Source organism: Spartobacteria bacterium UBA695 (genome assembly GCA_002298145.1).
GTDB lineage: Bacteria > Verrucomicrobiota > Verrucomicrobiia > Chthoniobacterales > Chthoniobacteraceae > UBA695.
Window position 1 is genome coordinate 1 of the sequence record DBMP01000015.1, and the last position, 57,671, is coordinate 57,671.

Consider the following 57,671-nt stretch of genomic DNA (forward strand, 5'->3'; position numbering starts at 1 on the left):
GGGCTTGCTCACGTCGGACGATTCTATTTACCAAGGAACGAAACGGAACAAAATATCGGGAATGTGCTAATAAAAACTCCGGATATGTCCTGAACTATCCTCGCCAACCATACCTCTTCCCACAGCAACTAGGCTGCGCATCTACTTTCTCCAGCCGTGGCACGGAATCGCCAACAAACTTCTGAAGGAAACGATCATCGACAGCTAGGCCATGTGCACCTTCGCAAATATCGAGCAAGGCGTTCTCGATGCCTCGACACTCTTGCCTTTTCGTCATCTGATCGAAACCCACCAGCTCGCGCGAGCCATTCTGGAAACCCCGGCTTGCACAATTTAAAAAGGTTTCTCCGGCATCCGTGCCAGCTTCTCGGTTTGTTCTTTTTTTAAATTGAGCCATTCCTGAATATCTTTGGGAAGCACAAGAGCGGCCGACGGAGGTATTTCAAATTGATAGATACGGGTTATTCCGTCTTTTTGAAGCAAGACAGGCAGACGTGTTTTGGCGTCAATGCACGAAATCATCACGTCTGAATCAGCCGACTGTAAAGGTGAGATGTCCTGGCTGGATGCTGCGCTGCGCGTCCCCGAAATATACACCATGCAGTCCCGTCCGTTAACCGTTCGGTTCCCGGTATAGTTCTTTTCTGCAATCCATTCAAATCCGGGAAAATCTCGGGTTGAAAAGCGGACGGCTTCCTCGGCTTGAGGTGCTTCTCCCTCCGGGAAAATCAAGCGGTGCTTTGTTGACCGGTCGATCAAGAACTCCAGGTTGCCATAATACCAACGCTCGCTCTGGCTACCATCATCCTCGGTGAAGAGTGCTTCGAAAACCGGCCAGGTTTTCGTCACTGTGATATGCTTCGTGTTCGTTGTGCTCGGGCGGTTATTAGGCAAACCGGTAACACTGCGTACAAAGGAAATACTCCATCGGGAAAAATCTGGAGCCCGCCGTTGAATCAAGGGGCTTGACGAAGTCGTTCCCGGAGACTGTGCATTGGCCATTCCGGAAAAAGCTGCCAGTATTACAAAATAGATCTTTATGTAATGGAATGCATTCATTCTCTTACAAGCTCCACGTTTTGATCAATGACCTCTCCAGTGTAGCGGTCGATGGCGATATGAACCCAGTAGCGCCGTTCTCCCTCGACATTGAACTGGGCCAGGTTCCCTGCCCTCGGAGGGTAATGTCCGGTTTGGGCAATGATATCGATCATCAGATTCCAGACCCGGGTGGTTCCGCACCCAGTCAATGCTCTCATGGATGTTTCACGCAGCCTCGATATGCTGTTCATTGACGCGTTCGCGCTCGACAAATCTTCACTGAAGCCGTGATAAGATTGCTGTCCGTTGATGGCTCCATTCGAGTCGGTAATCGCGCCAGTCCAGCGGCCTACCAAATCCGCCATATTGCGCAGCGGACCTTTCTGAACATCGCTGCTCATGGTGCGGCTAACGAGAGCACTGGCGATTGTGTCAGCTTCGCCGCTGGTCAACGCAGCTAATGTCCATGAAGGCTGGGTGGAATAGTGCGTCATTTCGTCTTTGTAAGCTCCAGATAGAATCGCGCTTAAAACCAAGGACTGCCGTGTGTTTAGGTTGACTTTCCCGGCCACTATCGGGTCTTCCGATCCCACACAAAAAACGTCCAGCAGACTTGCAAAGCCGCTCTCTGGGGTGAACATGTCCAAATTTTTCCACGGCGTGCCAGTAAAGACATAGCCCACTTCCGCCACCGAGCGAAAGGGCCGGTTTAGGATCATTGGTCGGCTTTGGCTTTGCACCGTCGGCGTCCCCGTGGTGCCCGTGGCGATCGCCAACGGCTGCCCGGTGGTGATGTTACCTGACATGAAGGCGGCCATGCCCCGTCGCACAACCCCATCGGTATCGGCATAATATTGGGGGCTACTTGCATCATCCATGCTGTTTTGGGCAAATAAGCCTAAATAGAACGGCACCCCGTTTGTCCAATACTGGCCTGCCAATTTGGGATACCATCCGCTAGCGCCTGGCAGCCCATAGGCGGTTCCGTAATTTCCCCCATCTTGAATAAAAGCGCCGCTATCGCTGGCCCAGCGATTCGAATACGTCAACCCTTGGGAGATATTGAGGGGCGCAGGAATGCCTCCATAGGGATAGGGATAGCCCGGAGGCGGAAGGCCGGAGCTTGGACCGTGGCCCTGCATCCCAAACCGGGAGGTTCGCGGATCAATACAGGAAATCCATCCATCCCTTCCAACCAGGGCAAAGTCGGAGTTCCAGCCTGCGCTGCCATCGGCGTTAACGTTGCATTTGATGGCATGGAGATGGCGGCCTGCTTGTGAATACTTTTGATCGTAGGTTACCCAGTTTCCAGCGAGATCCTTGCACTGTACCCGAAAGGTAATGCCGCTGTCCCAATTACTGTTAGCCCAGGCTCCGGTTCCTGACGGCCCCATGTCATCAGCGGAAACAACAGAGCTTGTTGTGGAGCTTTGTTTCCACAGCCAGCGCAACGGTCCCACGGCCATATACATTCCGATATGTGTGTTGTTATCCTGGATGGATTTGATCCCTTCCCCGCTGCCGCTGGCGACCGCCTGGGTGAGCTTGGGAAAAGTGCCGTTGAGTGGAGGGCTGGTGAATTGGCGGATGCTGTGTTTGCTTCCCAGTTTGAGGTTGCTTCCGGTAGGAATGCCTGGGCGAAAAAGCAGCGTCGGTTCCGCAAACAGGCTGGATGTGTTTCCGGTAACGTTGAAATCCATTTCGGTATTATCCGCAGTAAATGAAATGGGATAGATGGCGTAGCCGTTATCAAATGGGACGACGGGGTTGATCAGCGAAAGGAAATCGGTTCGCGAACCTCCGTTACTGCGGGTCAAGATGGATGCCGTGGCATAGGAAGTGGATGAACCGGAAGCCGCAATCTGGTCGGGCGAAGTGCTGTCAGCCACAAAACGGAAATCCGTTGGGGCGAGGCTTGAAGCCGAAGCACGCGGACTGCCCTGGTCATGGGGATTCCAGAGTTCCGGCTGCAACAGATAGGCCATTAATCCGGTTTCGGTCAGTGTGGAATAACCGGTGGGAGCGGTTCCCGTTCCACTGTAATACGGAATGGGATCAGGAAGATGATTCCAGGCTGTTCCGGAAGTTCCCGCGGGAATGGGGGCGATCGCTTGTACGATGGATGGGCGGATCCGATAAAAATAGGGAAGGTTTTCGACGCCAACGATTTCCCTGGTGCCCACCGTTGTGCCATCGTCAAAATAGATGCGTGTCGGGAACCCATCGACGTCGAATTGGTCGATGATATTCGCGGCAATTTGCAGCAGGTGGGCGTCTGTCGATATATCCTGGCGGAATTGATAGTCTTCCCATGCTTGAGCGTTGGCCACACCGCTGGCATTGGGCATGGGGGGGGCGGGCGTGGTATTGTAGCGCGTGGCTCCTTTGCCCAGCGAACCGATGCTGATCGCCGCTTTGAGCAATTCAACGAAATCCGGCTCACGATTTGCCGCAGCCACTTCGGACAAGGTGCTGATGTGTTTGGATGTCAGATGGGTTGAATAGTTCCAGCGATTGTTGGTGGCATCCCAAGAAAGGCCAAAGTAACGCAGCACCGCTTCGTCGGTTCCCTGTTTGAGCCAGGCCGTCGCTTTGGCGCTTTCCCAGCCCAGCGCTTTTGCGGTTTCCTGGAAAACCGTGTCACCAGATGCGAGGCGGGCGCTCGGTCCTTTGCAGGTAATCCATGCGAGGCGGTTTAATGAAAAGCGCTTTTTGACCAGAGGTTCCCCCGCCATGGCGGTGGAGCCGTCGTTTCGGACTACCGAGGAAGTTGCACGCACCGTCAGGAAGGCGGGGTTAACGACCGCATCGCCTCCATAGGAAATGTTTCCGCCATCGCCACCAACGACCTTTGGCGCGGTGGTGTCGATGATGTGCGAGGGAACGTAGGAAGGCTGGTTGATATCGCGCGAGAAGGTGCCGATATACTGCATCGCGTTTTGGAGAGCGGCTTGATCGGTCGAAACGCCGATGGATTGGATGAATTTGAGCAGTTCCTGCCGGCTGCAAAACATCCGGTCCGACTGTTGATTGTAGAGCGCGGCGGTTCCGGTCCGTATAAAAGAGTTCCCTTGTGCGGCGCTGTAGTAGGTGCTTCCGCTCGATGCGGGAATGGTGAAGTTCGGGAAGGTGCCCGATGGTTGCAATAGCGCGTAGTTGCGCCACCCGACGAGGGTGTCGATCTGCGTTTGGGTCAGATGGATTTTAGTAAGATCCGCAAACGAGAGCGCATTTTTGAAATCGGTAAAGCTGCTTGGTGTTGAACCGGGATAGCCCGCAACATTGATATCCAGCAAACCGCCTTCGTCGTAGATGGTGTAGGCATAGCGGCCGATGATATCGGTGCTGGCGGTAAGTACGTTGCTGCCGGATTTGGAGATAAGAATCCAATCTGGCGCATGGAAGTTCCCGTCCGGCGTTAAATTGGAACTGCTGGTGGGGGTTTTCTTGGGAAGCAGAAGTGGCTTGTTCCAGCGGGCCAGCGAGATATAGCGCTGGTTTAGTGCAGGCGTGGTGGAAGAAACGTTTGCCGCCCGGGAGGGAACGGGATACTGGCTCGAGTCGTAATAGGCTCCCGTGTAAAAAGATTGGTTATAGGCGCTCTGTTTGATGAGGTTGGCAAATGTTCCGCAGGTCGGCATACGGAAGGGAACCGCCGTTTGATTGCCGCCGGAGATGCCAAGGGGAGCGTAGATTGCCGTGGTCGAGGCGGTAGTGCTGTTTAGGTGTGTCGAACCGGCCGCCATCTCCTGCTTAAGGTCTCCAACGACGGTATTGATCGCCCCCCAGGCCAGCGTATCCGTTTTTGTAGTGTTGGTGCTGTTGTTAGATATTTGGCGATCGAATACTGCGCGAGAGAAAAAGGCCACCACCAAGCCTGCCAGCAAGACAATGAAGGAGAGGACGATGATCAGCACAGCTCCGCGGTGGCGGGGAGACGGGCCTGGGGAATAAGATGCCAGAATCTTCATGGCGTGCTGAGTTTGAAGTGGCGCTGGTAAATTTGGATGCGCGCCGATACCGACTGGGAAATTCCAGCTTTGCCGGCAAAGTCGGGCTGGTTCAGGATGTTCTGCCACTGGTAGGCCATCAACCGGGGCGGCGAAGCGGCCAGGTCGTCGTTTGATGGATCGGGAAGCGCTTGCGCCGCCAGTGCTAAATCAGCAGCCCGGGTTCGGCTCATTTCATCCAGCACGGCGATGGCAACGACAAGAGACGAAACATCGGCCAGCCCAAGAGGGCTCCACACAGCGGCTCCGCCGTCGGCGTTTTGACAGATGTAGGCCCTTTTCCCGGTCGCGTCGTACCAGCGGGAACCGGAAGAATAGCCTTTGGAAGTATCATCGCTAATATCGGGTGCGGACGATGCGCTCAGATTACTTTTGAACCCTGTGCCGCCCGCGGTAGGAATTTTCGAATAAGTGCCGTTTTTAAGATAATAGCAAAACTCCAGCCGAAAAACACTTTTGCTAAAGGGAGCATAGTCGGCATCGCTGCCATCCAGCACCCTTTGCAATGAGGCGTTCCCAGACAATGTGCTTTGTGGGTCCGGCGCGAATGTGGTGCCGGAAAGCGTCAGGAATATCAGGCCGCTTGACGTTCCCGCGTTGATCCACGTCATGCCTTTGGCCATTCGCTCCAATGTCAGTTTGCTATCGAGGCGGTAGGCAATCAGCGAGGTAGGGCTTTGCAAGGCGGTGCTGCGGGATGAATCGAAGTATCCAGGCACACCACTGTAAAAATAGAGCTGGTCGTTGACACCTCCCAGGTCGCTATCTTGTTTGGAAAAGAAAAAATCGATATCAGCCTGCTTGGGCATCGAAGCTAAATCGTCGGCCAAGCGATCAAAAACCATTCTCGCCTGACTGTCGGCATCCCGGTGCGCGCTGCTGGTGGTGGTTGCCGCCGTCGCCCCATTCATGATGGTGATGACCAGAGAGATCAGCAAAATCAAAACGGTCATTGCCACCATTAGCTCCAGAAGCGAAAATCCTTCGCTCCACAGCCGCTTTTCAGTGATGCCGCTTTTCCGTGAGTTCATTCTGGGGGGGAAAGAGGGGCTAACTGCGATCGAGCGAGATCCATGCCTCGTAGGAACCCGAGTAATTGGAAGGTGCGTTCCCCGCGGCCCCGTCTGCCAATGCGGGCCAGGTGATGAGGATGCGGACGGACGTTGCCGCCCGCTGCCCCGTTGCCGAAGAACCACTACCGGTGAAATAGAGCGTGGCCCGGTAGCGGGGATTCTGTGCCGGGTCGGCGTTGGTATTGAGCGCCCCCGCGGTGCGTCCGTCCTGGCTCAGGAAAAGAGTCTCTGTTCCGCTGCTTGTGGCGGGGACGTTGAAATGAAACTGCGGTGATGTCTGATCGGACGGAGGGTAGGCTTTAGGCGTCGTTCGAAGATCTTCGACAATGCTTGTGGCGATCCAAGCTGCGCCGGTTTGTTCCGCACTAGTCTTCTGGCTTGCCACACCAACGGGGATCAGCCCAAGAAGGTTTACCATGCAGAAGGCGGCGATTCCAAGTGAGAGTGTTACTTCCACAAGCGTGAAAGCGGATAAAAACCGGGGGGCTTTTAATTTCATGGCCTATAAGTTCGGATGCTGCCGGTTAGCCCATCGATTTGGATGGCCGCATGATTTCCGGCACTTTGGTTGGAGGGCGCGGGCGGAACTAAATTTCCATGGGTTGGCTGGAGGCCGATTTCAATTAATTTACTACTGGCACCCCCATTTTGGGAAATGATCTTTGCTTCGCCGGTCGGCAAAAATTCGATGACGGTTGGAAAAGTATAACGCGCAGTTCCGTTCAGTGGATAGGAGAAGGGGGTGAGCGAAAGACAGTTTGCGTTGCCGATTCGCGAGGCCGGGGCGGCGGCAGGCCGTGCCATGGCTCCAGTTGTCGGGGGATTTGAACCGGCATTGAGATCAGCCAGGTGCAGGTTGTCGGTTTGCTGTACCTTGCCGATCATGAAAATGGCTGATCCGCTGAGCGCGCCGGGCGAGGTGCTGTCGTATCCACTGGTGCCGTCGCGGGAGGCGATGGTTACGGCAACGACTCGGCCTCCGGATTGCTCCGATGCCGTGCGCTGGGGCGTCGCCGAAGGGGAAAGGGATGCGTCAAATTCGGCTATTCCGACGAAAACGTGCGTGTTATTGGCCATGGCATAAGCGCGCCCTTGTTCCAGTGCAGCGGCGAGCTTGGCGACCGAGTTGGTAAAGTCGCCGCTTTGCTTTCTGCCGCTTAGGGAGGGCATCAAGAGCATCATGGCGAGGCCGATGATCCCCATCGTCACCAGCAATTCAAGCAACGAAAAACCGTGCGTCAGTTTCAATCTGGCGGGCAGGCTGCAAATTTGTTGCCGGGGGAAAAACGGCATGGCACAAGTTCCACTTCAGGGTTGAGAAATCAAGTTTTGAAGATCGAGCGAAGTCAGTTTTTGAATGGCAACCGTTGGGGTCGTATGAGCCCACGGGACGCCGCATTCAGAAAAAAGAAGGCCTTCGTGATAGGTGCGGTCAATCAAATCAGCCAAGCCTGGCACGTCGTACCCCTGATCGCTATTCTCGTTATAAATTCGAGAGAAGGCCGTATCTACCGTGAAAATTTCTCCCGAGGAAAGCATTGCGCCATTGGTGGCTTTGACGTAGCCGCGGCTGTCCTTCAAGCAGGTCAGCGGGCGGGACGGGCAGCCTTCCATGATGTCAAAAAAGCTTTCGTACGAACGCCGAAACGCGGTTTCGAATGGCTGTTCGCAAAAGAGGGTGCCGAAGCTGCTCTCCATCAGCATGCCATCTTTTGAAATCTCGGCCCAGCCCTTGGTCCCTTTGATCTTGAACCGGAAAGGCCGCAGTTCCTCGGTGGCATGGGTGAGCGCGGCGGTGATATTGATTCCGGAAGGGAACCGGCCACGGAAACAAATCAGGTCATAGCTTTCGATAGGCCGCACGCGATAAAGCTCGGCTTGGATCTCTTCCAGCGCGCCAAATCCCGCCATGGAATCGCCCGCCAGAAACATGGCATTGTGAATCAAATGAGCCAGCGCATTGGTCGCAGGGCCGTCAAAAACGGGATGCTCTCCCACCATCATCTTTCCAACCCATTTGTTGCGGTTGTAATAACTATCCCGCCGGGGCCAGCACGCGCTAATGCGCATTTCCTGGATTTTTCCCAGCTTCCCCTCGATGACCGCTTGCTTGAGCTTCAGGATGATCTCAGAATTGATCATCTGAAAAACCAGGCGCACCCGTTTTTCCTGGTCGATTTTGATGAGCTCTTCCAACTGCTGAATCAACGGCACCGGCGGCTTTTCCAGATAAACGTATAGGCCACGCTCAAGGCATTTGCGCGCCATGTCGGCGTGGAGGAATATGGGCGTGGCAATGACCACGGCATCAAGGTCCTCATTATTGAGCATCGACTCGTAGGCCGGATACCAACGCACACCCGCCACTTTCAAATCCGCAATTTGGTAGGCCAGTTTCTCCGCCATGGGATCCGCAACGGCAGCCAGGTGGAGCCTGCCTTGCGCCTCTAATTGGCGCAAGGTCTGCAAGTGCGAATATCCCATTCCTCCAAGGCCTATCAGCCCAACGGATAAACGATGTTTCATTGTGTACGAAAACCTGGAAAGGCGACGTTCGGGTGGAAATTACTTGGCTTCCTGCTTCAAGCGGGGATCGATTTTCCCGACTTCCTCCGCGACAATTTTTGCCAGGATGCGGGCGCCTTTTTCGGTAAAGTGGGTTCGGTCGGTTTCGGACGCCGTCATGCCATTCACCCCATTGAACCCCAGCGGTTCAAAGGCTTGGGTGCTCTGTTCATAGAGGTCGATCACCGGCACGTTGGTTTCATGGGCAACGTGTTTCATGGCGTCGGCATACGGTTTGAGTTCCTCTGACAGCTTCCCGCCGCTTGTGAATACCAGGCGGTGCATCGGAGTGACAAGGATGGGCTTCGCTCCCGCCTGACGAGCTTCGGCCACGTAACGGCGGAGGTTATCCTGGTAATCGGTCGCGGCATCGGTGGATTCAGGCTGGTCTTTGGGGTGCGAATCGTTATGCCCGAACTGAATGAGGATATAATCCGGCTTGAGCTTGGTCGCCTTTAGCCAATACCGTGTTTCAAAATAGGTTTTGGTGCTCCGACCACACTCCGCGAGGTTGATGATTGTTACCGAGGGGGCCAGGTATTCTCCCAGCATTTGGCCCCAGCCCCGTTTGATGTCCTCCTTGGGATAATCTGCTACGGTGGAATCTCCCACGGTAACAATGGTTAGCGGAGCGTCGCCGGCAGAGGCACTCGCGATCAATGCGGCGGCGATGGCAATCCCCAGAACGAGAAATTTGTATTTCATGTGAGGAAATCCAACGATTACAGGACGGTGGCTTGTTTGCCTGGCGCCAGGGGAAGGACTTCAACTGTGCCGCGCGGTACGGCAAAGCGGGCTCGGTCCGTCATATTGCTTGCCGGAGGTTGATTCCGCTGGGATAGAACCCAACCGTACAGAGGGATGGTTGAGCCGGACTCAGGGAGCGGCGTCTCGATGGTGATGTAGAGAAGCTTTCCATCGTATACAGCTTGGGCGACGGTGTTCCCCGGGGTTAACGCGGGGTTGTATCGATTAACAAATGTATTCGTGCCGGAAACGATGGTCAAAAGGTCAACTCCTTTTGCCGTTTCATCTTTACGGCCGGTTTCTGCGTTGTTGTCAGTGTCCAGATATAAGAGATTGGAGGCCGCCGGTTCGCCTTTAAAGGGAATCTGGTCAAACTCCAACCGCACCAGCAGGCGATTACCTCCCACGTGTTTGACTTCCAGCTTCCGTACGATTGACGGCTTGGTTTCGGCTTGCTCCTCGGTCTGAACCGGCGCCTTGTTGGTGAAAACTGGGGTAAAGTTTTCAAGGATCGCAGGAGTGTTGGGCAGGTCTAGCGCTTTGAGGATTTTTTCCGGCTCCGCTCCGTTTGCGGTGAAAAGGGAGCTAAACGCGAGGGCTGCACAGGCGATGTGGCGATAGTATGGAGGGATTTTCATAGGATTGAAACGTAGCGTTATAACTAACGATACATGACCGATATTTCAACACATTTTTCGCAAAAAAGTTTTACCAGGATGAGCCATCTCAAGCTTTCGAGACAAAAAAGAAGCCCGTCCATGTGGGAACGGGCTTCTGTAAAACTGCTTGGCGATGGGTTTAGCGAGGCATTGGGCGGCTGGTTGATTTACGCATAATAATTTTGCCCGGGACCACAAGTCTGAACCGTCTTTCCAGTAATTCAGGGGCGTGGACAGCAATGTTGACCGCCATGTTTCCAAGCTGTGCCCAGTCCGGCGAGTAGGTGGTCAATTGCGCCTCGTCGGAGACGTCCAGATTGTCGAATCCAGTAATGCTGATATCCAAGGGAACTTTGATCCCGGCTTGCGCCAAGGCTTCCTTTAAGGCGATGGCATCGGAATCGCAGGCGCACACGAGAGCAGTCCATTTTCGGATCTCCGGGATGGCGCTGATGAGTTCTTTATCGGATTTGAAAAACATTATTTTGGGGTCGAGGCAGCTTTGCTCCATAGCCAAAATGTAGCCTTCAGAACGGGCACGGAATAACTCGGTAAAAGAGCTTTCGTCCTTGCCAACAAACAGAATGTCACGATGCCCCATGGCAATTAAATGCTGGGTGGTGAGACGAGCCCCCTCCTGGTTGTCCGCGGTGATGGAGGGGAGTTCCGCGCCAGCGGTAAAGCTACTGATCGCTAGGGTTGGGATGTCCCGGTAGAGCTGCGAATCTTCCACCGTGTAGCGACCCATAAGGAATACAGCATCCACGGTTTTATTTCTGATCGCCACGGGGACGTCGCCTGATTTGGGGAACTGGAGCACCATTTCCACTTGCTGCTTTTGACATTGCTCCTCAATGGCGAAGAAAAGCTGACGGCGCACCCCCGACTCAAACCCATTACTGGATTCGGAATCTTCGTAGAGGAACAGACCGACGCGTTTGATGGCGGCCTTTTCTGTTTGCTGCGGAATCTTGTCATAGCCGAGGTCAATGGCCCGAGAGACGATACGGCTTTTGGTTTCCTCGGAGAGATCGGGGTGATTCCTGAGGGCACGGGAGACGGTCATCACGGAAACCCCGAGGTCTTCGGCGATGGCTTTTTGGGTTGCCTTGCTGGAGCGGCGTAACTTCATTGGATCAATTAACACTACTTTTTAAGTTTTTAACACACAAATTAACGAAATTTCTTGACGATTTGGAGTCGAATCTGGGATTTTAGCGCTATGAACTCGCCCCTGAAACCGAGTCAAAAATCAAATTCAATCCCCATGAACTCTCAAAAAAACCCTGTTTTTGATGCAAAGTCTCTTCACGTCGCAGCTATTGCGGTTTCGTTATCGTTAATTTCTGCAATTCCCGCAAGTGCAATTTCTACAACCTGGACAGGCTCAACCAGCACGGATTTCCAAAACTCAGGCAACTGGGGTGGAACCGCTCCAACCGATGACCTGACCTCCTCGACGGCTGTATTTATCAACACCCCCACGACGAATCAGCCGACCCTAACGGGGTCACGCTCCATTGCGGGGCTGGATTTCGAGTCCACTGGGTGGACGCTTGGGGGCTCCACCTATCAGCTGACGATTGGCTCTGGCGGCATCGTGACGGGGGCGGCCACCGGAACCAATACGATTACCGCCAATCTCGGCCTGGGTGCAGCCCAAACCTGGAGCACCCGCAATAACGCGCTGGTGGTGAACGGAGCGGTAAGCGGAACCGGAGCCTTGACCATCGGAGGAACTGGATCGGTGACCTTCAGCGGCGCCAACACCTTCAGCGGAGGGGCGACAATTACATCGGGTACGGTGTTTACCAATAATACCACCGCCTTGGGTTCAGGGGCTGTTTCCGTTGCGGCAACCAGCGGGACAGCGTTCCTCCAGTTGAGCAAGAACCTGACGGTGTCCAACGGATTGACCGTCGGAGGGACGACAGGCGCTACGGGCATTGTGGACACCTGGGTTTATATGCTCACGGCAGGCACCACCACCCTCAATTCCGGGGGCGTCCTGCAATTATCAGGGACTGGCTATAATACCTCCGTTAATGGGAAGGTGGTCGTCAATAATGGCGGCACCATCAGATCATGGCTTGACAGCGCTTACTCGAACACAATTCAGGGCGACGTGACTTTGAATAGCGGCGCTGTTCTTACCACCAACTCCAATAGCACTTATACCTTCGGTTATAGCGGGCGTATCGCGATTGCGGGCAACCTAGTCGCAAATGCGGGTAGCACCATCGCTGATAACCCGATTGGCTTCATCTCCGTGGGCGGAACGAGTGTGGTGATTAATTCCGGTGTGACATGGGTCGGCTCGACTTCCGGCGCGTCGAATTCATTTGGGACGGCAACGCTGGTTCTGAGTCGCGGGAATGGGACCACCACGCTCTCATCCGCATCGGTCTTGGATCAGGTCTGGGTTCGCGACCAGGATAAGAACGCTGTAGGTACCAATTACACGGCGGTTATTTCGTCCAGTCTTTCCGGCCAGAACATCGGCCAGATTATGGCCAGCAATGTCGACGGTACCAACGCGGCTCCAGGCTCGGCCGCGGTTTTGACCGTTCGAATGGGGAGCAACCTGAGCGTAATTAATGGAAAAGGGATCTTGAGTTCGAGTGCGGCTGCTTCCACCAAACCGGTGACGTTCGATTTGAACGGTTACGTCTACGATGCCAGTGCTGCGGCCGGCTCAGGGATATGGGCGCCCAATCAAGTCGGTACTCAAGCCACCAACTCATGGACCGTGGCCTCCAGCAGTGGAACGGGAACATTCCGCGCCGGATCTTTTGATCTGAGCGGCAGCAACACCGATGTCACCATTGGATCCAATGTCATATTGGACGCGGTATTGGCGGGTGGCACCACTGATCTTGGACTGAAGGCAGGCGGCTCCGGAACCGCTGCGATTGATGCCACTTCAACCTTCTCCTTTGCAGTTGCTGGCAGCCATACTTTACGTGTCTCTGGCACTTATGCCAACGGCTCGGTCCGGCCTATCGGAAATCTGCTGGTGGGCAGCGGATCAAGCGCGTCGACGCTGATCCTGGGGTCGGCTGTCACCACTGGCAGCGGCAGCACCGTCACAGTGAACAAAAATAGCACATTGGCCCTTGGAGCCAATAACCTGAACACCAACGGCACGCTATTCCTTGACGGCGGCGCGGTGACGGCAAGCACCGGTTTCCTCAACGCTGGCGGAGATATCACGGTATCGGGCACGAACAATTCGTCCATCGGTTCTGCCGTTGCCCTGGGCAGCGCCACCAACCGAAACGTCACGGTCAGCAACACCTCAACTTCGCTAACAATTTCCGGCGGAATCAGTGGAAACGGAGCCCAACTCACGAAACTGGGGGTTGGGTCGCTGATCCTCTCCGGCAGCAATACCTATAGTGGGGCGACTACCGTCAGAGCCGGAAATCTGGATATCGAGGGCCGCCTGGTCAATAGTGCGGTCACCGTGAATAGCGGAGCCAAACTTTCAGGCATTGGCGTGATTGATTCCACGGTGACCAACTCGGGAACCATTAGTGGAAACCTTACGCTTAACAACGACGTGACGATCAATGCGGGAGCCACGGCAGCGGCTGGCGCCTTCAATGGCAACATTGTCAACAACGGCACCATTACCAGTGCCGTCAATGTCCAGTCTACCAGGACACTGAGCGGCACTGGCTCCGTGACCGGAGCGGTGACGGTCAAATCTGGCGGCACGACCAGCGCAGGCAACGGCAATAGCACGGGCAAGCTAACCCTGGACCTCTCCTACGATTCGGGGGCAACGGCCAACTTCAACGTTTCGACCACCTCCGGCGGGAACAGCCCGGTTGCGACGAAATCCAGCCTGGCTTACTCGCAGATTGTCGTCTCGGGATCGGTCGGCGTGGACAGCTTGCAGATCGGCTCGGCGAGCCAGACGCTGACCAATGGCGCAAGCAACTCCGGGGTGACATTAGCACTTTCCATGTCGGCGGCGGACTTCGCCACGCTGGTGGCCAATGCGACCAACAGCTATCTCGGCGGCGGCGCCAATAGCACGGAGGCCAACTACTTTGTCTTTGACCTTGCCGACGGGCTCACCTCTTCCGGTCGTTTCGAGACACTGACACTTGATATCGGAGGAACAAAGTATTCCAGCACGATCTACTATTCGGGTGCCAATGATCGCTTCAACGGAGTTGCAAACCTCGGTGATGTGATCGTGAACGGGCAGGAATTCGCAATCAGCTACACCGGCGATGTGGCCTTGAATTCGACGATCGGTGGCAACGATATTGTGCTGACTGCGGTACCTGAACCCTCCGTCTGGGGGATCGTGCTTGCAGGAATGGGGACCTTGTTGGGGGTCAAACGGCTGGGCCGCCAGAAACGCCTGCAATAAAAAAAAATTCAATTAAAGAGGGTACGGCGTGAAACTGGGGTGTTTACGCCGTATCCTTTTTTTCTTCAAAAAATTCTGTATCGTATGCGCATTCCCTCCTGCCTTTGGCCTGCTTTCTTGGCTTCGTCTATTCTGCTTCACTCAGCTACCGCAGTCCCCACTGCAAAGACGCTCCATCAACTGTGCCTGCCTGATGACCAGGCCATCTTTGAAAAACTGCAGCCTGTTTTCAAATCCACCGGACGCGAACAAACGGCTTCTGAAGCGGAAAGCGGCGCGGCAGCGGTTCGGGAACTCAGCCTGGAGCATGTGGGCGGAAACCGGCTTCTGGCGCGGGTGACGTTCGACCAAGTCCCGCAGCAGGACGGGGCAAAATTCATCCTTTACCTCGATGCGGATGACAATGCGGAAACGGGGCGTTCTGACGCGACTCACAAGGGGGCCGATCTCATGGTTGCGATCGCGGGCAAGCAAGCGTCGGTGATTTGTCAGAACGATGGGTTCAGCAAAAATCCAACGCCTCAAGCGATTGTGAGTTGGGCGGATCATGAACTGTGGATCGCGCTCGACATGGCATTACCAAAGAGCGACCGCTACCCCATGCGCGCATGGATCCTTTCTCAGCGGCGCAATGCCGCGTTGTCTACACCACAAAATGCTCACGTCGAGTTGCAGCCGGGGCAATTCAAAATTGATAAAGATTTCTCCGATGTGGGTTATCGCTACAAAAACAATCTCGTAAAATACGAGGACCTCGACAACAAAGGATTGACGTATGCCGACGTGGTTCCCGCGGTCCCATCCTGGCGTCCCCGGCCAGTTCCGGTTCCTTCGTTCAACGTCCCGCCGAAATCGTCCATAGCAAAAAAACAGGGCGCCGTGGAAAGGCAACAAATTCGTGCTAATCTCCGGGAGGAAGCGGGGATTGCTCGTTCCAGCGCTCAAATTCAATTTGGCGTACCGTTCCCGGAGAAAGCTATTTTTGATGCGCAGCATATCCGTGTGCTCGACGCCCAGTCACAGGAAATTCCGTCACAAATTACTCCCACGGTGCGGTGGCCCGACGACAGCCTAAAATGGGTATTGATCCAGGTCCAGAAACCGATGGAAGCCAAGGCGGACTCCGACTTGATTGTGGAATTCGGCTCGAAAATCAAAGCTTCATCTCCTCAGCACAAACTCGACATCCAGCAAAAAGCGGGTGAGATCACCATCTGCACCGGCCCTCTCAAGGCGGTGATCGATACCAAAAAATTCAACGGTTTGCGGGACGTTTCACTTCTTGATAACAGCGGTAAATTCAGACCCGTCGCGGCCTCTGCCCCTGAAGGAATCAGCCTGCGTGATGGAGATGGAAAACTATTCGACACGGCGGCGCTTCCGCCAGACCGTGTGCTGCTTGAAGAGAATGGCCCCAGAAAGGTCGTCGTGCGAGTCGAGGGCCATTACGGCAATGCGGAAGGGAAAACCTACATGCGTTTTGTCACTCGGCTGACGTTCTTGGTGGATTCTGCCGTGGTAACCGTTGCACATACCCACTTTGACAGCTATTTGGCCACTGAATTCACGGAGCTTTCCTCGTTGACTTTTCCGTTGCGCTTGAAGGGAGGAATCACTTCAGCGGAACTCATGAGCGGAGACCATCAGACGCTCATCAAGGGGTCCCGACTGGCCGTGTTCCAAAGCGATGAAAACCACGCCGAAACAGTCGTGGACAACCAATCCCGGCAGGATGCCGGACGCTGCCCTGGTTCCATCGCTTTGCATGGCGCGTCGAGTTCGATCACTGCCACGGTGCATGATTTCTGGCAGCGATGGCCGAAGGGGATTTCCACCGATGCCACCGAAGTCCGCTTCGACCTTTTGCCTGCTCTTCCTTCAGCTCAGTACGGCACCGATCTTCCCTACCAATTGATGTTCCCGTTCGTGCAAGGGAAATACCGGATGAAGTGGGGAATGTCGTTCACCGAGCGCATCAGTCTTGATTTTTCTGGGAAATATTCCCCGGCGGAATTGGCAGCGGAAGCGAATCTACCCGTGGTTGCGGTGCTCCCCGCAGATTGGTATGCGACCAGCAAGGGACTGGGAGAAATGCCACGTCCGATGGGCGGACAATTTTCAAAATGGGACGACTTTGTTGATTCAGACTTCAAAGCTTCCGAAGCTTGCCGCGAAAGCGCTCGCGAATATGGCTTTCTCAATTACGGCGACTGGTTCGGAGAGCGCATCCGAAACTGGGGGAACAATGAGTATGACCGCGCCCACGGGCTTTTGCTACAATTCGCACGTACGGGCAACCGCGATTATTACCGAACGGCCATCGCGGCAACCCGGCACCAAGCGGACGTTGATATCGTCCATGACTATCCCGACCCCTACTATCTTGGCGCCAACCATCAGCATTCCATCGGCCACACCGGAACTTGGGAAGGCCCGGAACTTCCTAAACAGGCCACGTGGAGCCACAAGTATGACGATCATACCGACGCTCAAAACGGCCACACATGGTCGGCGGGAATGTGCAATGCTTGGTTTATGTCAGGCGACGCGCGGGTGATGGATGGTGCGCTGGAGGAGGCCGAACATATCACGTGGTCCATGGCTCCGATTTTCAATCACCTCGGTACACACGAGCGTTCGGCAGGATGGTCGTTACGGGCGATCATGCCGCTCTACCGGGCGACGTACGATCCCGCCTACCTTCAGGCCGCAAAAAAAATTGCCGACGTTGCGGTCAAGGCAAAACATCCGAAGGATGCCCCCTTGCCATTGTGGACTCATGAGCTGCCTCTCGACCACTCCGGGTGGAAAAAGGGCATTATGGGCAATAACTGTTTCATCATGGGGATCTTCTTGAGCGGCATGAAAGACTATGTCGAGGAGACCGGTGACGCCGCAGCTTCTGCCGCGCTGGATGAGGGCACTCAATGGCTAATCAAATCCTTCTCGCCTGAAACCCAGGCATGGCCCTACTCGGCATCCCCAGAAGGCAAGCAAATCTATGATCTGGACGGCGCGAAACTTTCGACGCTCAACCCGCTGATTATCGCGCCAGTCGCCTACTATGGGCTGACCCATGATGATTCCCACGCCATGGAGATCGTTAATGAAGCGATGCAGTCGCTCCTCTACTTCGGCGGCCCGAATGGAGACGGGAAGTCATTGGGGCAGATGATGTTCTTTACTAATGAAGCGCTGGCTTTGTTGCAAAGCTACTACCTCAAGCACGACCCGGCCATCGGCAGCAAGCTGTTGGGAAATTCTCCCGCTGCGATTACGGAAGTTTTGTTTGCTAAAGCCCGGGACGCCAAGGCGCAGACTGTCCGTGGGGGAGATCTCAAAGAATTCATGGTGCGCTTAACATCGCCCGAAGCTGATCTGGCCATCGTTCGCAAACCGGTGGGCGCGCTGCCCAAACGGGCCGAGACTGCCAGCGTCAAAGTGAGCAATTCACGAGGGGAGGTCATCTTCAGTGAAACATGCAGCACGGATAAACCTGCGGAGTTTCATCTAAAACTCAGCGGCGGCAATGGCGAAATATTCAAAGTCGAAATCAACGATGATCTGCGCGGAGCCTGGAGTGTATCCAGTCCGAATGCGCAAAGCATGATGCATCTACTTTCCGGCTTCAGGCTCGCCGGTGTACAATGTGCCCGCTACAGCTTTTTCGTTCCTCTTAACTCGGCTGCGTTCAGTTTTCAAGTTGCCGGCGTGCATGAAGGCGGATTTGGGGTCGCTGTTGTCAGCCCGGAGGACAAAGTAGTGGATTCCAAAATTGGAATAAATAAGGCTGGTTCGAAAGTCATGGAGAATACGGCCACGTCTGAAATGCTGGAAGTCCGCCCCCGCCCGGAAGACACCGGAAAGCCATGGCATGTCATTTTATGGGCAGTCGGTGACGAAGGGGTCGAATTGAAAGGCATTCCTCCGTATATTGCCCTATCGGAAGATCAGCTATTCACGCCTGCAGTTCTGAAACCATAGCCTTGTCCCCCCAATGAACAGCGAATTAAAATCAACAACCGATTTGGTGCGTGCAGAAGGACCCGCACAAAAGAAATGGACTGCAGGGACGCTCACCTATACCACTACTGGATTAGTCGTCCTTTTTGCATGGCTACTATGGGGAGACTTTGCATGGTCGATGAGGGAGCGCTCCATTTGGTCCGTCACACTTCTCTTGTTCAAAAAGTTCGAGGTCTCGGACACACTGACTGGGATACTAACTTCCTCCGTTCCGTGCATTTTGGGATTGTTGATTAGTCCGATAATCAGCTATCGGTCTGACCGCCACCGCGGGCGCTGGGGACGGCGAATTCCTTTTTTGATGGTTTCCACACCGATGGTCGTCATTTCGCTGATTGGGCTGGCATTCAGCCCGGGCGCAGGCACTTGGATTCACCATAATCTCGGAGGTCACTCGCCGGGGCTGAATTTCACGGTGATTGTCATCATGGGCCTCTCGTGGACGATGTTTGAATTTGCCTGCATTATCACTAATTGTATTTTTGGCGGGCTGGTTAACGACGTGGTTCCCCAATCCGTGATGGGAAGGTTTTATGGACTATTCCGGATTTTAAGCCTTTGCTCTGGGATTATCTTCAATTACTGGTTGCTTGCAAAATCGGAAACCCATTTCGTCATCATATTGCTAGGCATCGCCGCTTTCTACGGCATTGGGTTTACCCTCATGTGCGTTAAAGTGAAGGAAGGTCAATATCCCCCGGTAACTGAACCGGTAAATCTTCCCGCTCCCAATGGAAGCTTTGTCAGAGCGGCTAAGAGCTATTTCAAAAGTTGCTTTGGCAATCGCTATTACCTCTGGTATTTCGCCATGGTTACGGCGTCCTCTCTCTCCTGCGGCCCGGTGAATACCTATAGCATATACTACGCCAAGAGTATCGGTATGAGTATGGCGTTATTTGGAAAGTGCCTGGCGATTACCTACACTATTTCAATGATCCTTGCCTATCCCATCGGGGCTTTCGTAGACCGTTTCCATCCGTTGAGGGTATGCACCATCACCCTTGGCTTATATGGAGCGTGTGTGCTTTGGGCGGGATTTTACGCAAGAGACATCGAAACTTTCAAAGTCGCCATTATTGCCCATGGAGTCATTTCGGGGATCTACTTTACCGCGTCGGCCTCCTTGGGGCAGAGGCTTCTGTCGCGAGAGCGATTCACCGAACTCGGTTCGGCCTGCGGAATTATCATGACCATTACCACGATGACCGTCACACCGTTTATGGGATACATCCTCGATCTTAGCGGACATCTGTATCACTATACCTTTTTTGCGGCCGCGTTGATTACGGCGCTTGCGGTGGTGTTATGCCTAATTATGGACCGGAAATTCGTTGCCTTGGGTGGTCCTAAAAACTATGTGGCCCCGGAATAAAGAAACCCCGGAGCAAGCTCCGGGGATCCAATGCGAGCCAATCGAGCGTTAACTGTCTGATACCTACACGCAATCGCTTGCGTAGGCTGAGTAAATCAGCTTTAGGGTATTCCTAGAGTCCTCAAGCGTGGATGCGGGCGCCGAACCGTTCCGGATGGCGTCGACAAAAGCACGGGCTTGGCGTGCAAAGGAGTTGCCGTATTGAACATCCTCATCAATCTTTTGGCCGTTGAGGTACAAGGCATCGGAAATGACAAGACAGCCTTTGTCTCCCAGGATCCGGATGCCGCTAATGCCATGGTCAATTCCCGAAGCCCACGATTGCATGATGCTCGCAGTTGAGCCATCCTTGAATTTAACAAGTACGTGGGCGGTGTCTTCGCATTCCATATTCTGGAGCGCCATTTTTGAACAAAAGGCGTGCAGCGCCACGGGCGTTCCCAATAGATAAAGGAGCTGATAAACCAAGTGATGCCCGCTGTCCATTAATGCGCCGCCGTTGGAGAGAGCTTTCCTGGACCGCCATCCGTGAGCGTGCGCCTCGCTAATATTGTGGCTCGATACGAAGGTGGAATAGATAATTTTTCCAAGGGCACCGCTTTCGATGATCGACTTGGCTTTTTGAACGGCGTTGCGATAAACAAAATTGTGGGCGGGGAATACGATTTTCCCGCAGGCTTTACCGGCCTCAGCGATTTGGTCGAGATCTTCGAGGCTTGTTACGACCGGTTTCTCAACCAGCAGATGCTTTCCAGCTTTCAAACCGGCAATAATCTGACTGAAGTGGCAAGGATTGATGCTGCCGATGATCAGGGCGTCGAGGCTTTGATCCGCAAGCATGGCATCGTAGCTCTCATAGGCAGTGATGCCCCATTCTTCGCATTTCTTGTGAAGGTTGGCCCGGCCGGCCGCCGTTTGCTGAGCATTTCCGTGGGGTTCATGGCAGAGGGCTGCAAACTCGGCATCGGGCAGGGACGCAAACGCGTCATGGTGCCAGTCCGCAATGAAGCCAGTGCCGATCATTCCGACTTTGATAGGTTTCATGTTTTGTAAAAATTAGGCGTTCCAGTTAAGAACGACGCCGATGAATTCATCCGGCTTGTGCTTCAGCCCATCGTAAGCTTCAGGCGCTTTTTCAGGCGCGATTTCATGTGTGAAAAGAGGGCTGATGTTCAGTTTACCTTCGAGGATCAGGTTCATCACGATTTCAGAATTCCGTTCAATGGAGTGCTTTACAAACTCATCCTTGAAGGTCGGATAGCGCCATTCAAGTGCGCCTTTGAAGTTCGTAAATCCCGGCAGATGGATGCGGTTAAAAATCTGCGTGGCATTGGTGACATACTCCGCGCGCGGGCTCCCCAAAAGGATTGCTTCGCCATAGGGCGCGACTAGTTCAACGGCATCCACAATTACTGCGGAGAGGCCTGTAGCATCGATCAGGGTTGAAACTCCTTGATGGCCGGCTAGTTTCCTTATCTCTTCCTTCCAACCGGGAGCGCTAGAATTGACGGTATGACCGATTCCGCAAGCTTCCGCCTGGGCGCAACGCTTGGCATTGACATCGACACCAATCACATTGGCTCCTTGCAACTGCGCAAGCTGGGCGGCGAAGTTACCGATAATCCCAAGACCCACCACCACTACCCAGTCTCCAAGTTCGATGTTGGACACCCTGATGGAGGTGAAGGGAATGGTCGCTAAACGCGTAAACGGCACAAGATTCAAGGGCAGTGCCGAGGGAACCTTGAGGCACATCCCGCTGTAGCGATCCGTAGTGTCGATGCTGTAGTATTCGGCATGGGGACCGTAGGTAAAAACCTTGTCTCCCGGAGCAACCTTGGTGATGGCTGAACCGGCTTTAATTATTTTGCCAACGCCCACATAGCCGGGCGTATTCGGAAGCGTAAACCAGCTTTCCCGTCCCGATAGACAGGCCAGCTCGGTTCCCGGGCTGATGGCTGAGTAAAGGTTTTGAACTAATACTTGGTGTGGTTCCAAATCCTTTTCGACGAATGGTATGGATTGAACCTCCACCTGATAAGGAGCTGTGAAGACAACTTTGCGATATTTCATGATAATGCGGGGGAATGGTGATTTTTAGACGTTAGCTGATCCATGCCTCCATGTCGTTGGATGCGCTTAGCAAGATTTGTCCAAAATTATCTTTTCCTGTTCGGCCGGATTCAAAAAAGGGAGCTTGGCGCGTTGTTTTTAACCTGACATCGGCCCTTGTTTAACCTAAAGGAAGGGGTCGATGATCAATGGCATTGTTTCGCTCCGCCGCATTCCAAAAGTCGTTCGAGTCGCGGTGAACCAAGGCCCGACGGTATCCGGTTCATTTATTGACCCAGAATGGCTCTTCCACTATATCGAGGCCGGGCAATGGTCCTTCGAACTGGAAGCTCACCGTTACGAAATCGGGCCCGGGGATATTGTCCTCATTCCGCCGCGGCTATTGCATGTGGTGCGTCCGATCCGGGGGCGCAGGCGAATTCAATGGGTCATTCATTTCGATTTGCTGGACGGCCCGCTCCCCATGAGGGCCGCTCCTTACGTGGTTTCCACCAAAACCGAAGAACGCGAAAATATACGCCTTCTCTTCGGCTTGCTCTGGGGGAAGAAGCCCAGGCCTGATGTCTATTTTGGCGGAATCACGGCTTCTCTCCTCGGAATTTACGCAAGTGGTGCAGTTCAAGCCAAAGAACCACAGCCGCGAGCCATGCCAAACTGGGGTGCGTTGGAGCGCGCTGTATGTTTTGTCCAGGAACATTACGCAACGAAAGGCTTGCAACTCGCCGTGATCAGCCGTGCCGCCGGGCTCTCGCCACAGTACCTTTGCCGGGTTTTTAAGCAATGCTTTGGGATTTCCACAATGCACTACGTTACAGCCTACCGAGTACAAAAAGCCGAGGGGTTGCTTCTTAATTCCACATCGAGCTGCTCCGAGATCGCGGAAGCCATCGGTTTTGAAAGCGTCCATACTTTGAGCCGCATTTTCCGGAAAATCCGTGGTGTTTCTCCAATGCGCTATAGGCAAACCTACAAGTAACTATTGGAATAAAGTTTCCCATTGCAAATAGGTGGCGGGGTGTTTAAACAAATCTGCATGCCCCTGGTAACCCTCGTTAGTGAAGCCGATACCCTGCTTCGGAAGTGGCTCGATGCAAGCGATATCCGCAATGGTGGGCGCCTGCCTTCGGAACGGGAGCTGGCCAAGCTGCTGGACGTGCGGCACTATGCATTAAACCGCGCCATGGCCCGCTTGATTACTGAGGGAGTGGTCTCCCGCGATGGATATAAACTATACCGCAATGCGCCGCGTGCATCGACGGCCTCCTTTTCCTGCGAACTCGTCGTATACCGCCGTTCCGTTCATTTAAGAAGTTTTCGAAAAGTAGCGAGGGAATTAGGCATCGATTTGCGGATCCATTGCTATAGCAACCTTGAGGAGGCGGTCTCCTTTATGTTGCAACTTGAAGCGGATAAAGTGGACTCCATCGTCCTCGACCCCCCGCTTTTCGGATTTTCCACTTTGGGCAAAGTCGCAGAATCGCTCATGAAAGAAGGGGTGCCGATTGTCTGTTCGGATAATTATCTGCGCGAAATCTCCTCGGTATTTGGGGACCTCCCCCGGGCTCTCGAGCTTTGTATCAACCATTTGGTGGAGCTTGGCCATCAGGAAATAGCCTTCATGGGGCTAAATGCGGTCTCGCCGACCTCGGCCGAGATTTTTCAAACATGGAAATCCGCCTGCACCCATCATGGCATGCAGTCCTCTATCGAAAGAGTCCACATTCCTAGCAAATACCTTTACCTGCGTGAGGAAATCGCGGACTTGGCAGACCGTTGTGCCAAAGAGTGGCGCAACGTGACGGCTTTGATTGCCTATAACGAGCCGAACTCAACCGTGCCCTGCCTGATGGAGTTTCTCGCCAAACGCAAAATCAATGTCCCCAAGGATCTCTCCATCATCAGCTTATCTGACTCAAGTGTTCTTTCGACGTTAACCCCACCGGTTAGCGCGGCATCCTTTGACATTGGGATGATTCACGAAATGGGGTTTCGCGTCGCACAGCGGCTTGCCCGGCGACAGCGAGAGATGGGAATCTATTCCAAAAGTCATATTCGGATACAACCGAGCCTGATCCAGCGCGGGTCCACAATTCCAAACCCGAGGGCGATCGGAGATCATTATACCCAGCCAATGCGCTCGGAGCATCCGCTGAATTTCTCTGAAATCGGGCGGCAACGTGCGGAAATCGAAAAAGCCTATCAATCGGACATCAAGCGACCCTATTCACTAGTCAAATTTCTAGATAGTTCGCGCTTTGAACAGGTGAACCTCCAAGAGTTCGTTAACCGCCCTCTTAACTATCAACGGGGATGGCTTGGGGACCGCCCCTTAAAGCATCTCGATCCGGGGCAATACACCATTCACGGGGTTCCATTCAACGTGCTTGGGGGGCCGCACCGATCGGACTGCGGCGTCATTGTTTTCAACTCCATTGTTAACACGAAAGGAAAATCGAAGGACCTTCCGGTACGGCTGCGCATTCCGATCCATAAGAAAGCCAAAGCAGTCTATTTTCTCCATGGATGCGGGTTTACCAGATTTATGCAATGCTTCGCCCATTACCGGCTTTTTTCCGGAGCGAAAAAGATCGGAGAGATCCCGCTGGTGCCTCTTGGGTTGCCTCCTGCCGATTTTGATCCGGGCGCCCATGCTGCGGAATTTTCAAGGGTTAACATCCAGGATTGGTGGACGGATCTCCCTCATATGCATTTCGAACATGCCATGATGGCTCCAATTTCAGAAGGAGGTGTCTCCGATGGTACTGGGCCGCAATGGTACGCGTTCCTATACACGCTCGAGTGGATTAACCCGACGCCCACTAAAGTCATCGACTTTTTGGAAATCGAGGTCTCCCCATCCATGTCGACGACGCTCGGCGTATTGGGTCTTACCATATTAAAGCCGACATAACTGGTGGCTGGAGGATTGCTTTGAATCGGTTATTTCATGGCCGTTTTTTGAATTATAGGTAATGCCCACTTGCCGAAGGATGACAGGGGCTGAATTGTTAAAACAAATGAATTAAATTGGGCGGACGAGGATGCCGGGTGGATTGCACTTCATGGGGAAGCGTAGCAAATGTAGCCTCATGAAAAATTACCCCGCTTTTTCTATTTCCCCCCTGCACTCGGCTTTGGCGCTGATTGTTAGCGGGGCATCCGCTCTGCTCTTGACTCATGATCTGTCTGCCGCCACTGCGACATGGCAGGGAACAGGCTCAACCGTGGCTTGGGATACGGCCACTAACTGGTCGCTCGGCTCGGTGCCCGGCAGTGGCGATATTGCATTCTTCGGCAGCAGCGGGACGCAAACCCTCTCGTTAAATAGTGCACAGAGCATTGACACGCTTTTGTTTTCTGCCGCCAATAGCCGCTACACTATAGGAACGGCAACCGATGTGTCGGCTGGAGATACCTTAACGCTTAAAAATGTAACCATGGGAAGCGCCGTCACGGGGACACAAGTCATCGTGAGCAATGTGGTGGAGTCTGGGAACACCACCTGGAATATCCAAACGGGCGCGACGGGAGTGCTTCAAGTTAAAGGCAGCATCAGCGGAGCCGGATCGCTTACCAAAACCGGTACCGGTACGCTGATTTTCAATGGGGCGACAGGGCATACTTACTCTGGCGTTACAAATGTCAATCAGGGCACACTTTTGTTGGACTTTGCCAATATGGCAACGCCCAGCAATATCATCGCTTCGAGCGGCACGTTATCCCTTGGCGGCGGCACGTTGCAAGTGAAGCAACAAAACGGAGTTGCGACCTCGCAGACCTTTGCGCAAACCAATATTAATGCGGGGGCATCCTCAGTGGTTGGCACCAGCGTCGGTGCAAATGGAGTCACCATCGCTTTGGGCGGACTGACGAGAACAGCTTCCAGCGGTTCATTAAGCATTGGTTCCGGCGGCGGGGGCGGCGTTGTGAATTTCACTTTGCCGACCACGGGGAGCATCACGACGAGCAGCGTTAATGATGCGACTGGAATTCTTGGCACGTGGGCCTCCGTGGGCAACGGCACTTCGCTGAGTTATGCCACCGTATCGAGTGGCGCGATAACGGCGTATACAGGGGCAACGGCGGCAACCGCAGCAGACTTGTCCAACGTTACCAGCGCATCGACCAATTACAGCTTTGCCACGGGCGCAACCCAGACCACAAATATAACGGCCAACACGCTACGCTATACCGGCGGGGCAGCGACATTGGCCAATGGAGGCAATTCCATTACCCTCAACAGCTTAATGAACGCGGGAACCGGAGCGCTCACCATTAGCGGCGCCGGAAAACTTATCATCGGTGCCAGCCGAGAGTTGGTCATCCTGTCCAATACCAAAGACATTTCAATTTCAAGCAGCATCCAGGATAATGCCACCGGTAAGTCCGGATTGACCTATAGCGGAGGTGGAAGATTGGTCTTGGGCGCCTCCAATAGCTACACCGGCGATACCACCGTGCTTTCGGGAACACTTTACATCCCGTACGTATCTGGCGCTTCCGCGATGGGGGGAGACTTAATTGTTGGATCCTCCGGCGGCGGTCCTGCCGCGGTCGTCACCTCGCAGCAAGACTGGAATCTTTCCTTAACGGGCAGTTCGAATGTAACCGTTTACAGCAACGGTTCCGTGGACTTGGTCAATAACATCAAAGGTATTCGTAATTTGACGATTTACGGTGGCACCGTGAACCAAAGCTATCTGTATATCTCCGGAACAGTGACGATGCAGGGGGGGACGCTGGCCCAGCGTTTACCGGGATCGCCGATAGCCAGCGGATTCAAAAACGTAGTAACGCTCGCCAGTTCGTCCACAGCGGTCATTTCTGCCAATATAGCCGCCGGTAATACCATCTACAATGTTGCCGATGGTGACGCCGCAATCGACCTCCTTCAGTCAGGCACCAAAACCGCCGGATTTATTACCAAAACCGGCGCGGGTGTCATGGCTTTGAGCGCGGTCAATACTTTCTCGGGAACGACCACGCTGTCCAACGGCCAGTTGCTCTTGATGCAGGGAGCGGCACTTCAAAACAGCCCGTTGCTGATGAATGGCGGTACGCTCGTGTTCGACTCTTCGGTAGCGAGCCACGCCTTCCAAGTCGGGCAGCTATGGGGCAGCGGCAACGTGGTATTGAACGACAATGCCGCAACGCCCAACGCCGTTGCGCTTACCATAGCCACCGGCACTAATGGCACAGGCACCTATTCAGGCGCTTTAAGCGGGGACGGCAGTATTGTCAAAACAGGCACAGGCATTCAGATCTTTACCGGAGACAACACCTACACCGGTTCCACCCGGATTTCGGGCGGCGAGTTGGATATCAATGGGGCGCTTGTCAGTTCTCCCGTCCAGGTGGACTCGGGGGCAACCCTCGGCGGCTCGGGGACGATTGGAGGAAGCGCCGATATCAGCGGAGCGGTGGTTGGCGGCCTCACCTTCAGCAATGATGTAACCGTTCAAAAAGGAGCGACGGCAATGGCGGCTGCCTTTAATGGGAATATTGCAAACAACGGTTCCATCACCAGTGGATTTACGCTCCGGAGCGACAAGGTGTTGAGCGGTTCTGGTTCCGTCACTGGCGATGTGAATGTGGAAACCCGGGGCACAATCAACGGCCAGAACCTGAACGTCCAGGGGACAACGACCTTCAATGGCTTGGGCACTCTGGCGGGTTCCCTGACAAGCAACAACGTGGTGGTTGCCTCATCTGGAACACTCAATGTTACTGGCACAACGTCCAGTCATGTGACCGTTAATTCCAGCGCTACCCTGAAGGGTACCGGTTCCACTGGCGCAGTGACCTTGGTAAGCGGCACCGTGGCGGGAAGCCTCACCACTGGCGCGATTAGCGGCAGCGGCATCGTCGCTCCGGGAGGTAGCCCGGGGGTTTTGACGGCCACTTCCGTTGATCTTTCCGGGGGGATTGGGTTTAAGTTTGAACTCAAAAACGCCACGCCCACCTACAATGCCGGAAGCGGTGATAGCACTAATGATGTACTTCGCCTGACATCTGCGAATCCGTTTAATGGAACGGTGGCGACGGCGGCCAATATAGTGGATATCTATCTCGGAGTGACGAGCCTCACGATGACTGAAACCTTCCAAGGGGGAATTTTCGCGGACACGGGATCCATTTCAGATATTCTGGGTGCGACGTATAATTACTTTATATTAGGGGATGGGAATGGAAGTCATTCGTACAATGGCTCCAATTACTACACTCTTGCCGAGTTCAATAGCGAACAAGCCGCCACCTGGTCCATTACCACCGGTACCACGGTCGTCTCAGCAACTTTCTTTGACGGCTCCAATGTCTCTAATGGCACGGTGCTGGAGTTTAGCGTAGTTCCCGAACCGAGCACCTGGTCTTTGATTGCCGGTGGCGTCGGAGCATTGGTTTTCGCCCGGAATATTCGCCGCCGTATGATTTGCTAGGAGCTATTAAGGTGTACCGTAAAAAATGCCGCAGTCATTGAGGCTGCGGCATTTTTTTATAATCTATCCCGGAATATCCCGAAGAGCCACGCGCGAAATTTCAATGGCTTCCTTTTGCCGGGAGAAAATCACGTACAGATATCCGTCATGCACCATGGAATGCGGATAGCCATAGCTCCCGACTTTATGCATGCCTTCATACCTTCGTTCATAAGGCGCGTTTCCAAAAATATAATGCCTGTTGAAGCGGATCCCATCCGTGGACAGGGAGAGGACAAGCGGACTCCGTCTCCACTGCGGTTGTGGATCGGGGCATCCGATATAGTAAAAACGCCCGTCGGGAAGCCGGCCAAAATGAAATTTGGTGCTGTTATCGCTGAACTCCGTAGGCGTTGGTTTAGACCACGAAGCGCCGTCATCCCGGCTTTCCGTAAGCCACAGCATCTCGCTATTGGTCCGCAACATCATGTGGAGAACGGAGTCATCGGTTTGGAAGAAAGACCCTTCGCACAGCATCGGCACCGGCCACTGGGCCGCCTTTTTTACCAGCTCGAGTCCTTCGGAATCATCGGCAATGGTCATGCCTGAGGGATAAATACCGCTCTGGGTCCAGCCGGTCAGGCCAGAGGCATCATCGGAATAGGGAAACATGATATTGCCAGAAATAATCAGGCGGCCGGATGCGATCGCTTGGGGGCCGTGGTTGGGAACAATCGGAATTTGCGTATTTATAAAATCGCTCCAGATGTTGCCGTCGATGGTTGTGCTAATCAGCATTCGGGTATGCATGTGCCCTTTGCAATTAAAGGGGCGCACCCCATTGAGCAGCGCATCAGGGGAGTACTCGAAGGCGCCAATGTAGGCCACCAGTTTGCCGTCGTGCTGGTGAAAGCCAGCGGCGGTTAGAACTGTTTCGGGGCCGGGTGCAGCGTGGCTGCCGATCAGCGGTTGAGGTGTGCTCCAATGATGGAAATCTACGCTGCTGGCTGTCAGAACTCGCTGTCCCAAGTCATCTTCGTTGACTCGGCCATTCGACCAAATCGCGTGGAATTTGCCGCGAAACCAGGTCACATGGGCGTGATGGGAAAAGCTCCATCCTGGCTGGGGATTGTAAATCCAGGCGCTTTCAACCGGTAGTTGTGGATATCCGGCATCCGGATGGTATTCATTGGAAATGGGTGAACAAAGCATGGGCGGGTCTTTTTTTGGTAAAGAGAGAACTAGTCAATACGCGTTGGGCGCATCCGCAGTATTGGCGTGCTGAAAGGCGCTGGTAAATGGGGAATCTTACTCCGGTCTGGAATGTTTTAACAATCCGGCGTGAACCCACAACGATCCCCCGGTTTTGAGGAAAACCATTGTGACGAGCGGCGAGGCTTTGCTTTTCTCTGCAATATTGAATTCTTATGCTTGCTGAATTCTTGGCGTTTTTCCATACCTCTTGAGAACGGTTGGTTTGTTTAAACAAAATGCCGAGTAACGGCTGGATTTCGTCTCATTTTGGTTTCTCGGTACAAAAGGGTGGATTATCTCTAATGGCAAGTTCATCCCCCATTCAGAGATCCCTATTTGTCCGGGATCTGTTTTTGAAAAAACCATCATTGCGAAGTAGAAATAATGTATATCCCCCAGAATATGAAGAGATCTATACAAAGCCAGGCCGCTTTTAAATCCATGCGCATTGGCATTGCATGCCTGGCTGCATCCCTTTGTCTCAATCCGGACGGTGGATTGCGTGCTGCCGAGCCACAGTGGGAAGCCTGCGGATGGGGCGGCGGCGGTTACTTTTTTTCCGCGGTTTATCATCCCACCAAGGATGGAGTGATTTATATGGGCGGCGACGTTGGCGGTGCCTATAAAACGACCGATCACGGCCTGAACTGGCGGAGAATCAACAATGGGCTGACCAACTATGGCGTCTTTTCGCTGGCGGTCGACCGGTCGCATCCCGATACAGTGTTTGCGGTCACGGTGGGCGGACTCCATAAAAGTACCGACGCAGGAGAAACGTGGCAGCTTATTCCGAAGACCGGCCGTAACGATTTACGGATCACGGCGGAGCGTCACCGTAGTGTCCGCGCCGTTGCGGTCGCCCCGGACAATGGCAACAATGTTTATGCCGCCAGCCCGGGCGGTCGGGTTTACAAATCCATCGATGGCGGGCAGACGTGGGCGGTCACATTTGAGAAGAAAAACGACGGTGCGGAGCCCGATGTGCTTGCGCTTCAATTCGGCAAAGTCACGGCAGGATATTTTGGCGTTATCTCGCTTCCGCTCACGCTACCCAGTGGCGTCAAATCCGAAGATACAATCGGCATCGGCTTCACATTTAAAGGAGATAAAACAGCGCCAAAACAATTCTCGATGATTCTCCGGATGAGCGATGTGGGCCCTTACCGCAGCAAGAATATATCCGACTGCTTCAAAAATGATCAATGGCAGGACGTGGTTTTGAAAGCAGAGGATTTTACGGTCGACCCGGATTTCGCCCGCAGCAATCCGGAGAAAGCCGCGGGCATGCCGGAGCATCCCAATTTTGCCAAAATCAAATCGATTGACGTTGCGTGTTCTGGAAATCTTCCCGCAGAGGCGTCCATCGCAAAATTCAAGAGCTTCTTTTTTGCGGTGACCCACGCGCCGGACGGCCGTGAGGGAACCGTGGAAAAGCCGGTGCTTGTTACAGCAAGGGACTTTGTGAATGACAAGAACGTCACCAGCAATGGCAATGTCCATTTGGGCGGAGCCATGCCCGGCGGAATCTATGCTGTGGCTGTCGCTCCAAAGAAAACGTCTTGCGTGGTTGCGGCTACTGAGGACGTGGGCCTAGTCTTGAGCGAGGACGCAGGGCAAACCTGGCGGGAACTCAACACCCCCAAGCGGGCCTCAAGCGCGGTATTCGCCGAGACCGATCCCTCCGTCATGTATGGTTCGTTTTTCACCGACGGCATCTGGAAATCCACGGATATGGGCAAAACCTGGGTCCGCGCATCGGAAGGGCTTCCTCAGGGGGCTTCCATTCTCGAAGTCGCCGTCAGCCCTGTTAACACGCAGGATGTCTATGCCATTGGGTCGCAAGGAACGTTTGTTTCAAACGACGGTGGCGCAACCTGGAAAAATCCTGGCAGAAGCCGCGCGGATTTGGTGTCCAATCCCACGCTTCATTACAACGTGGCGGCCACTCCCATGCAGATGATGTCGCGGGGAAGCAATGTGACCATCGATCCATGCAATCCCAAGGAGATCTTCATCAGTCAGGATTGGCGTCCGGCCTTAAGCGGGGACGGCGGTGTAACGTGGAGCGAGCGCAGCCGGGGTGCGGACATCACGTGCGTTACGGACATTCGCTTCCTTGGCGGTAAGGTCTACGTTACCGCAATGGACGAGGGTTTGCTGGTAAGTGAAAATGATGGTCAAAGCTGGAAACAGCTCTCGCCGCTAAAGCACGACAACAATCTTAGCGGTCACTATTGGCGTGTTGCCGTGGATCGCATTGGCGGCTCCGATCGAATTCTCAGCTCCATGTCCAGTTGGTATGCAAAGCAGCGCCATGTGGTCTATAGTCAAGACGGAGGCAAGACCTTCCGCGATACTGCCGCTGGTTTGCCCGACTATTTGCTGACCCGCAATACGATGTGGGGACAAGGGCATCCCCGCGCTCTGGCTGTCGATCCCAATCAACCAAACGTGGTTTATATGGGCATCGACGGCGATCCGGTTGACGGCAAGGAGGGCGGCGGAATCTTTAAATCCACAGATGGCGGCATCCAGTGGCAACTGTTGCCAAGCCAGCCCGCCAGCCGCCGCATGTTCAACGGTTTGGCGGTTGATCCCACCAATTCCAACCGGATTTTCTGGGGCGCTTGCGCGGAAAAAGGCGGTCTCTACCGCAGCGAAGACGGTGGCAATTCCTGGACCAATGTTTTCAACAAAGATCAATGGATTTTTAATTTGCTGGTCACCAAGGATGGAACCGTCTACTGCCCGGGCAAAAACTTATGGCGTAGCCGGGATCATGGCAACACGTGGACCAAGCTGACTAATTTTACGGGCGAGCGTGCCGTTTGTGCCCTTGAAGTCGATCCCCGCAATTCGCAAACGATCTGGATATCAACCGTAACGTGGAACGAAAGCTCCAACGGAGCGGTCTATAAATCCACCGACGACGGGAACACTTGGAATGAAATCACCGGAAACCTGGCATATACGAAACCCTTTGTTCTTCGCTTCAATCCCAATACGAATGAACTCTGGGCCGGTTGGGTCGGGCTTTCCAAAATCAAGCAATAGTTGTCAACGGGACTTTGTTTGACGGACCTGATTCCTACTGATAAACAGCAAAAACGGTTATCTAGTAGCCTCCCAATAGACGTATGAAAGCCTCCTTCCCCCCAGGAGAGTCCCTTCACTCCGCAAGGCAAATCCACAATTTTTTGGATTGCCTGTGGAGGGCTCGCGCAACCGCACCCGGATGCGCGAAGGCGTTCACGCTGATCGAATTGCTGCTAGCGATGGCAATTGTCGCAACCCTCATTGGATTCGCAACTCCCGCGACCATGAGTGCATTGCGCGGCTCCCAGCTATCCCATGGATCAATGGTCGTTGCCGAACAGCTCAACTTGGCCAGGCAGACCGCGCTGGCTACAAACCGAAGCGTCGAGGTACGTTTCTATCAATATGCGGATTCGAGTGCTTCCATGGAGCAGCCATCGGATCCGAATACCGGAAAATTCAGGGCCGTGCAGTTGTTTCAAATTCAGGAATCGGGATCCGCCGTGGCATTGGGAAAACTGCGATATCTTCCATCGGCGATCATCATTGATTCGGGATCCCGCCTTTCAACGATCCTTGGGGGATCCCAGGCTAAAACGTGGAATCCTATTTTGGACCCCCAAGTGAATCTGCCTAGAATTGGAATGAGTTATAACTGCCGGGCGTTCCGATTTCTTTCGAGTGGAGCGACCAATCTTTCTCCCTTCACGGCAACCTGGTTCTTGACCTTGCACAACTTGCAAAGCGGTGACGCTCTGGCAGCGCCTCCGGCGGATTTCTTTTGCATCCGTATCGATGCAGGCAACGGCCACACTCAGACCTTCAGGCCATAGGTTCGTATGAATAACAAAGCGTTGAAAAAATCCAAGAGGTTCGCGTTTACGCTCGTTGAGGTAACTCTGGCGATTGGAATTGTCGCCGTTGCGATCGTTCCCGTGTTTGGATTGATCCCGACGGCACTTAACACATTCCATAAGGCCATCGATGCCTCCGTGAGCACACAGATTGCGCAGCGGTTGATCAACGATGCACAGCAGACCGATTTTCTGACATTGACCGGCGGGGCCACGGGGCGTTTCGCTAGAACGCCGGAACTACGTTACTTTGATGACCAGGGAAATGAACTTACTGGAACCGACACCACGGGCGCGATATACCAGACACGTGTTGTGGTTGCGCCGAATACCCAGACGACCGGATCCGGATCCGGCAATCAAAACCTTGCAACCGTAATGGTGCAAATTGCCAACAACCCGCGGAACGCCATGCTGCAACCCGACGGGACAACGCTTTTGTGGCCCCGCGCCAATACGGCTGGGATTCCAGTTGTGACTTATTCCGCGATCGTCGCGAACAACCAATGAGGGGCCGTTTCATCCAATTCTTGCGGGGCGGCGGTTTTACACTTGTCGAAATGCTCGTTTCGATGGTGATCCTCACTTTGTTATTACTTATGTTGGTGTCCATCACTACCGCGACACAGCGCACTTGGGCTTATACCAATGGCAAAGTGGAGCAGTTCCGGGATGCCCGGGAAGCGTTCGAATCGATGACGCGTAAGCTGAGCCAGGCAACACTTAACACCTATTGGGACTATCACTACCCGGCCAATGCCACCAGTACGACGCCTCCGGATGGCTACATCCGTCAGTCGGAGTTGCGTTTTATTAGTGGAAATGCAGCCACGCTGACCGATTCCCCTAGCCTTCCTTCGCATGCCGTATTTTTCCAAGCTCCTCTGGGGTGTGTGAATTCCACGACAGACTACGGAAACCTGAATGCATTGCTGAACACATGGGGCTATTTCATTGAGTTTGGAAGCGACAAACCGTGGTGGCCCGATTTCGTCAGCAGCCTGCCGCATCCTCCGGCGGAACGGTACCGTTACCGAATGATGGAACTGATGGAGCCATCCGATCAGCTTTCAATATATTCCTATACATCGGGCACCGACAGCAGCGGGCTAAAAGCCTATAACTACAACGGCAATGAGTGGTTTACCAACTCGATGCTTTCTGCAGACCGGCCCGTCCGTGTTTTAGCGGAAAATATCATCGCCCTGATCCTGATTCCCAAACTGTCATCTCAGGAGGATCCGACCGGAGCCAAACTAGCCCCGGCCTATCTGTACAACTCAGGCACCACCGGTGCAGCGGCCGGTCTGACAGGCACTGCCGCCGCCGCCGTGGACAGCAAAAACCAACTTCCCCCGATTATGCAAGTCACCATGGTCGCCGTGGACGACGCTTCTTTCAGCCGGTTCTTGAAAGGAAATACGGCGGCTCCATCCGCATTATTCTTGGACGGTGGCGGTCATCCGTTGTTTCAAAGCGTTGGGGATATGGTCGACAGTGCGAATCCCGGCTACGCACAAGATTTGAATACGTTGCAGAAAAATCTGCGGGCCAAGAGAATCAATTATCGGGTTTTTACATCGGATGTCAGCATCAAGGCTGCCAAATGGAGCCGGTTGATGACCAACTAGATTATTATGTATGAAGTTTACTTCAGAGCGTAGCGGAGCGGCCCTCGTCCTGGTGATGGGCTTTCTGGTCATGATCACCGCGCTGGTCATCGCTTTCTTTTCATCGGTCTCGACTGAGTTCAGCGGTGCGCGGCAATACGCCGGTGGGGCAACCGCCAAGCAACTGGCCGACTCCACCGTGCAAACGGTCATCGGCACCATCAAGTTGGCCACTTCGGGAACGACCTCCTCCGGAAACACGGCGTCCTGGGCTTCGCAGCCAGGCATGATCCGGACCTACGATACGGCTGGCGCGGAGGTCGCCTGCTACAAACTCTATTCGTCGGATTCGATGATCGTCACCGGACCAAGTACCTTTGATGGGTCGAGCGATTTCGATACCTCCTGGGCAAGCAAACCGGCCCTGTTCACTGATTTGAACGCTCCCATTGTATCCGGCACGCGGACGGTATTTCCAATTCTGGATGGCAACTCGGTCAAGATCCTGACCAAGACGCCCTCCGGTGCGGATACCACACCTTATCTCGGCTACGATGCGAATAGTGATGGATTGCCAGACGTGTATGGCTTTGGAATTGATCCATCCAAAGTGAACTACGACAGCGGCCTTTCGGTATCGGCAACGAATACGCCAGTGCCCATGCCAACCAAGTGGATCTATGTCTTGCAAGACGGCACGCTGACCGCTCCAGACGACACAAGCGCGAGCATCGCTACATTTAACAACGCTCCTGATGGAAAGAAGCCAACGGCGACCAACCCGATCACCGGGCGAATGGCCTTCTGGACTGATGATGAAACCAGTAAGGTCAATATCAATACCGCCTCGGAGGGTTCCTACTGGGATGTCCCCAGGGTCAGCGGTTCAGGAGCCAATTCGCAGGATCGCCAAATGGCACTAAGCCAGCCAGTAAACCATGAATTCCAGCGTTACCCCGGCCATCCGGCAACCACGTCGTTAAGCGCGGTGTTCCCGTTGTTATGGTCGGGTACGGACCCGCTTCAAAACGAGAGCATCTACGCGATAACCCCACGCGTCTCCGGCGGTGGTTCCGTGGGTGGAACCGTTATCACGGGATCTGGGGCGTTAGCGACAGCCGGGAGCATCAATACTGACAAAGACAGGCTCTACGCGTCCATTGACGAGCTGATTTTTCAGCCGACTCTAGCTTCCGGAACCCGGCCAACCCAGGGGATTCCGGAACCGATGCTGGAGCGAGCGCGCTTTTTTATAACCGCATCGAGCCGGGCTCCGGATGTTAATCTTTTCAACCAACCACGCATTTGCATCTGGCCAATCTCATCGACATCAGGAACGGATTACCGCACGGCCTTCGACAACGTGTTTGCCTTTTGCTCCACGATTGGCGGCGACATTTACTATTTCCAGCGCAGCAATCCCGACAGCGGCACCGCCGATCTGCCCAATGCCGGGGCGGCAACCGGACTGGGACGAAACCGGATATTGCTGGATTACCTCCACCACTTGACCTCGCTTCCGATTCCGGGATTCGGCGGAACACTCCAAGCCAAATATGCCACACAAACCGCTGGCGGCGGCACGGACTGCGACCAAATTTTGACGGAAATCTTCGACTATATCCGCTGCACGAATCTGAATGACAGCGGCGTTACCACTCCGTTCGCTCTCGGGACAACCTCGGGGAGTTGGCAAGGAATGGGGTTTGGACAAGTGGTTCCTATTCAGGACGGCGTCAGGGGAACCCGCGGGCTTGGGCGTTTTCCCACCATTGACAAGGCCTTTTTCATGTTCATTGGCAATGCGCAGAATCCGCTCCCGTCATCGACCAATTCGATTATCATCTCAATGCCGACGCCCGCCGATATGAATTTCTATGATACGGGCACCAATGCCTCCGGCGTTCTTGACTCACGGATGCGCGTGCAAGCGGGCTTTTTCATGGAGCCGTTTTGCCCTTCGTATGGACACACCTTCATCATGCCAAAATTCAAAGTTGAGGTATCGGGATTGAATAATATTAAATGGGGCGCGCTGACAACGGGTACCGCTACCAATGCAAACCTACCCCAGGGTAGCGGCACAACGACGGGAACCGTTATCACCGCGCAGATCCCCTTCTCCACCGTGCCCTCCGGAACCTTTATGACGCCACCCCGATATCCGGGGCCAGCTTCAACGGACCCGTGGGCGTGGAGCATGCTGGCCACCAATACATTTATCGGCGGAAATATGGGATTTGAGTCGCTGGTTCTTGGGAAAGGCATAGCCAATTCGGGAAGCTATCCTTTCATCTCCACCACGGCGACCTCCACGGGCACCGATGCAACGTCCACTCGGATCGTAACGACCAGCGATATTCGCACTACAGACAAAATCTATTTCAGTGGCGGGGATGTAGTGTTCAAACTTTATAATTCTGCTGGAACTACGGTAGTTCAAACCGGAACCCTAAGCTTTCCGCCTTCTCCCACGGGAGGCTGGCCCCTGCCGAAACTCGCGTCGACAACCCCCATGGAAGGGAAAGTCAAAGGTTCGGGGGACCGGCTGGGCAACTTTCGCTTCTTTGTGACCGGTGCAACCACAGTCATGGCGAAGGCTTCAAGTTCCAGTGCAATGGGGGTTGCCGGCGTCGGAGGGCGCCTCAATTCCGTGGGAAATGGCACCGGCATTTTTGAGCCGGGAGCGTGGATTACCGACGCCGATGTGGTGCGTTCCATAGAGATTGCGTCCGGCGATCCCCGCATCGCCGCCGCCCGAGCTGGTGTATCGGCCGCCAGCTATGCAGCACATGCCAATTACTTTACCGGCAACACGATGGCACATAGCCTGCGCACCGCCGCGGGTTATCCATTCTATGGAGCAACGGTTGGCCGGTTATTCAACTTGGGCCTGGCTTCCGCATCCTTAACAACAACATCATACCCGAACTATTGCTCCAGCCTCACAGGGAATTATTCCTATCAGCATAATGTGGTGACCTATGATACGGGGAACCCTTCCACAACGGGAACGGGAATCTATGTCGGTGGTGCGACTGATTTCCGGCAGATTCCGGGCGACTGGGACAACGCCTATGGACACGCCGCCGATGGCGCCTATATCAACAAGGCGGACGAAGGAGACGGTAACGGAAACGGAACATCCATTCCCTATTACGAATGGGCCACCAGTGAATTGAGCAACACCACATCAACGCTCTTTTCTCCAAATCGCCAGGTCCCATCCGCGGTTACCTTTGGCTCGCTTCCTTCGGGCGTCTTTGCCAACAAGCCATGGCAGACACTGCTGTTCCGTTCGCTGCCGGCCGGGCATCCCGGTTTGGGGGTGTCCGTTACGGGGACGAACGATGACGGTCCCCCCTATAGCACTCCTCCCGATCACTTGCTTTTGGATTTGTTCAACATGCCTGTCGTCGAGCCCTACCCTATTAGCGAGCCGCTCTCGACAGCGGGACGCATCAACATGAATTTCCAGATCGCTCCCTTTACCTATATCACTCGATCCACCGCTATCCGGGCAGTGCTTAAATCTGAACAGGTAATCGCCATTGCTGATGCTCAGTCCACAGCGTACAAAAATAAAAGCACCGCCTCTATTCAGGTCCGCTACCCCGTTAATGCCGATGAGACCCTAAAAGGGTTCACTGCGCGGTTCAGCAAACACGATCTTTTCCGTTCGGCTTCTGAAATCTGTTCGATTCATTTGGTGCCTGCGGATTCGTCTGATGCCAATGCAACCTACGAAAAAATGCCCGACTATTGGTTAACGCACAGGCCCACAGGGGATAACAGCCGAGAGCGCCCTTACGCCACCATTTACCCGCGCCTCACAACAAAGTCCAATACGTTCACGGTATATTTCCGCGTGCAGACTCTTCAAAAAGGAAAAGGAAGCGCTGCCGGGGTATGGGATGAAAAGCGTGATGCAGTGATGAGCGAATACCGCGGGTCCCAAACCATAGAGCGATACATTGATCCCGCCGATACAAATATTCCCGACTATGCGCAAACCAATACGGCGAATCCGATTGATATGTACTATCGCTTTCGTGTCCTGAATTCAAAAAAGTTTTAATTTCCAATGAACCTTAATTTATCTTCCAAGCCCAATCTTAAAGAAACATCACCGATAGCAAGCGGAGTGTGGCCCGTAATGCTAACCCCTTTTCAGAAAGACAAAAGCATCGACTGGACGGCTCTTGATACGCTAGTGGACTGGTATATTGACGCGGAAGTCTCCGGCTTATTTGCCGTCTGCCTATCCAGCGAAATGTATCATTTGTCTGAAATGGAGCGGCTCGATATCACTCGGCGTGTGGTACAGCGCGTGGAAGGACGTGTGCCGGTCATAGCAACAGGAACCTTCAGCGGTTCGATCGAAGAACAGGCAAATACAGTGATTCAGGTTTCGGAATTGGGCGTGGATGCCGTTGTGGTAATTTCCAATCAACTAGCCACAGAAGATCAATCCGACGCTGTTTTCATCGAGCGTGCCGAAGCTTTACTAAACGCTACCGATGATATTCCGCTTGGATTTTATGAATGCCCGGTTCCGTACAAGCGCCTTCTTTCCCCGGAGATTCTCCAATGGGCTGCCGAAACAGGCCGTTTCATATTTCACAAAGATACCTCATGTAGCCTTCCATCGATTCGTGCCAAACTATCCCACGTAGCCGGCACCCCGCTCCGCTGGTTCAATGCGAATACACCGACGCTGCTTGATTCCCTCAAGGCTGGAGGCGCCGGATATTCTGGTATCGGTGCCAACCTGATGCCTCATCTATATGTCTGGCTTTGCAAAAACTACAAAACGAACCCCCTGCTTGCTGGGAAACTCCAACAGTTTCTCAGCCTGTCTGACGCGGTCGTCCGTTACAAATACCCCGCGTCAGCCAAACAATTCCTGGTGGCATCCCGCGTGCTTTCGTCTGCGACATGCCGGATCGATATTCCCGGACTATCCGAAGAAGATGTACTCATACTTGGTGCCCTTGAAAATTCTTTTGCCGACTGGCTCCACACACTAAACTAGTATTCTATATTTATGAGCCTTTCCCTGGCCTCGCTGTTTCAAGATCATGCTGTTATCCAAAGAGGCGTATCAGTTCCTGTTTGGGGGTGGGCGGATCCGTTCGTCCATGTCAGAGTTTCACTTGGTGGGCACACGGCAGAGTGCATCGCCAATGAACGGGGCGAATTTTATTTGCAATTGCAGGAACTCGCACAAGAAGGCTCTCACAGCCTGGTTGTGGAAATCGTAGAATCCGCCGAACGGCTTGAGATCCATCACCTCGTAGCCGGAGAAGTCTGGCTTGCTTCGGGGCAGTCCAATATGGAATGGCCCTTGGGAAAAAGCTTGCCGTTGACGGAAAAAGATATCGCCAGCGCACAATTCCCCCAGATACGCTTCTTCTCCGTGAGCCCCAGAGCACACCTCGGTCCGCACCGAACGGTGCATGGAACCTGGAAAATCGCATCCCCCGAAAATGCGGGGCCGTTTTCTGCGGTCGCATATAGCTTCGCACGTAAGCTCCACCAGACATTAGGCGTTCCGATCGGCATTATATCATCATCGTGGGGAGGCAGCATCATCCAAAGCTGGCTTAGCCGATCGGCATTGGCTTTTAATCTCCATACCCGGGACTGGCTATCCAAATACGAAAGCGAGGCGTGGACCTCCCAACGGTGGATGCACATGGGGAAGCCCGGGCTCGATGGCCGCGTTTGCGCGTTGCCAGCCGATCCCGGAAATACGGGGATGGAGAACGGATGGCATCTCCCGCCATTCCAAGATTCAAATTGGGAAACAATCGATTTACCTGCAACATGGCAGTCCGCCGGGCACAAGCATTCAGGAATCTACTGGTTTCGCCGCACGCTACACATTCCCGCCGAATGGATTGGGAAAGAACTAGTGCTGCGCCTTGGCGCAATCGACAAACAAGATATTACTTATGTCAATGGCGTCGAGATTGGTCGGACGGGAAAAGACTTTGAAGACAACCTTTGGGATCAGCCACGCATTTATCAGATTCCCGGCAAACTAGTGGCCCGGGCAACGCTTACTATAGCCGTCCGGGTGTACTCATTTGTCTATAATGGCGGCCTGACAGGTCCATGCGAAGCGATGGTGTTGCACCCACAGGGGAATCCCAACCAGGCAAAAACCATCGCGGGAACATGGCGTTATCATTGCGAACACAATTTTGGATATATTTCGGAGTTTCACCTGACCGGCCACGGCGAACGCAATTCGCCGCATATGCTGTATGACAATATGGTGCATCCTCTCGCACCATTTCCGCTGCGTGGCGTCCTTTGGTACCAGGGGGAGAGCAATCTGGAAAACGGGGATAGCTATGCTTCGCTATTAAAAGATCTCGTCCAGGATTGGAGGCGACTTTGGGGTGATCCCAGCCTCGCATTTCACCTTGTCCAACTACCGGGATTCCAATCTGCAAAGGCCCATCAAAGCGAAAGCCAGTGGGCGCGTATCAGGGAAGCGCAGTGCGAGATTCTTTCCGTTCCACATACCGGAGTCTGTATCACGATCGACCTGGGCGAGGCCGGAGACATTCATCCAAAAAATAAAATCCCAGTTGGTGAACGCCTCGCCCAAAGCGTCCTTGTTGGCGAGTACCACCAGGCCGGGGAACCTTGTGGGCCAATTTTCGAAAAGATCACCATCGACGGCAACGACATCCGCTGCATTTTTCGGCATACAGGGCCATGTCTTGCGACTTTTGATGGTGAACCGCCTCGACCATTCTATATTGCGGGAGAAGACCGGATTTTTCATCCAGCAGAAGCCAGAATTCAAGGATGCGAAATCCTTGTTCATAGTCCCGCTGTACCCCACCCCGTAGCTGTTCGCTATGCGTGGGCGGACAATCCGGAAGGATGCAACGTGATCGGCGGAAGCGGATTGATGGCAAGCCCGTTCCGATCTGATAAATGGTAGACGGTTCAATGCTCTTCAACATTTTTGAAATAACGCCGAACCTACATTTAGCAATCCATGCAAAATTCATTTTCCGAACAGCTTTCTAAACTACGGCATCAATACGATCTCCTGATTCAAAAGAAAAATGAACCGGACCCCGCATGGTACAACGGGATCTATGAGCGTTACATGCATCCGGTCCTAACCCACGCTCATGTGCCGTTGGAGTGGCGATTTGATCTCAACGCCAAGACCAATCCTTGGCTCATGGAGCGATTGGGAATCAATGCCGTTTTTAATGCTGGAGCCATTGAGTGGAACGGTAAAATTCTCCTTTGCGCACGAGTCGAGGGTACGGATCGGAAAAGCTTCTTTGCAATGGCTGAATCGGAAAACGGGATCGATAACTTCCATTTTTGGCGCGAGCCGTGTGTCATTCCAGAAACGGAAACTCCTGACACCAATGTCTACGACATGCGTCTGGTAAGGCATGCAGACGGCTGGGTGTATGGGCTTTTCTGTTCCGAGCGCCGAGATCCGAAAGCACCGACTGCTGACCAGTCTAGCGCGCTGGCCCAATGCGGCATCGTTCGGACACATGACTTTAAGAACTGGGAGCGAATGCCAGACCTCAAGACTCCATCCGCACAACAGCGCAATGTCGTATTGCATCCGGAATTTGTCGGGGGAAAATACGCCCTCTATACCCGTCCGCAGGAAAGTTTTATCGATACGGGATCGGGCGGCGGAATCGGATGGGCACTTTGCGATTCCATGGAATGCGCTTCCACCGGCGAAGAGAGCATCATTGACCGGAGAATCTATCACACTATTAACGAGGTAAAAAATGGGCAAGGCCCCGCCCCCATTAAGACCGAAGCCGGGTGGCTGCATCTTGCCCACGGTGTCCGAAATACCGCCGCGGGTCTTCGATACGTCCTTTATCTATTTTTAACGGACCTGGAGAATCCCACTCGAATCATCGCAAAACCGCAGGGCTACTTTATTGCACCAATGGGCATGGAACGAATCGGTGACGTATCCAACGTGGTATTTAGTAACGGCTGGATCGCGAGAAAGGATGGCACGGTTTTCATTTACTATGCGTCTTCAGATACGCGCCTACACGTTGCGACCAGCTCTATTCCTAGGTTGTTGGATTATGTTCAAAACACACCTCAAGATGGCTTGCGGTCAGCCGCATCGGTGCAACAGCGGATCGCACTGATTCGCGCGAATTCGTAATTTCGATTCCAGCTAGGGGCGGCGATTTCTACCCGCGTTACCTTCAGGAACTCATGCCTGTTGCATGAGTTCCCGAAATCACAATTATTGCCGAGCCAAAGCTCCCAACCAGGCACCCGCGTGCGTGATCCAGTCCTCGTCGGTGAATGTATAGGGACCGTCGGAATCGAGGCTAGGCTCGATATCATATGCAAACTGTTCGCCCGTGCTAAAACCGTTGCAAATTGATCCCCTGACATTGAGATAGCTTCCTGCCGTTCGGCGCCCGATGCCATGGATCATGCTAACGGGTTGGGCTATCCCCTTTGGCACATCCGCGCTATACATGTGGGATGCAAGAACGCTCTCCGCGGTAATACCCGCATTCAGTCCCGCAATCCATTGCAGATTCCCGGCGGTAATATTTCGAAATTGCGGATCTCCAAAAAACTCCTCAAATTCCTGAGCCAATACTGCGGCCAACGCATACGCTCCATTCATCCCATGCCAAAGCCCGCTGAACCAGAGAAGGCCAATGTCGGAAAAGTATCCTAAAGGAAGCAAATAAAACGGGTTTGCCGAACAAGCAGGAAGAAAATAGCCGTAGGCAAAATCATGGATCGCCCGGATCCACGAGGCCGCATTCGGGTGGTCCGGCCATATGCGGCACATCTGCAGTAGTGGCACAAGATAATGTGGATAGTGTCCCCCGGCGTCGACACCGATCTTCCCATCGTCCACGCTGTGAATCCACGCCTTTTCAGTAAATGGCGAAGCTTCAAACGTTCTGAAGTGCCCGTAAAATCCGCCTTCCGCATGCTCCTGGGTGACCTGGCGGCTAATGATACGTGCCGCAATAGAAACCGCACGTTCGCGGAATTCATCCTTCCCGGCGAGAGCCAATTCTATCGCGGCCCAGCAGAGCATTAATAGGTCGCGGGTCATCCATTCTTTGGGAACCACATAATCCGCCGCTGCCCCGTGGTTGATTCGGGAAAAGCCGCCGGCCGTGGGGTCCGTACGTTCCAGCCAACTATAAGCTCGCATCGCCCGCTGCAAATATTCCTCTTTTTTGCCCACATGCTTCCTCGACAAGAGCCGGGACGCACGCACCCAGGCTAGGGCCGCTTTGGTTGCGTCGCCAATGGTGGTGATGTCTTCATACACCGGCTTTTGGTGGGAAATGGATCCGTCGGAAAAGCCGAGTTCCGCCGCTCGATCCTGAAGCAGAGCCAGATAGTCGCAGCCGGTAATGGTCTGCGCTTCCAATCTTTCCAACTCTTCGTCCGATATCCTAGCGGATGCGAATTCCAGCAAGTCGCAAAATCCGATGACAAGCGCGGCGTGGCTATTGGCCTCTTGCCACGCAGCACCGCAGTCTTGCCAGCCCACTCGGTTCATCGCCAGCCGCGCGCGTCGTTCATTTTGTTCCAAAGCAACCGTTTTCCAAGTTTGCTGCCACAGAAGCCGCTCCCCAATGTCAAACCGATCACTCCGGTATTTCGCTTCGTCGCAGTCCAGTATCCCCAATTCAAAGGCACCCTCGCCATGGAAATTGGAGAAATCCGCCACCCACCAATGCGTTCCCCATTTTGGTCCCCAGTACGTCACGGGGCCCGAGAACACCGCCATTCCCTCAGAATCCCGCAACTCAAAGATTGCCGATGGAGACAAAAACGAAGCTACAGGTCCGCGCACCAACGCCCGCATGGGCCAGTCTTGGTCGTAGCCAATTTGCGAATATAGAAATCCCGATACAGAATTCATTTTAGCAGAACGTTATATTGGAAACATTGCGCGTCACAAGGTCGAGCATGTCGGCATCATGTATCTGGCGTCCTCCAAGTTCAAAATTTTCGAAATGAATTTCCTTTACCGAGTGCGCACAATTGTAGCCGGAAATAATACTCAATGTGTATCCCGCATTATGCTCGTTTTGCATCGCATGGATGTTTTTGAGTGTCACATTGCTGATATGGCCGCGCTCAGCATCGATATTCCACCGGGATTGCAGCACGCGAAAATCCACAAGCGTGTCAAAATGGTGTTCAATGCGAATGTTATCCCAGACAACGTTTTCGACGTGGGCTCGATCTCCATTGTGAATTCCAAAGACCGCTCCAAACTGATGCACCGCCAAGACATCATTATTTTCAAACCGGATGTTCCGGATATGTTCCGTTGTCGTCTCATATCCAATTTCCATGGCCGTCCCGCCATGAATGTTGTAGAAGAGGCAATTCGATACGAGCACGTTTTCCACCGTGCCAACCCAATCCCTGCCGGGAGGGCAATCCGGGTTTTCCGAGCGGTTTGTGGTGGCCTTGATCGCAATGTTGTCGTCTCCGTTGTGTAGGCAACATCCGGTGACATGGATGTTCCTTGACCCCACGATATCCACTCCATCGGAGCTGACGTCATCGGCAATTTCACGCACTCCAGATACCGTAATGTTGTCGCAATCCCCAAGCACCACCATCCAGTGGCAGGGGCTGAGCAACAGCACATTTTCGATCTGCGAATCACTGCAATGATCAAATACGATGCACTTGCGACGGGAGTTCAAGTGCTCCAGCCAAAAGCTTCCCTCCAGGATTCCGTACCCCCCGACACGAACTCCCGACGCGTTTGAAGCACTGATGCTGCCGCGCACTACCGCCCCAGGTTCTATCCAGCAGACATCGCCGGATTTAAGAACAATGAGTCCTGCGTCGTGGATCTTTCCCGCCTCAAAACGCCGGACATTCGGCCCGGCAGGGATCTCTGCTACCGGAGCAAGAGCATAAATGTAGAGCAATGGGGCTCCTTCGATTTCGACTTGAATGTTTTGAGGTGCCTGAAGTTTGAAGGAAATCTGGCCATCATCCAAGCACGCCGCGATGCCTAGTCGCAACGGGCGAACCATTACGCGCTCGCACGGCCCGTTTACCTTGATCTCAATGGACACCTCCCCATCGGCTTCGAATGCCGTATGCTGGGCCGCCGAATGCGCCAATACATCAAGCGCGATGCCGTTGACGGTTACCGTATAGACGGCTGAACGGAGCAGAGACTGAGGATAAATGTGCGGCTTTACTGTTGCAGGATTCTTTTCTGTAAATCTGGATAAGTTCATTGCATTGAAATTTTTGAAAAATCATCGAGGGCAAAATAAAATGATAAATGTGATCATCCGTCATGCTGCCCCCTGCAATAGCTTGCCAATAAATGACTTTCCGCACGATCTGCCGGGCCTTTCTGTTAAAAAAGCACACCCCAATGTTTGAACATTTTAGCCAAGGCCGTTGCCAAGGCGCCCGCAATCAAGCATCGTCGCATTCTCCATTCCCATGATGTACAGGAATATCCAACGGTTGGTTTGTCTTTTGGTTTCAAGTATTTTATTGCTCACCGAGGCTCGTTCACAGGTGGATTACGATTACATTGGCCCCGTGGAAACATTGGACAACGGAGTTGTATCTCTGGAGGTCTCGTTGAAAACAGGCCGGATCGTTTCCTTTCATAAAAAGGGACAAAAAAATTGGCTGGCCGTATGCGACGAACCTCCCATCCCAAGCTGGCATTGGAATCCCTGGTGTGGCGACCGCATTTGGCCCACCGCCCAGTTCATGTTCGGTGACATTTATGGGAACCCGGGAGCGGACCCTGTAATTGACGGATCTCCGTGGACGTTGGTTAGCAAAAACGATTCTATGATAGAGTACGTGAGCGGAACTAGTCCTCAACTGGGGTTGCAAATCCGCCGCCGTGTCGAGATCCTCCCTGGAAGCGCTGAAGTCCTTCAGCTATTCACGATCAGCCGCATTTGCGAAAGCAGATTTCCCGTTCATCTATGGGCAATTACCTCGGTCGGTTATGGCGATTGCATCCTCATGGAATCCGATCCGGCAAAACGCTATCCGGGGCAGATGCCTTTTAAATGGTGGCCAGAATTCTCCTCAACGCAACCGCGAGCTTATCTATTAGATGGAGTGGATGCCGTAGCCGTTCCGTCACCGGATAAACCGCTCAAGATTGGAACTTACGGCCGCTGGATTGCTCAAGTCCGGGGCTCCCGTGCATTTCTCCAGACCATCCCTTACAGCCCCGAAGAACCGTATTTGGAGGAAAGCAGCTTACAAGCCTATCTCAATCCCGTCACTCACACGTATGAAATCGAAAACCTCAGCCCGGCTTGGCACCTCCAGAAAGGCGAAGTAAGGCAATGGAGGGTTCACTGGAAACTATTAGACTTGCCCAAAGAGGCAACAACAGAAAAGCAGAAATCTCTCTTTTTGATGAAAGAGCAAAAGTGAAAACCAGCCCTGAGCAAAGCGCGAAACCCAAAGCTCCGAAGAGTTGCCTACTTTCTATAAAAGCATCCATACCCTGAAACGATCAAACACATACATCACCGATAATTGCGAATATTGCTGCTCGACTTCTGGCCAAGGCCCGGGCGCTTCCTTTTCCCCTTTTACCCGCAAATAGAAGCCCTCATATTATGTGGCTATATCGTGGGGACTAGTTCTTAACAGAGTCATTTCTATCAACTCGAAATCGAATGTGGGGAAACCTCTCTGCGCGCTCGACGAACGGTCCATTCGCTATTTCTTACTCTGAAAATGGGCCGTTACTTTGTTCCAGTAACATCAATGGTGGTTACAGAGTCGCCCGAGGCTTGCGAGCCGGGGTGTTTGATTGCGTGGATCCGAGTCTCCGATTGTTTTCCGGCGAAGATCCAAATTGGCGAAACAACCCTCATTTTTTCCGGCCCGTCCCCTTTTCCTAGCGCCGTGGATTTACCGCCGGACATTGCCGCAAAAATAGAAAAAATGAATGAGCAAACAAACGCATTGAAGCGAATACTTGATGGGGAACAGAACTAAGCAGCGGCCCGAAACCGCTATTCTCTTGTAAGCACTTGGTCATCAAGTAAATCTCTGATAATCATGCATCGGAAACGCCGCGATATCACATATTGCCGTCCGGCTTCCGGTGGTCGCAAAAGTCTCTGTGCTGTTTTCTCTAACATGCCCTAACATTCGGGTGCTCCTTCGCCTGGGGTGTCCATGTCAGCGTTGCTTTAACGGTATTACCGTCAATAACCAATGGATCGATCACTAAAGAAACTCTGTCGCAACTTAGGTTAAATCTAGATGCGCCTTTTTGGGTGCAAATTCCAAGACAGGAAATCCATAGTTGGCCATCCGGTCCATTAAAAGGCGCGCCATGCCCCACTCCGCAAAATGGCACCTCCTGCGATTGCGTGTACGGAATATTATTTCTTTCACACGCGCTCTCGTCTTGGGCGCCGTAAATAGGGTTCGGGGATTTTATCCATGGACCTTTGATCGTTGGAGCGGTCGCATAGCCCACTTCATAACCACGAGTCCATGAAGAATAGAGCATGTAATAAATGCCATTGCGTTTGAACACTTGCGGTCCTTCTACCCCGGCGGCATCCCATTCTCCAGCTTTCCCTTTTTGGATGACCGTAAAATTTGAATTTGGCACGATGCTATGAGTTTCCAGGTCAATCTCGCAGCCTTCAATTCCCCAGGAAAACAAATACACTTTGCCGTCATCGTCAGCAAACAGGTTGGCATCCCCCCCGGCCAGCGGTTTGTCCCTGGTCAAAACCGTGTATGGCCCGGCGACTTCGTCCGCTACCGCCAACCCGATGCCAAGATGACTGCTATTGGGAATGTTGGAGGTAAACGTCAGGTAAAAGCGGCCTTTGTATGGAAAAATTTCGGGAGCCCAAAACTTCTCCTGATACCAGGTGTCTGGCGCGGGCTTGATGGCGTGTGCCGCAAATGTCCAATTTTGAAGGTCTTCGGATCGATATATTTTCACCCCCGGATGGGGACATCCCTCTGGCGCAAAAAACGGTTCGCAGGTGCCGGTCATATAGTACGTCCCCTTCACCTGGATGATTTGTGGATCGCGTAAGCTTGGCGATCCATGGATGGGGTTTTGATAGGTAAACGATGAGAGGGAATTTTTCATATCGCCTCGATTTTATGCCCGCTGCGTATCGTGTTTGAAATGGATTAGCCCTGAGACGGGAACGGCCAATGTGCTAATGCCGGGAGTCAGCGATACGGTCGCGCGACTTTGAGGTTCTCCCAGGACATTGTACGTTTGCGTTTCGTAGGCGCCTGGCGTGGTGTCGCACTCGATGACCACGCGAGGTTGCGCCGTCGCGTTGATGAGCCAGAATTCATCCGGCAGCTTTCCGGAAAGCGGGGCGACGACGTCGGAGTAGAATGCGCCGATCCAGCAAGAATCCGTTTTGGCCAGGACAAAGGGATAGAGCAGTTCAGGATGTTGCGGTTCCAGTTTCCCGTCGAGGAGCACTTCCCGGTGTTCGCGCCAGAACTGAAGCCAGAAGCGCAACATCCGCTGGTGGTCGCCGGGAATTTCATCAAGCTTGACGGAAATTTGCGGAACGGAAAACAGAATGTTCAGCAATTGCAGCGCGGCGCTTTCAACGGGTTCGTCCCGGGACCACATGAGCATGTCGGAATGGGTGGCGGTGTTGCCCGCGATCAGGCGGATGTCGAGGGTGCGTGTGCGGTTGGTAACGGCGTCATTGGGGCAGTCCGCGGCGCGGAACAGGTTCCCGTAATGCCGCATGAGTGGCCCGACGTAGCTTTGCCGGAACTCAATGAGAACGCCCGGTTTGATGGCGCGCAACCGAACCATGGTGTCGCGTAGGAGGCGATCCACGGCGGCGGGCACAGAGTCGATGTCGTGGGCCGGATTGCGCTCTTTATAGTTCTCCGCCGTGGGGGTAAAGCTGTCCACGAAGTCGAGCTTGAGGCCGTCAAAATCCCATTCGCGCACGGCTTTTTCGTAAAGGGCGATGAGGTATTCGCGCACTTCGGGAAAACGCGGATCGAGGACGTGGGCCTTGCACCAGGCGACCTTGCACAGATACTTGCCCTCAAAGCGTTGGAAGGCACGGTCGTATTCTCCAATGAAGGGGACGGAGAACCAGAGGAGGCATTTCATCCCGAGAGTGTGGATGCGGGCCACGTGAGCGCGCATATCGGGGATTTTAGACGGGGCCACTTCCCAGTCGCCGCAATGGGCATAGCCGCCGGAATTATCGTCGGTTTGCCATCCGTCATCGATGATCACGGCCTCGCATCCGTAGCCCTTGGCTAGTTCGCATTGATGTTCGACGGCGGCAGCGGTAAGGTCCTGGTGAAAGCTGTACCAGGTGGAGTACATGGGCATCCGGCCAAGGTCGGGAACAGGCGCTGGGGTGATGTCGGGCAGGGCGGCCCACCAAGCCTGGACTTGATCGAGCGCCTCGTGGTAAGGGATGGCCCGGCGGTCCACGCGCAGGGTGGCCCGGTATTCCCGCAAGGGAGCGACGGGCTGGACGAAAAAGTCGACGCAGGCGACGAACGTTGCGTTGTGCTCGCGGATTCTGGACGCCATTTCAATATGATTTAGTACGTCCGAACAGGCGAAAGTGATCCGGTTGGTCTGCGCGAGGTTGTATTGACAGATGACCGGGGCTTGTTCGGTGGCTTTGGATCGGAGCGGCTGTTCCCACGGAACTTCGAGCCACCGTTTTGGGCCACAGGCCGGGGTCCATTCATACTGAGTATCCACGATCGGCTGGCTCCAGGTCAGCTTAAACGGTGATGGCGTGGCAGCCTCGTCGGATTCAAGGATCAGGTGGACAAGATGGAGCCCTGGCTCAAGCTCTTCGGCTTGCAGGCAGGCGCGGAAGGGGCCACTCTCGCTTTCGAGTTGGTAATCGATACCGTCGATTTGGATGGAGGTTAAAAAAGGCATGGTTAATCGAGATTTAGAATGAGAGTTTCCTGCGGGGCAAGTATAGTCCGACCGTTGTGATTTTTCCCGGAGAGGAGGTCGCGCCCAGCGTGGCCCTTGAGGCAAACATCGGCTGGAGTATTTGTATGATTAAGTAGGAACAAAAAACGGGAGCTGTTCTTCTCCCGGAGCGTTGCCTCCACTCCCGGCGGGGCGTCCACCGGCGCTTCCAGATCCAGATCGCGGCAGATTGACGAAAGCAACTTCGTTCTCGCGGCGGCGTCGAGCTGTGCGGCGAGGTAATAGGCCTGGCCTTTGCCGTAAGCGTTCTGGGTGACCGCAGGGGTTTTGGAGATGAAGTGATTGGTGAGAACCGCGAGGGCAGATGCGCCTTGAAGGTGGACAAGGTCACACCAATCGGAGGCTTCAGAATGCGTGCCGTCGGCCCATTGAACATGTAGGATGCGGCCCGGTGGCTGCGGGTCCCATTCTTCTACCCAGATGCCGAGGAGGTCGCTGATTTTCCCGGCATAGCCGCCCAGGATGACGTGCTCGTTCTCGTCCGTGATGCCCGAGAAATAGGTGGTGAGGAAGGTACCGCCGTCTCGGACAAAGGTGCGGATGCGTTCGTCGACGCCCGTGCGCAGTTGGCAGAGATGCGGGGCGAGGACGAGGCGGTAGCCGCTCCAGTCGCCGTCGGCGGATACGAAATCGACGGGGAGGTTGGCGTCGTAGAAGAAACGGTGGTATTCCAGAACGCGGCTGAGGTAATCCAACTGTGCCGGTTTGGATTCGAGATTCAGCGCCCACCAGTTTGGGTAATCGAAGACGATGCCCACCTTGGCGCGCACCCGCGATCCCGCAAGGGCGTCGAGAGTTTGGAGTTCCCGCCCGAGATCGGCGACTTCGCGGAAGACGCGGCTGCGCTCCGCCCCGACATGGGGCACCATGGCGCCGTGATATTTTTCGGCCCCGGCCCGAGCCGCGCGCCATTGGAAAAACAGCACGCCGTCCGCGCCGCGCGACACGGCCTGGTAACTATGCAGGCGCATTTGGCCGGGAGGCTTGAGGCTGTTGACGGGCCGCCAACTAACCTGAGAGGACACCTGCTCCATCAAAAGAAACGGCTTGCCGCCACCGAGGGAACGCGTGAGGTCGTGCGCAGCGGCATTGACCGCAAGGCCGTTCACGCCGTCGTTCGGGTCGGGGTAGGAATCCCACGAAGTGAAGTCGACGTGCCTGGCCCACTGGTGGTAGTCGAACGGGCCGAAGAAGCCCATGAAGTTCGTGGTGACGGGGAGCCCGGGCGTGTGCTCTTTGATGATCTCGTATTCCCGGCGATGAAGCGCCAGCACGGAATCGCTGTAGAAGCGCTTGTAGTCGATCTGCTGCGCGGGGTTGGCCATTGTCGGGGTTTTGCGGGGAGGGAAGATCTCCTCCCAATCGCCGTACCACTGGCTCCAGAACGCGGTGCCCCAGGCTTCGTTAAGGGCATCAAGGGTGGCGTAGCGCGCTTTGAGCCAGCCCCGGAAGGCCGCCGCACAACGGTCGCAAAAACACGAGGCCACGTGGCAGCCATACTCGTTGTTGATGTGCCACATGACGACGGCGGGATGGTGCCGGTAATGTTCGGCAAGCTGCCGGGTGAGGGCGGCGGCGGCCTCGCGGTAATGAGGGCTGTTAGGGCAATAGTGCTGGCGCGAACCGGAATGAAGCACGGTGCCGTTGGCGTCCTGCGGAAGGAGCTCGGGATACCGGCGGACGAGCCAGGCGGGCGGGGATGCGGTGGCGGTGGCGAGGTCGACGGAGATGCCGTGCTGGTGCAGCAGGTCGATCACGCGGTCGAGCCACGCGAACTCGTATTGCCCCGGCGCCGGTTCCAGTTTGGCCCAGCTAAAAATGCCGAGGCTGACGAGATTGACTCCGGCGGTTTGCATAAGCCGAGCATCCTCCTGCCAGACGGATTCCGGCCACTGCTCGGGGTTGTAATCGCCGCCGTAATAAAGATGGGTGTTCTGAAGCATTGGAAGTAGGGGGCGATCGCTTCTAAAAGCGACGTCCTTCGCTGGTGAGCGGAAAATGATCCGTGCGGAAGGGCGAGGCTGGGAGCCCGGCGTCGTTATATAAGTTGCAGGTGGGGTTGTCGGCCCATGCGTAGCGGACAGCTACGGGAGTCTCGATTTCGTCAGACCATACGAGGATCGTGGAACCGTCAATTTTGGCATCAGCCCACTTCCATTTGTGATCCTCTCCGCAGATGGCGAACCCTTGCAATTCACTCTTGGGGCTGGGTTTCACCAACGGCAAGGTCAGCGGCAGCGCAGAGCGGGGCTGGTATGTCTCAGGAAGCGCCTTGGCCACTAAGGGTCCACTACTGGCGGCGAAATGGATGCGCATGCGTTTGCCTTCTCGTTGGGCGCTTTCGTAGACCGGCCCCTTGAAGGGAAGATTGCTTTTGCCATACGTTTGGTTGAGGGCGATGCGGAGCAGCCGGTCGGCCGCCTCTTTTTTATTGCGCGGGTGAACGTCATCCTGCTCCCCGATGTCGATCAGCACGGCGACGCCGGTATGGGGCACTTCGATGGCCCGGGATTGCGATTCGCGCAATTCGGCCCACGCGCTTTCACCGGGAGTGGCGGCTTTCGCCTGAAAATTCGCCAACTGGCAGAGGTAGAACGGCGCGTTGTCCTGTTTCCATTCCTTGCGCCAATGGGCGATGAGGAGCTGCAATTCGGAGCGGTAGAGATCGGCCTTCCAGGCGTTGGCTTCGCCCTGGTACCATAGAAACCCGCGAATGCCATAGGGAGCGAGCGAATGGATCATCGCGTTGTAGAGCGAAAAGGGATTGGACTGTTTCGCGGGAAGAAACGAGGGCATCACGGGAGCCTTGCTGTTGTCCTGCAATGGTGGCAGTTGATATTCCGTTTTCGCCAACCAGGTGCCCCCAAGGGGGATATTCCACGCGGCACAGAAATAGGGAGCTTCGATGCCCGCATCCCCCGAGGGGCTAAAGATCCGGATCGCCAGCACATTGTCGCCCGCTTTCACCTTGGGCCCGGGGACATCGTAGCGACGCTCCAGGGAGCACGACCCGGAAGCCGGAGTGACAAGGGACGAAGAGGAAGGATCCGTCCAGCCCACTTTCTCGCCGTTCCAATAGACGGCATCAAAAATGTGAGGTATGCCTACAAACAGCGGCAGGTATTGGTTGGCGCGCGTCGGCGGGATCTTGACCACGCGACGAACCCAAACGGCCCCGTTGCCCGGCAGCCCTTGGGCCGCAAGCGAGCCCGGCATCGTGACCGGCTTCCAGTCGTCCGTGGATAGGTCGACTGCGGCGAAATGCTCCGGAGCTTCGGCTGTGCGGTCTTGCCGCCCATGCTCCGTCGCCCAAGTGCGATAAGCTTCCCGAAACTCCGCCATGCGCCGAGGATAACCCTCGATGGCGGCTTGCATGGCCTCGTTGCGTTGCCTGAGCTCGGGCAGCGAGGCGGAAGGCATCCAGGCTTCGATGGCGGTGCCGCCCCAACTGCTGTGGATCAACCCCACCGGGCGTCCGAGTTCTTGGTTGAGCCCTTTGCCAAAGTAATAACCAATCGCCGAAAACTGGAGCGCCGTAGCCGGAGATGCGACAAACCAACGGCCCTTGCATTGTTCCAAAGGCACCGGGCTGGCCTCTTTTTCTACGCGAAACTCCCTCAACGAATGATTGGCTGAACCAGCGGCTTCCTCCTGGGCGCGTTCGGTGGACGAAAGCGGCAGTTCCATATTGGACTGCCCCGAACAGAGCCAGACTTCCCCCACGACCACATCGCTCACCACGATCCGGTTTTTCCCTTGGATCGTCAGCTCGCCAGAGCCCAGGCCCGCGTTTTCCAGGTTCAATTCGAGCTGCCATTTTCCCTGCGGCGTGGCGCGGGTGGTTGAGGTGGCAGTGCCCAGTTTGGCCACGATTTCTTCTCCAGGCTCAGCCGTTCCCCAAATCGGGGTCTTGCTCGATTTGAGCAACACGGCGTGATCGGAAAAAATCGGAGGCAACGTCACATCGGCAAAGCCGGGCGCAGCAAGGGACGCAAGGAGGGTCGCAAAAACAGCGGGGGAGGGAAGTCGCATGGCTAATGAATAACGGTAGTTGACTATACACATCACTTGACATCGCGCTGCAACCGGCCTTAGAACTTACTCAGTTAAAATGCCCCCCCGAATTACCCAGCGCGATATCGCGAAAGCCGCCGGGGTTTCCCACGTGACGGTTTCGCTGGCTTTGCGCGATCATCATTCCATTTCCAAGGCGACCCGGGACCGGATCAAGGCCATCGCGGAGGAGATCGGCTACGCGCCAGACCCGATGCTGGTGGGGCTTTCAGCCTATCGCCGCAGCGCCCGGCCCGCTGCCTACCAAAGCAATATTGGCTGGATCAACGGGCATCAGAACCCGGCCGATCTCTATATGGGCGACTACCGTGAGTATTATGCGGGAACGCTTCAGCGCGCGAAGGAGTTGGGTTACATTCTGGAAAGCATCAATCTTTCGGAATTTGGCTACGATCCTCAATCCGTCATGCGGGTGTTGCGCAGCAAGGGCATCAAGGGACTGGTGCTGGCGCCGAGCGAAAAAGCCGGCGCTGAATTTCGCATCGATTTTTCCCGGTTTTCCGCCGTCCGCTTCGGCTATAGCTACAACTACCCTGTCTTGCACACCCTCTCCAACGCGCAATTCCGCACGGTGACCAAGGCCGTCGAGCATCTTTTGGCCATGGGGTATGAACGCATCGGAATGATCCTTAGCGAAGACATCAACAAGCGCACCGCATGGAACTTCCAAGGCGGCTTCAACGCGGCCATGCAGGAGGTGCCCCCTAGGCACAGGGTGGCGCCCGTGAGCTTCAATATCAAAGATCAAAAAGGCATTGCCCGTTGGATTCAGAAACATAAGGTAGACTGCATTCTCGGCCATGGCTATTGGCTGATGTATAGTACTTTGAACGATATAGGCATCCGGGTGCCTGACGATGTTGGGTACGCAGATATCGCCCTGCACCGAGGGGAGACGATCGTCAGCGGCATGATGCAGAATTCCTTTCTCTCGGGCGTCGCCGCGGTCGATTTGCTGAACGGGATGATGCAACGCAGCGAAACCGGCATCCCCGAGGTGCCCATGCACCTCTACACCGAGGGGCGATGGTTCGAAGGATCAACCGTGAAATCCCGCGTCCACCTAAGCTAAACTTAACTGAGTAAACAGATCTCGCCATTGAGCTTTGATTTCGGGGGGGTAATTTAGGCTCATTCCACCGCACGGTGGAGGTCACATCTTTTTTCCAACCCTATGAAAATCGCATCCCCCCATTCCCTGCAGCGGCTCATTCTTGGCGCAACCCTTTCCTTTTCCCTCGTCCTTGGCGCGCGGGCGGAAGTCGTCTATTCCACCGATTTCGAAAGCCCGGCCTTCACGGCGGGTCAGGGGATCGGCACCACCTCCGTCAACGGCTGGGTGGGCAATGACAACGGCTCGTCAACCGTGGTCCAAATCACCGACGAGACGAGCCATAGTGGTAAACAGTGTTTGATGGAAGTGGATCAGGATCCTAAGGATGCCCCCAGCGCGTGGCATCGTTTCCAGGGCCGGACGCTCGAAAATGCGGACTTCACGTTTTGGGTGAAACTGGCTGCGGACAGTACCGCTTTCCGGGCTGATTTCGCCGACGAGGAGCATGGCGTCACGTTCATGATCGGGCACGGTTATGTGTCGGATCTTGGCGGGGGCGGCTGGTGGGCCAAACCCGAAAAGGGTAACAGCATTGGGAGCGTGGCCGACAAGACGGTTTCCTACAATCCCACGGCGTGGAATAAAATCACCTTCAAATACGACAAAGCCGAAAAAACCATCTCGGTGGCTTTGAACGACAAAGAAATCCTTAAGCTCACCAAAGCGGAAACCGAGGGGCTTAACCTGCAAGCCAACCGCTTCCGCTTCGTCACCGGATGGGTGGCGGGCGCCGGGTCCAACCTCAAAGCCTACGTGGACGATTTGGTGATTTCGACCAACCCGTAGCGGTTGCTGCGAGGCCGGAGTTTCCGGCACACCCAAGGGGGCACCCCCATTTTTCCCTCCCATGAAAACCCTCTGGCCAATATCCCGGGCCTTCCGCCGTAGCGCTTCGGCGTTCACGCTGCTGGAGCTTTTGGTGACGCTGGGAGTGGTGTCGATGCTCTTTGCGCTGGTCGTCCCCGCAATCAAGGGGATGACCAGTGCCGCCGATTTGACTCGCGCCGCCTATACCATCCAGGGGGCGCTGGATCAGGCCCGGATGTATGCGGTGGCCAATAACACCTATACCTGGGTTGGCTTTTTTGAAGAAGACAACGCACAGGTTTCTCAAACCCCCGCGGTGCCTGGCGTGGGCCGGGTGGTGATCGCCTTGGTAGCCTCGCGCAACGGTACCCGCATTTATAACAAAGCCCAAGCGTCGGCGGGAAATCCTTCCGTGCAGGCGCTGCCCGCTTCGCAGCTAGTCGTGATCGGCAAGCCCATCAAGCTCAATAACGTGCACATTTTCAACGCGTCATCCCGAGCCATTGGCGCTCGCGCGGCCGGAGTG

37 protein-coding genes (1 of these 37 running past the window's edge) are annotated in these 57,671 nt (G+C 54.4%); 19 read left to right on the forward strand and 18 right to left on the reverse strand.

Going from position 1 to position 57,671, the window contains the following annotated elements; all coding sequences use genetic code 11:
• Window positions 1-333: 333 nt before the first annotated feature.
• The 9 genes from B2828_RS09120 to B2828_RS09160 form a co-directional block, all read right to left on the reverse strand.
• Entirely contained in the window at window positions 334-1,059 is a 726-nt protein-coding gene (locus B2828_RS09120; protein ID WP_479633414.1) for a hypothetical protein, read from the reverse strand.
• Window positions 1,056-4,958 carry a hypothetical protein gene (locus B2828_RS09125; protein WP_479633415.1) on the reverse strand — a complete coding sequence of 1,301 codons (3,903 nt, stop codon included), beginning with the start codon at window positions 4,956-4,958 and terminating at the stop codon, window positions 1,056-1,058. Before B2828_RS09125 ends, B2828_RS09120 begins: the two co-directional genes overlap by 4 nt.
• Window positions 4,959-5,008: 50 nt before the next feature.
• A complete protein-coding gene (locus B2828_RS09130) occupies window positions 5,009-6,082 on the reverse strand; it encodes a PulJ/GspJ family protein (protein WP_479633416.1) in 1,074 nt (357 codons plus the stop codon).
• A 19-nt stretch (window positions 6,083-6,101) separates the two neighbouring features.
• Window positions 6,102-6,623, reverse strand: coding sequence for a hypothetical protein (locus B2828_RS09135; protein ID WP_479633417.1), 522 nt, complete (start codon window positions 6,621-6,623; stop codon window positions 6,102-6,104).
• Complete coding sequence (locus tag B2828_RS09140) at window positions 6,620-7,372, reverse strand: pilus assembly FimT family protein (protein ID WP_479633418.1); 753 nt, start codon at window positions 7,370-7,372, stop codon at window positions 6,620-6,622. The genes B2828_RS09135 and B2828_RS09140 overlap by 4 nt, the downstream gene beginning before the upstream one ends.
• Window positions 7,373-7,432: 60 nt before the next feature.
• On the reverse strand, window positions 7,433-8,650 hold the full coding sequence (locus tag B2828_RS09145; RefSeq protein WP_479633419.1) for a Gfo/Idh/MocA family protein: 1,218 nt from the start codon (window positions 8,648-8,650) through the stop codon (window positions 7,433-7,435).
• Between the two features lie 39 nt (window positions 8,651-8,689).
• Window positions 8,690-9,394, reverse strand: coding sequence for a rhamnogalacturonan acetylesterase (locus tag B2828_RS09150; RefSeq protein WP_479633420.1), 705 nt, complete (start codon window positions 9,392-9,394; stop codon window positions 8,690-8,692).
• A gap of 17 nt (window positions 9,395-9,411) precedes the next feature.
• Window positions 9,412-10,074: a hypothetical protein gene (locus B2828_RS09155; RefSeq protein ID WP_479633421.1), complete on the reverse strand. Its 663-nt coding sequence runs from the start codon at window positions 10,072-10,074 to the stop codon at window positions 9,412-9,414.
• A gap of 160 nt (window positions 10,075-10,234) precedes the next feature.
• Window positions 10,235-11,227: a LacI family DNA-binding transcriptional regulator gene (locus B2828_RS09160; protein ID WP_479633422.1), complete on the reverse strand. Its 993-nt coding sequence runs from the start codon at window positions 11,225-11,227 to the stop codon at window positions 10,235-10,237.
• Between the two features lie 135 nt (window positions 11,228-11,362).
• On the opposite strand from B2828_RS09160, the gene B2828_RS09165 reads away from it, so the two are divergent.
• The 3 genes from B2828_RS09165 to B2828_RS09175 all read left to right on the forward strand — a co-directional run bounded on the left by B2828_RS09165 (window position 11,363) and on the right by B2828_RS09175 (window position 19,880).
• Window positions 11,363-14,482, forward strand: coding sequence for a beta strand repeat-containing protein (locus B2828_RS09165; protein ID WP_479633423.1), 3,120 nt, complete (start codon window positions 11,363-11,365; stop codon window positions 14,480-14,482).
• An 84-nt stretch (window positions 14,483-14,566) separates the two neighbouring features.
• Window positions 14,567-18,466: an RIFT barrel domain-containing protein gene (locus tag B2828_RS09170; protein WP_479633424.1), complete on the forward strand. Its 3,900-nt coding sequence runs from the start codon at window positions 14,567-14,569 to the stop codon at window positions 18,464-18,466.
• Window positions 18,467-18,479: 13 nt separating this feature from the next.
• The gene (locus B2828_RS09175; protein WP_479633425.1) at window positions 18,480-19,880 is read left to right on the forward strand and encodes an MFS transporter; all 1,401 of its coding nucleotides are present in this window, start codon (window positions 18,480-18,482) and stop codon (window positions 19,878-19,880) included.
• Window positions 19,881-19,943: 63 nt separating this feature from the next.
• Here the strand turns inward: B2828_RS09175 and B2828_RS09180 are convergent, their stop codons facing one another.
• Window positions 19,944-20,924, reverse strand: coding sequence for a Gfo/Idh/MocA family protein (locus B2828_RS09180; protein ID WP_479633426.1), 981 nt, complete (start codon window positions 20,922-20,924; stop codon window positions 19,944-19,946).
• Between the two features lie 12 nt (window positions 20,925-20,936).
• Window positions 20,937-21,953, reverse strand: coding sequence for a zinc-dependent alcohol dehydrogenase (locus tag B2828_RS09185; protein WP_479633427.1), 1,017 nt, complete (start codon window positions 21,951-21,953; stop codon window positions 20,937-20,939).
• 181 nt (window positions 21,954-22,134) lie between these two features.
• On the opposite strand from B2828_RS09185, the gene B2828_RS09190 reads away from it, so the two are divergent.
• The 3 genes from B2828_RS09190 to B2828_RS09200 all read left to right on the forward strand — a co-directional run bounded on the left by B2828_RS09190 (window position 22,135) and on the right by B2828_RS09200 (window position 28,390).
• Window positions 22,135-22,929: a helix-turn-helix domain-containing protein gene (locus B2828_RS09190; RefSeq protein WP_479633428.1), complete on the forward strand. Its 795-nt coding sequence runs from the start codon at window positions 22,135-22,137 to the stop codon at window positions 22,927-22,929.
• Window positions 22,930-22,986: 57 nt separating this feature from the next.
• Entirely contained in the window at window positions 22,987-24,864 is a 1,878-nt protein-coding gene (locus B2828_RS09195; protein WP_479633429.1) for a substrate-binding domain-containing protein, read from the forward strand.
• 259 nt (window positions 24,865-25,123) lie between these two features.
• Window positions 25,124-28,390 (forward strand): beta strand repeat-containing protein, encoded by a 3,267-nt coding sequence (locus tag B2828_RS09200; protein ID WP_479633430.1) that lies wholly within the window; start codon window positions 25,124-25,126, stop codon window positions 28,388-28,390.
• 63 nt (window positions 28,391-28,453) lie between these two features.
• On the opposite strand, the gene B2828_RS09205 is transcribed toward B2828_RS09200, so the two are convergent.
• On the reverse strand, window positions 28,454-29,581 hold the full coding sequence (locus B2828_RS09205) for an exo-alpha-sialidase (RefSeq protein WP_479633431.1): 1,128 nt from the start codon (window positions 29,579-29,581) through the stop codon (window positions 28,454-28,456).
• Window positions 29,582-30,007: 426 nt separating this feature from the next.
• On the opposite strand from B2828_RS09205, the gene B2828_RS09210 reads away from it, so the two are divergent.
• The 8 genes from B2828_RS09210 to B2828_RS09245 all read left to right on the forward strand — a co-directional run bounded on the left by B2828_RS09210 (window position 30,008) and on the right by B2828_RS09245 (window position 43,314).
• Window positions 30,008-32,677 (forward strand): WD40/YVTN/BNR-like repeat-containing protein, encoded by a 2,670-nt coding sequence (locus B2828_RS09210; RefSeq protein WP_479633432.1) that lies wholly within the window; start codon window positions 30,008-30,010, stop codon window positions 32,675-32,677.
• A gap of 83 nt (window positions 32,678-32,760) precedes the next feature.
• Window positions 32,761-33,492 carry a Verru_Chthon cassette protein D gene (vccD, locus tag B2828_RS09215; protein ID WP_479633433.1) on the forward strand — a complete coding sequence of 244 codons (732 nt, stop codon included), beginning with the start codon at window positions 32,761-32,763 and terminating at the stop codon, window positions 33,490-33,492.
• 6 nt (window positions 33,493-33,498) lie between these two features.
• Window positions 33,499-34,023, forward strand: coding sequence for a Verru_Chthon cassette protein B (vccB, locus tag B2828_RS09220; RefSeq protein WP_479633434.1), 525 nt, complete (start codon window positions 33,499-33,501; stop codon window positions 34,021-34,023).
• Window positions 34,020-35,144, forward strand: a complete 1,125-nt coding sequence (gene vccC, locus B2828_RS09225) for a Verru_Chthon cassette protein C (protein WP_479633691.1) — start codon at window positions 34,020-34,022, stop codon at window positions 35,142-35,144. Before vccB ends, vccC begins: the two co-directional genes overlap by 4 nt.
• Before the next feature lie 10 nt (window positions 35,145-35,154).
• Window positions 35,155-39,201 (forward strand): Verru_Chthon cassette protein A, encoded by a 4,047-nt coding sequence (vccA, locus tag B2828_RS09230; protein WP_479633435.1) that lies wholly within the window; start codon window positions 35,155-35,157, stop codon window positions 39,199-39,201.
• Window positions 39,202-39,207: 6 nt separating this feature from the next.
• The gene (locus B2828_RS09235; protein WP_479633436.1) at window positions 39,208-40,158 is read left to right on the forward strand and encodes a dihydrodipicolinate synthase family protein; all 951 of its coding nucleotides are present in this window, start codon (window positions 39,208-39,210) and stop codon (window positions 40,156-40,158) included.
• Window positions 40,159-40,170: 12 nt separating this feature from the next.
• A complete protein-coding gene (locus B2828_RS09240; RefSeq protein ID WP_479633437.1) occupies window positions 40,171-42,087 on the forward strand; it encodes a sialate O-acetylesterase in 1,917 nt (638 codons plus the stop codon).
• Between the two features lie 57 nt (window positions 42,088-42,144).
• Entirely contained in the window at window positions 42,145-43,314 is a 1,170-nt protein-coding gene (locus B2828_RS09245; RefSeq protein ID WP_479633438.1) for a glycoside hydrolase family 130 protein, read from the forward strand.
• An 84-nt stretch (window positions 43,315-43,398) separates the two neighbouring features.
• On the opposite strand, the gene B2828_RS09250 is transcribed toward B2828_RS09245, so the two are convergent.
• Both B2828_RS09250 and B2828_RS09255 read right to left on the reverse strand, forming a co-directional pair.
• Window positions 43,399-45,060: a hypothetical protein gene (locus tag B2828_RS09250; protein WP_479633439.1), complete on the reverse strand. Its 1,662-nt coding sequence runs from the start codon at window positions 45,058-45,060 to the stop codon at window positions 43,399-43,401.
• A gap of 1 nt (window position 45,061) precedes the next feature.
• Window positions 45,062-46,408 carry a glycosyl hydrolase family 28 protein gene (locus B2828_RS09255; RefSeq protein WP_479633440.1) on the reverse strand — a complete coding sequence of 449 codons (1,347 nt, stop codon included), beginning with the start codon at window positions 46,406-46,408 and terminating at the stop codon, window positions 45,062-45,064.
• 214 nt (window positions 46,409-46,622) lie between these two features.
• Between B2828_RS09255 and B2828_RS09260 the strand changes: the two genes are divergently transcribed.
• Window positions 46,623-47,588, forward strand: a complete 966-nt coding sequence (locus B2828_RS09260) for a hypothetical protein (protein WP_479633441.1) — start codon at window positions 46,623-46,625, stop codon at window positions 47,586-47,588.
• 309 nt (window positions 47,589-47,897) lie between these two features.
• Window positions 47,898-48,161 carry a hypothetical protein gene (locus B2828_RS09265; protein ID WP_479633442.1) on the forward strand — a complete coding sequence of 88 codons (264 nt, stop codon included), beginning with the start codon at window positions 47,898-47,900 and terminating at the stop codon, window positions 48,159-48,161.
• Window positions 48,162-48,300: 139 nt separating this feature from the next.
• On the opposite strand, the gene B2828_RS09270 is transcribed toward B2828_RS09265, so the two are convergent.
• From B2828_RS09270 to B2828_RS09285, 4 genes are read right to left on the reverse strand one after another with little or no spacing between them, the layout of a single operon-like run.
• Entirely contained in the window at window positions 48,301-49,284 is a 984-nt protein-coding gene (locus B2828_RS09270; RefSeq protein WP_479633443.1) for a glycoside hydrolase family 43 protein, read from the reverse strand.
• A 12-nt stretch (window positions 49,285-49,296) separates the two neighbouring features.
• Complete coding sequence (locus B2828_RS09275) at window positions 49,297-51,090, reverse strand: glycoside hydrolase family 36 protein (RefSeq protein ID WP_479633444.1); 1,794 nt, start codon at window positions 51,088-51,090, stop codon at window positions 49,297-49,299.
• A gap of 2 nt (window positions 51,091-51,092) precedes the next feature.
• Window positions 51,093-53,093, reverse strand: coding sequence for a beta-galactosidase (locus tag B2828_RS09280; RefSeq protein WP_479633445.1), 2,001 nt, complete (start codon window positions 53,091-53,093; stop codon window positions 51,093-51,095).
• Between the two features lie 22 nt (window positions 53,094-53,115).
• Window positions 53,116-55,182, reverse strand: a complete 2,067-nt coding sequence (locus B2828_RS09285) for a sialate O-acetylesterase (protein WP_479633446.1) — start codon at window positions 55,180-55,182, stop codon at window positions 53,116-53,118.
• Window positions 55,183-55,261: 79 nt separating this feature from the next.
• On the opposite strand from B2828_RS09285, the gene B2828_RS09290 reads away from it, so the two are divergent.
• The 3 genes from B2828_RS09290 to B2828_RS09300 all read left to right on the forward strand — a co-directional run.
• Entirely contained in the window at window positions 55,262-56,296 is a 1,035-nt protein-coding gene (locus B2828_RS09290) for a LacI family DNA-binding transcriptional regulator (protein WP_479633447.1), read from the forward strand.
• 102 nt (window positions 56,297-56,398) lie between these two features.
• Window positions 56,399-57,124, forward strand: coding sequence for a hypothetical protein (locus B2828_RS09295; protein ID WP_479633448.1), 726 nt, complete (start codon window positions 56,399-56,401; stop codon window positions 57,122-57,124).
• A gap of 61 nt (window positions 57,125-57,185) precedes the next feature.
• A protein-coding gene (locus B2828_RS09300; protein WP_479633449.1) for a pilus assembly FimT family protein crosses the window boundary here: on the forward strand, window positions 57,186-57,671 show its 5' portion. The gene runs 318 nt beyond the window's last position; the window shows 486 of its 804 coding nt (coding positions 1-486); it begins with the start codon at window positions 57,186-57,188; the stop codon falls past the right edge of the window.

Excerpts from the sequence above, each read along its gene's own strand:
- B2828_RS09120 (WP_479633414.1), bottom strand. The coding sequence starts at position 1,059 with ATGAATGCATTCCATTACATAAAGATCTATTTTGTAATACTGGCAGCT.
- B2828_RS09130 (WP_479633416.1), bottom strand. The coding sequence starts at position 6,082 with ATGAACTCACGGAAAAGCGGCATCACTGAAAAGCGGCTGTGGAGCGAA.
- B2828_RS09135 (WP_479633417.1), bottom strand. The coding sequence starts at position 6,623 with ATGAAATTAAAAGCCCCCCGGTTTTTATCCGCTTTCACGCTTGTGGAA.
- B2828_RS09145 (WP_479633419.1), bottom strand. The coding sequence starts at position 8,650 with ATGAAACATCGTTTATCCGTTGGGCTGATAGGCCTTGGAGGAATGGGA.
- B2828_RS09150 (WP_479633420.1), bottom strand. The coding sequence starts at position 9,394 with ATGAAATACAAATTTCTCGTTCTGGGGATTGCCATCGCCGCCGCATTG.
- B2828_RS09155 (WP_479633421.1), bottom strand. The coding sequence starts at position 10,074 with ATGAAAATCCCTCCATACTATCGCCACATCGCCTGTGCAGCCCTCGCG.
- B2828_RS09160 (WP_479633422.1), bottom strand. The coding sequence starts at position 11,227 with ATGAAGTTACGCCGCTCCAGCAAGGCAACCCAAAAAGCCATCGCCGAA.
- B2828_RS09165 (WP_479633423.1), top strand. The coding sequence starts at position 11,363 with ATGAACTCTCAAAAAAACCCTGTTTTTGATGCAAAGTCTCTTCACGTC.
- B2828_RS09170 (WP_479633424.1), top strand. The coding sequence starts at position 14,567 with ATGCGCATTCCCTCCTGCCTTTGGCCTGCTTTCTTGGCTTCGTCTATT.
- B2828_RS09175 (WP_479633425.1), top strand. The coding sequence starts at position 18,480 with ATGAACAGCGAATTAAAATCAACAACCGATTTGGTGCGTGCAGAAGGA.
- B2828_RS09180 (WP_479633426.1), bottom strand. The coding sequence starts at position 20,924 with ATGAAACCTATCAAAGTCGGAATGATCGGCACTGGCTTCATTGCGGAC.
- B2828_RS09185 (WP_479633427.1), bottom strand. The coding sequence starts at position 21,953 with ATGAAATATCGCAAAGTTGTCTTCACAGCTCCTTATCAGGTGGAGGTT.
- B2828_RS09190 (WP_479633428.1), top strand. The coding sequence starts at position 22,135 with ATGATCAATGGCATTGTTTCGCTCCGCCGCATTCCAAAAGTCGTTCGA.
- B2828_RS09195 (WP_479633429.1), top strand. The coding sequence starts at position 22,987 with ATGCCCCTGGTAACCCTCGTTAGTGAAGCCGATACCCTGCTTCGGAAG.
- B2828_RS09205 (WP_479633431.1), bottom strand. The coding sequence starts at position 29,581 with ATGCTTTGTTCACCCATTTCCAATGAATACCATCCGGATGCCGGATAT.
- B2828_RS09210 (WP_479633432.1), top strand. The coding sequence starts at position 30,008 with ATGTATATCCCCCAGAATATGAAGAGATCTATACAAAGCCAGGCCGCT.
- vccD (WP_479633433.1), top strand. The coding sequence starts at position 32,761 with ATGAAAGCCTCCTTCCCCCCAGGAGAGTCCCTTCACTCCGCAAGGCAA.
- vccB (WP_479633434.1), top strand. The coding sequence starts at position 33,499 with ATGAATAACAAAGCGTTGAAAAAATCCAAGAGGTTCGCGTTTACGCTC.
- vccC (WP_479633691.1), top strand. The coding sequence starts at position 34,020 with ATGAGGGGCCGTTTCATCCAATTCTTGCGGGGCGGCGGTTTTACACTT.
- vccA (WP_479633435.1), top strand. The coding sequence starts at position 35,155 with ATGAAGTTTACTTCAGAGCGTAGCGGAGCGGCCCTCGTCCTGGTGATG.
- B2828_RS09235 (WP_479633436.1), top strand. The coding sequence starts at position 39,208 with ATGAACCTTAATTTATCTTCCAAGCCCAATCTTAAAGAAACATCACCG.
- B2828_RS09240 (WP_479633437.1), top strand. The coding sequence starts at position 40,171 with ATGAGCCTTTCCCTGGCCTCGCTGTTTCAAGATCATGCTGTTATCCAA.
- B2828_RS09245 (WP_479633438.1), top strand. The coding sequence starts at position 42,145 with ATGCAAAATTCATTTTCCGAACAGCTTTCTAAACTACGGCATCAATAC.
- B2828_RS09250 (WP_479633439.1), bottom strand. The coding sequence starts at position 45,060 with ATGAATTCTGTATCGGGATTTCTATATTCGCAAATTGGCTACGACCAA.
- B2828_RS09255 (WP_479633440.1), bottom strand. The coding sequence starts at position 46,408 with ATGAACTTATCCAGATTTACAGAAAAGAATCCTGCAACAGTAAAGCCG.
- B2828_RS09260 (WP_479633441.1), top strand. The coding sequence starts at position 46,623 with ATGATGTACAGGAATATCCAACGGTTGGTTTGTCTTTTGGTTTCAAGT.
- B2828_RS09265 (WP_479633442.1), top strand. The coding sequence starts at position 47,898 with ATGGGCCGTTACTTTGTTCCAGTAACATCAATGGTGGTTACAGAGTCG.
- B2828_RS09270 (WP_479633443.1), bottom strand. The coding sequence starts at position 49,284 with ATGAAAAATTCCCTCTCATCGTTTACCTATCAAAACCCCATCCATGGA.
- B2828_RS09275 (WP_479633444.1), bottom strand. The coding sequence starts at position 51,090 with ATGCCTTTTTTAACCTCCATCCAAATCGACGGTATCGATTACCAACTC.
- B2828_RS09280 (WP_479633445.1), bottom strand. The coding sequence starts at position 53,093 with ATGCTTCAGAACACCCATCTTTATTACGGCGGCGATTACAACCCCGAG.
- B2828_RS09285 (WP_479633446.1), bottom strand. The coding sequence starts at position 55,182 with ATGCGACTTCCCTCCCCCGCTGTTTTTGCGACCCTCCTTGCGTCCCTT.
- B2828_RS09290 (WP_479633447.1), top strand. The coding sequence starts at position 55,262 with ATGCCCCCCCGAATTACCCAGCGCGATATCGCGAAAGCCGCCGGGGTT.
- B2828_RS09295 (WP_479633448.1), top strand. The coding sequence starts at position 56,399 with ATGAAAATCGCATCCCCCCATTCCCTGCAGCGGCTCATTCTTGGCGCA.